Origin of the sequence: Ruminococcus turbiniformis, from assembly GCF_020687545.1 — a bacterium.
GTDB lineage: Bacteria > Bacillota > Clostridia > Lachnospirales > Lachnospiraceae > Mediterraneibacter > Mediterraneibacter turbiniformis.
The window spans coordinates 1-42,685 of the sequence record NZ_JAJEQX010000031.1 but is presented as its reverse complement, the minus strand read 5'-3'; the positions used below and the strand labels follow the sequence as shown (position 1 = coordinate 42,685).

General features: G+C 53.1%; 44 protein-coding genes and 4 pseudogenes. 4 read left to right on the top strand and 44 right to left on the bottom strand.

Going from position 1 to position 42,685, the window contains the following annotated elements; all coding sequences use genetic code 11:
- Positions 1-343 precede the first annotated feature (343 nt).
- From LKD70_RS14760 to LKD70_RS14650, 23 genes and pseudogenes are all read right to left on the bottom strand, one after another.
- On the bottom strand, positions 344-2,083 hold the full coding sequence (locus tag LKD70_RS14760) for an antirestriction protein ArdA (protein WP_227708662.1): 1,740 nt from the start codon (positions 2,081-2,083) through the stop codon (positions 344-346).
- Positions 2,084-2,095: 12 nt separating this feature from the next.
- Entirely contained in the window at positions 2,096-2,635 is a 540-nt protein-coding gene (locus tag LKD70_RS14755; RefSeq protein WP_227708661.1) for a hypothetical protein, read from the bottom strand.
- Positions 2,625-4,721 (bottom strand): type IA DNA topoisomerase, encoded by a 2,097-nt coding sequence (locus tag LKD70_RS14750; RefSeq protein ID WP_227708660.1) that lies wholly within the window; start codon positions 4,719-4,721, stop codon positions 2,625-2,627. The genes LKD70_RS14755 and LKD70_RS14750 overlap by 11 nt, the downstream gene beginning before the upstream one ends.
- The gene (locus tag LKD70_RS14745) at positions 4,718-5,899 is read right to left on the bottom strand and encodes a CD1107 family mobile element protein (protein ID WP_227708659.1); all 1,182 of its coding nucleotides are present in this window, start codon (positions 5,897-5,899) and stop codon (positions 4,718-4,720) included. Before LKD70_RS14745 ends, LKD70_RS14750 begins: the two co-directional genes overlap by 4 nt.
- Complete coding sequence (locus tag LKD70_RS14740) at positions 5,889-6,170, bottom strand: DUF4315 family protein (protein WP_227708658.1); 282 nt, start codon at positions 6,168-6,170, stop codon at positions 5,889-5,891. Before LKD70_RS14740 ends, LKD70_RS14745 begins: the two co-directional genes overlap by 11 nt.
- 1 nt (position 6,171) lies before the next feature.
- The gene (locus tag LKD70_RS14735; protein ID WP_227708666.1) at positions 6,172-6,627 is read right to left on the bottom strand and encodes an XF1762 family protein; all 456 of its coding nucleotides are present in this window, start codon (positions 6,625-6,627) and stop codon (positions 6,172-6,174) included.
- Positions 6,628-6,642: 15 nt separating this feature from the next.
- A complete protein-coding gene (locus tag LKD70_RS14730; RefSeq protein ID WP_227708657.1) occupies positions 6,643-8,613 on the bottom strand; it encodes a C40 family peptidase in 1,971 nt (656 codons plus the stop codon).
- Positions 8,610-9,632 carry a DNA cytosine methyltransferase gene (locus tag LKD70_RS14725; protein WP_227708665.1) on the bottom strand — a complete coding sequence of 341 codons (1,023 nt, stop codon included), beginning with the start codon at positions 9,630-9,632 and terminating at the stop codon, positions 8,610-8,612. Before LKD70_RS14725 ends, LKD70_RS14730 begins: the two co-directional genes overlap by 4 nt.
- Complete coding sequence (locus LKD70_RS14720) at positions 9,625-10,380, bottom strand: hypothetical protein (protein ID WP_227708656.1); 756 nt, start codon at positions 10,378-10,380, stop codon at positions 9,625-9,627. The genes LKD70_RS14725 and LKD70_RS14720 overlap by 8 nt, the downstream gene beginning before the upstream one ends.
- Before the next feature lie 10 nt (positions 10,381-10,390).
- Complete coding sequence (locus LKD70_RS14715) at positions 10,391-12,829, bottom strand: VirB4-like conjugal transfer ATPase, CD1110 family (RefSeq protein WP_407690983.1); 2,439 nt, start codon at positions 12,827-12,829, stop codon at positions 10,391-10,393.
- The gene (locus LKD70_RS14710) at positions 12,765-13,202 is read right to left on the bottom strand and encodes a PrgI family protein (RefSeq protein WP_227708655.1); all 438 of its coding nucleotides are present in this window, start codon (positions 13,200-13,202) and stop codon (positions 12,765-12,767) included. Before LKD70_RS14710 ends, LKD70_RS14715 begins: the two co-directional genes overlap by 65 nt.
- A gap of 4 nt (positions 13,203-13,206) precedes the next feature.
- On the bottom strand, positions 13,207-14,106 hold the full coding sequence (locus LKD70_RS14705; protein ID WP_227708654.1) for a radical SAM protein: 900 nt from the start codon (positions 14,104-14,106) through the stop codon (positions 13,207-13,209).
- Positions 14,107-14,118: 12 nt separating this feature from the next.
- Positions 14,119-14,988 (bottom strand): VirB6/TrbL-like conjugal transfer protein, CD1112 family, encoded by an 870-nt coding sequence (locus LKD70_RS14700; RefSeq protein WP_227708653.1) that lies wholly within the window; start codon positions 14,986-14,988, stop codon positions 14,119-14,121.
- Positions 14,989-15,007: 19 nt separating this feature from the next.
- Positions 15,008-15,103: pseudogene (locus tag LKD70_RS18845) on the bottom strand (Maff2 family mobile element protein); the annotation flags it as partial.
- A gap of 85 nt (positions 15,104-15,188) precedes the next feature.
- Positions 15,189-16,808, bottom strand: coding sequence for a recombinase family protein (locus LKD70_RS14690; RefSeq protein ID WP_000945966.1), 1,620 nt, complete (start codon positions 16,806-16,808; stop codon positions 15,189-15,191).
- 111 nt (positions 16,809-16,919) lie between these two features.
- Complete coding sequence (locus tag LKD70_RS14685) at positions 16,920-17,108, bottom strand: transposon-encoded TnpW family protein (protein WP_000427739.1); 189 nt, start codon at positions 17,106-17,108, stop codon at positions 16,920-16,922.
- Positions 17,109-17,122: 14 nt separating this feature from the next.
- A complete protein-coding gene (locus LKD70_RS14680) occupies positions 17,123-17,962 on the bottom strand; it encodes an ATP-binding protein (RefSeq protein ID WP_000200031.1) in 840 nt (279 codons plus the stop codon).
- Positions 17,959-18,753, bottom strand: coding sequence for a replication initiator protein A (locus LKD70_RS14675; RefSeq protein WP_001205019.1), 795 nt, complete (start codon positions 18,751-18,753; stop codon positions 17,959-17,961). Before LKD70_RS14675 ends, LKD70_RS14680 begins: the two co-directional genes overlap by 4 nt.
- A gap of 72 nt (positions 18,754-18,825) precedes the next feature.
- A complete protein-coding gene (locus LKD70_RS14670; protein WP_000998386.1) occupies positions 18,826-19,212 on the bottom strand; it encodes a cysteine-rich VLP domain-containing protein in 387 nt (128 codons plus the stop codon).
- Positions 19,202-20,869, bottom strand: coding sequence for a relaxase/mobilization nuclease domain-containing protein (locus LKD70_RS14665; protein ID WP_009249723.1), 1,668 nt, complete (start codon positions 20,867-20,869; stop codon positions 19,202-19,204). Before LKD70_RS14665 ends, LKD70_RS14670 begins: the two co-directional genes overlap by 11 nt.
- Positions 20,841-21,239 (bottom strand): plasmid mobilization protein, encoded by a 399-nt coding sequence (locus LKD70_RS14660; protein ID WP_001126628.1) that lies wholly within the window; start codon positions 21,237-21,239, stop codon positions 20,841-20,843. The genes LKD70_RS14665 and LKD70_RS14660 overlap by 29 nt, the downstream gene beginning before the upstream one ends.
- A 567-nt stretch (positions 21,240-21,806) precedes the next feature.
- Complete coding sequence (locus LKD70_RS14655; protein ID WP_006858003.1) at positions 21,807-22,007, bottom strand: helix-turn-helix domain-containing protein; 201 nt, start codon at positions 22,005-22,007, stop codon at positions 21,807-21,809.
- Positions 22,000-22,281 carry a sigma-70 family RNA polymerase sigma factor gene (locus LKD70_RS14650; RefSeq protein WP_330411767.1) on the bottom strand — a complete coding sequence of 94 codons (282 nt, stop codon included), beginning with the start codon at positions 22,279-22,281 and terminating at the stop codon, positions 22,000-22,002. Before LKD70_RS14650 ends, LKD70_RS14655 begins: the two co-directional genes overlap by 8 nt.
- 587 nt (positions 22,282-22,868) lie before the next feature.
- On the opposite strand from LKD70_RS14650, the gene tet(W) reads away from it, so the two are divergent.
- The gene (gene tet(W), locus LKD70_RS14645) at positions 22,869-24,788 is read left to right on the top strand and encodes a tetracycline resistance ribosomal protection protein Tet(W) (RefSeq protein ID WP_227708652.1); all 1,920 of its coding nucleotides are present in this window, start codon (positions 22,869-22,871) and stop codon (positions 24,786-24,788) included.
- Between the two features lie 50 nt (positions 24,789-24,838).
- Positions 24,839-26,059, top strand: a complete 1,221-nt coding sequence (gene tet(40), locus LKD70_RS14640) for a tetracycline efflux MFS transporter Tet(40) (RefSeq protein ID WP_101692534.1) — start codon at positions 24,839-24,841, stop codon at positions 26,057-26,059.
- 154 nt (positions 26,060-26,213) lie between these two features.
- On the opposite strand, the pseudogene LKD70_RS14635 reads toward tet(40), so the two are convergent.
- The 19 genes and pseudogenes from LKD70_RS14635 to LKD70_RS14540 all read right to left on the bottom strand — a co-directional run.
- Positions 26,214-26,342 (bottom strand): annotated as a pseudogene (locus tag LKD70_RS14635) (Maff2 family mobile element protein); the annotation flags it as partial.
- Between the two features lie 30 nt (positions 26,343-26,372).
- A pseudogene (locus LKD70_RS14630) lies at positions 26,373-27,851 on the bottom strand (VirD4-like conjugal transfer protein, CD1115 family); the annotation flags it as partial.
- A 137-nt stretch (positions 27,852-27,988) separates the two neighbouring features.
- A complete protein-coding gene (locus tag LKD70_RS14625; protein WP_227708651.1) occupies positions 27,989-29,872 on the bottom strand; it encodes an AAA family ATPase in 1,884 nt (627 codons plus the stop codon).
- Positions 29,869-31,407, bottom strand: a complete 1,539-nt coding sequence (mobQ, locus tag LKD70_RS14620) for a MobQ family relaxase (RefSeq protein ID WP_207732087.1) — start codon at positions 31,405-31,407, stop codon at positions 29,869-29,871. Before mobQ ends, LKD70_RS14625 begins: the two co-directional genes overlap by 4 nt.
- Positions 31,408-31,597: 190 nt before the next feature.
- Positions 31,598-31,933, bottom strand: coding sequence for a DUF3847 domain-containing protein (locus LKD70_RS14615; protein ID WP_071143482.1), 336 nt, complete (start codon positions 31,931-31,933; stop codon positions 31,598-31,600).
- A 102-nt stretch (positions 31,934-32,035) separates the two neighbouring features.
- Positions 32,036-32,410, bottom strand: coding sequence for a hypothetical protein (locus tag LKD70_RS14610; protein ID WP_072851246.1), 375 nt, complete (start codon positions 32,408-32,410; stop codon positions 32,036-32,038).
- Positions 32,411-32,428: 18 nt separating this feature from the next.
- Positions 32,429-33,334: a hypothetical protein gene (locus LKD70_RS18955; RefSeq protein ID WP_178801768.1), complete on the bottom strand. Its 906-nt coding sequence runs from the start codon at positions 33,332-33,334 to the stop codon at positions 32,429-32,431.
- Between the two features lie 60 nt (positions 33,335-33,394).
- A complete protein-coding gene (erm(B), locus tag LKD70_RS14595) occupies positions 33,395-34,132 on the bottom strand; it encodes a 23S rRNA (adenine(2058)-N(6))-methyltransferase Erm(B) (RefSeq protein ID WP_001038795.1) in 738 nt (245 codons plus the stop codon).
- A 124-nt stretch (positions 34,133-34,256) separates the two neighbouring features.
- Entirely contained in the window at positions 34,257-34,340 is an 84-nt protein-coding gene (locus tag LKD70_RS14590; protein ID WP_001814874.1) for a 23S rRNA methyltransferase attenuation leader peptide, read from the bottom strand.
- Between the two features lie 48 nt (positions 34,341-34,388).
- Positions 34,389-34,622, bottom strand: a complete 234-nt coding sequence (locus LKD70_RS14585) for a peptide-binding protein (protein WP_000527319.1) — start codon at positions 34,620-34,622, stop codon at positions 34,389-34,391.
- A 139-nt stretch (positions 34,623-34,761) separates the two neighbouring features.
- Positions 34,762-35,046 carry a topoisomerase C-terminal repeat-containing protein gene (locus LKD70_RS14580; protein ID WP_002326770.1) on the bottom strand — a complete coding sequence of 95 codons (285 nt, stop codon included), beginning with the start codon at positions 35,044-35,046 and terminating at the stop codon, positions 34,762-34,764.
- Positions 35,047-35,317: 271 nt separating this feature from the next.
- Positions 35,318-35,929 carry a recombinase family protein gene (locus LKD70_RS14575; RefSeq protein WP_071143484.1) on the bottom strand — a complete coding sequence of 204 codons (612 nt, stop codon included), beginning with the start codon at positions 35,927-35,929 and terminating at the stop codon, positions 35,318-35,320.
- 70 nt (positions 35,930-35,999) lie between these two features.
- Positions 36,000-36,302: a hypothetical protein gene (locus LKD70_RS14570; RefSeq protein WP_071143485.1), complete on the bottom strand. Its 303-nt coding sequence runs from the start codon at positions 36,300-36,302 to the stop codon at positions 36,000-36,002.
- A 154-nt stretch (positions 36,303-36,456) separates the two neighbouring features.
- On the bottom strand, positions 36,457-36,651 hold the full coding sequence (locus LKD70_RS14565) for a transposon-encoded TnpW family protein (protein WP_071143486.1): 195 nt from the start codon (positions 36,649-36,651) through the stop codon (positions 36,457-36,459).
- A 79-nt stretch (positions 36,652-36,730) separates the two neighbouring features.
- Positions 36,731-38,578 (bottom strand): recombinase family protein, encoded by a 1,848-nt coding sequence (locus LKD70_RS14560; protein ID WP_207732025.1) that lies wholly within the window; start codon positions 38,576-38,578, stop codon positions 36,731-36,733.
- A gap of 49 nt (positions 38,579-38,627) precedes the next feature.
- A pseudogene (locus tag LKD70_RS14555) lies at positions 38,628-38,921 on the bottom strand (conjugal transfer protein TraG); the annotation flags it as partial.
- Complete coding sequence (locus tag LKD70_RS14550; protein ID WP_227708650.1) at positions 38,918-39,409, bottom strand: PcfB family protein; 492 nt, start codon at positions 39,407-39,409, stop codon at positions 38,918-38,920. The gene LKD70_RS14550 and the pseudogene LKD70_RS14555, both read right to left, overlap by 4 nt.
- On the bottom strand, positions 39,410-40,327 hold the full coding sequence (locus LKD70_RS14545) for a DUF6017 domain-containing protein (protein ID WP_227708649.1): 918 nt from the start codon (positions 40,325-40,327) through the stop codon (positions 39,410-39,412).
- A gap of 171 nt (positions 40,328-40,498) precedes the next feature.
- Positions 40,499-40,849 carry a DUF5720 family protein gene (locus tag LKD70_RS14540; RefSeq protein WP_407690982.1) on the bottom strand — a complete coding sequence of 117 codons (351 nt, stop codon included), beginning with the start codon at positions 40,847-40,849 and terminating at the stop codon, positions 40,499-40,501.
- A 297-nt stretch (positions 40,850-41,146) separates the two neighbouring features.
- Between LKD70_RS14540 and LKD70_RS14535 the strand changes: the two genes are divergently transcribed.
- Entirely contained in the window at positions 41,147-41,425 is a 279-nt protein-coding gene (locus tag LKD70_RS14535) for a type II toxin-antitoxin system RelB/DinJ family antitoxin (RefSeq protein WP_227708647.1), read from the top strand.
- Entirely contained in the window at positions 41,422-41,712 is a 291-nt protein-coding gene (locus tag LKD70_RS14530) for a type II toxin-antitoxin system YafQ family toxin (protein ID WP_227708646.1), read from the top strand. Before LKD70_RS14535 ends, LKD70_RS14530 begins: the two co-directional genes overlap by 4 nt.
- A 56-nt stretch (positions 41,713-41,768) precedes the next feature.
- Here the strand turns inward: LKD70_RS14530 and LKD70_RS14525 are convergent, their stop codons facing one another.
- Positions 41,769-42,002 (bottom strand): helix-turn-helix domain-containing protein, encoded by a 234-nt coding sequence (locus LKD70_RS14525; protein WP_227708645.1) that lies wholly within the window; start codon positions 42,000-42,002, stop codon positions 41,769-41,771.
- Between the two features lie 386 nt (positions 42,003-42,388).
- A partial coding sequence (locus tag LKD70_RS14520) for a hypothetical protein (RefSeq protein WP_227708644.1) occupies positions 42,389-42,685 on the bottom strand: 297 nt, incomplete at its 5' end.

The following is a 42,685-nucleotide window of genomic DNA, read 5'->3' as shown; positions in this document are numbered from 1 at the left end:
GATGATTGTATTGCTTCAAGAGGTGGCTCTCAACAGCGGATTGCCCTTATAATTCAGGTGGCTCTATCGTTCGGAATGGATGGCTCTCTGTAACGGATTGAGTGGCTCTGAAGCCACGGAATACTCATTTGTCAAGGTACGGATGATTACCTACTTACTCATATTCAACCCTAATTCCCACATTTTTTTGAGCGCATGGACTCGTAATGGGGGCAGGCAACAAGGATCGCCCGGAAACTCTGCTTGCAGGGATGGACACATCCCCTGCATATTTTATTATACTGGCGGCGGCCGTTCTCCCCCAGAAAGAAGGCCCATTCCCTCCGCCATTTCCTGCTCCTGCTCATAGGCTGCCATGCTCCGGGATATCCCGGCCGGGGCGCCCCTTCTCCGGCGGTCTGTGTTCCGAACATTCCTTTCTTGCGTCCTCCAGCCGCTCCCGGATGGAGGGCTTTTTCTCCGCCCCCTTTTCCGCTGCCTTCTCCGTTTCCTCCCCGCGGCGGCCGTTATTGATAACCCCGTCGATCATGCCGTAGTCGTCCTCCAGGGTCATTTCCGCAGTGCGCAGGGGATTGTCCTTTTCCGGCTCCACGGGGACCGCTATGATCTGCCCGCCCAGGCTGATGAACTGTTCCGGCTGCCGGAAGTGTTCCATGTATTTCTGCGCCAGTTCCGGGGACAGGGAGGCAAAATCTTCCTCACCAAGCCCGACCACCAGGAAGGTGCCTGCCATGATATCATAGAGCTCCCCATTTTCATCCCGCAGGCCACGGTTTAAGTCCAGGCCAATGAGCTTTCCTTCATCATTGCAGACCAGGGCCACTGGGTCCCGGAAGGGATATGCGGCCCCAATGTCGCCTCCTACCTCCGCCTGCAGGGAACGGAGGCCGGGGTCGATCTCCTTCACATAGGGCTCCTTCCTGGGCTCCACCACCAGAACCGTCATCTTCTCCGGCGCCGCGTGTTCCTGCGCTTCACCGTTCCGGATGGCGAAGGCCCGGCTGCCGTTTCCCATAATGAGATAGTTCCCATCCTCCGACTGATGATGGAAACCGTACCCGGCCGCCTCCATCTGTTCCCGGCTCATGTCTGTCACATAGAAGGTTCCCCTGGGCGTGCGTACCGTCTCGCCGGTCTCCCGGTCATCCGGCGTGGGCTCCGGGGCCATATCCAAAACTTCCTCATACCCGCTGGTCTCCTTGAACTTCTCCAGCTCCGAAGGGAGGTAATCGTCCCGGGTCTGCCCCAGGTCCGCCAGCTTTTCATCCAGGGACGAAATGCGGCCCGCCATCAGGTTTTCATAAATTTCCTCTTTCGCCGCGTGTTCCTCCGGGTGCTCCGCCGCGTACTGCGGATCGCACTGCCGAAAAAATTCATCCATATCGTAGGCGATATCCATTGCCCACTCGGACAGTTCTTCTTCCGGGATATCATCCTGGAAGGCCATCACCCGGTATTCCTCCGGGATACTGCCGGGCTCGCCGTCATAATACTCATGGAAGGAGCTCCCGGTATCCCGGATATAGCCCAGGTCGGTGAAATCGCCGCCTTCCTCCAGGGCAACATCCCTCCCGTATGCCTCATAGTCAATGTAATTCCGCAAATGTTCCGGCACCTGCATGGCGTCCAGCTCGTCGATGTAATACCGGCCCAGGTCGTCATAGTCCTGGATGGACGGGTACAGGTCATAGCAGTCCAGGTTGTCCGTGAGGTTGATGATCTCCTGCAGGCTGCCGGAATGGTCGCCCACCTCCATGGCCGCCTGGAACTGCGCGTACTCGCCTTCGCCCATTTCATCCAGCTTTGACGCCAGGTAATTGAGCTCGTCCAGGTTTTCGTATTCGCCCAGCTTGTCATAGAGGGCGCCTACATAGCAGTCATAGTCCGTAATGAACCATTCCTCATAGGGCTGCCCGAAATCGTTCTTCTGGCCGATCCCGATCCGGTCAAATACTTTTTTCAGTTCCTCGGCGGTGGTCGGGAACTTCACCCACTCGCCCACAAGCTCCCCCTCGTTATACTTTCCCAGGTTCGTGATGAAGGCGGCAAAGGGATAATCCTTGTCATATTCAAATTGCGGCATACCGGCACCTCCTTACAACTCCGGCGCAGACTTATCCTTTACAGGCTGCGCCCTGTCTTTTCCCGCACATTCTTTTTTGCTCTGTTCCAGCCGTTCCCGGATGGAAGGCTTTTTCTCCGCCTCCCTGCGTCCATGCTCCGCGGCCTGCTCATGCTGCCACTCGTCCCCGGAGAGGGACAGATATCCGTACTGCGTAAAACACCCGCGATCTTCCTCCATGGCCTGCCTGCCGAAGGGGACCGGGTCGATGGCCGCCCGAAGCTCCGGGGTCAGCTCCAGGTCAAGGTGCTGCTCCAGGTACCGCCATCCCAGGTCCTCCATCTGTTTCACCTGGGGCTCCAGGACGAAGAAATCAATGTTGTCCGGAAATTCCAGGAACTGTTCCGCCGCAGTCAGGCGGAACGGGGACGCCTGGACCGCCGCAAGCAGGGTCCGGTCCTCCGGGGAGAGGGCGGCGACAGCCTCCGCCACCGCCGCCAGATCGTCCCGGCTCATATCCGGCTTTTCACCGCCGGGAGGGAAAACAAAATCAGGGATTGTCTTATCTGCCATTGCCACCACCCTTTCTTTTTGGAAATTCCAGCTTGAAATTGATGTACTTGCCGCCCGTGTCGTCCAGGATCACCGCCGCGTCATAGGCAGTGCCCTTCTTTTCCGACCACATCCCTTTCACATTGGTACGGCCCTTTTTCAGGAGGTCCGCCGCCATCTTCTTTGTCAGCTCTTTTCTGCGGGAGGTCCAGAAGCGGTCATTCTTCCACAGGACGAACCCGCAGGAGCGGTCCGAACAAGAGAAGTTTTTCTTCCCCTCATAGACCGGCCTGCCGCAGCGGGGACAAACACCGATCACTTCCTTCTCCGGGGCAAACAGCTTTTGCCCTTCCTCGGAGATATGGGAATAGGTCTGCACCAGCTCCCGCACCATATCCCGGATACCGTCCAGAAATCCGCCCGGATCGGCGCTCCCTTTTGCAACTTCGGTCAATTTCTGCTCCCACTCCGCCGTGAGCATGGGGGAGGTCAGCGGCTCCGGCAGGACCGTGACCAGGTTGATCCCGTCCTTTGTGGGGATCAGGCTTTTGCCTTTCCGCTCCACGAACCCGGCCGCCACCAGCTTCTCAATGATAGCCGCCCTGGTCGCCGGGGTTCCTAAGCCTTTCCGTTCCGCCTCGTCCGGAATATCCTCTTTGCCCGCGTTCTCCATGGCCGACAGAAGGGTATCCTCCGTGTAGGGCTTCGGCGGTGAGGTGAAGTGCTCCGTAACCGCAGCCTCCACACCCTCGAAGGTCTGCCCCTCCTTGACATCGGGAAGGCTGCCTCCACCGTCCCCGTCCGCGGGCTTTTCCTTCAGGAAGGATCGGAAAATACGGTCAATCTCCCGCCAGCCCTCGGAAACCACATGTTTTCCTTTTGCCGTGAAGGAATATCCTCCGCAGTCAAAGGCAGCCGTGACCGTCTCATAGACATGGGGCTCCGCCGCCGCGCACAACATCTTGCAGCAGACCAGAAGGAACAGATTGCGTTCCCCCACGGGCAGGGCTCCCACATCCGCCTTTTCCATCTCCATTGTGGGGATGATGGCGTGATGGTCGGATACATCCTGATCGGAAATCAGGGCCTCCACATCCGGGACGAAATCGGCGCAGCCGTCAAAGGGCGGCACCTTCGCCGCCAGATGGAGGATACCGGAAGCCGTCTCCGCCATGTCGGAGGTCAGGTGTCGGCTGTCCGTCCGGGGATAGGTCAGCAGCTTCTTTTCATACAGACTTTGGGCATAGTCCAGGGTCTGCTTTGCCGTGTAGCCGAACATCCGGTTGGCCTCCCGCTGCAAAGTCGTCAGGTCGTAGAGCTTCGGGGGCTGTTCCTTTTTCTGCTCCCGTGTGGCAGAGGTGCAGACAGCCGTGTTTCCCGCGCACGCCGCCTGTACGGCCTGGGCGTCCTCCTGGGAAACGATCTTCTCCGAAACGGCCTCGGCTCCGCCTACGGTCAGACGCACATGATGGTATTTCTCCTTTTTGAAGCTCGTGATCTTCCAGTCCCGGTCCGCCAGCATAGCCAGGGTAGGGGTCTGGACACGGCCCACATTCAGGGTGCGGTGGTAGAGGACGGAGAAAAGCCGCGTGGCATTGATCCCCACCAGCCAGTCCGCTTTCTGGCGGCAGAGGGCAGACTGGTACAGGGCGTCATAGTCCGCGCCGGGCCGGAGGTTCCGGAAGCCCTCCCGGATCGCCGCGTCCTCCATCGAGGAAATCCAGAGGCGCAGGATGGGCTTTGTGCAGCCGGCCATTTCATACACCAGACGGAAGATCAGTTCCCCTTCCCGTCCCGCGTCACAGGCATTGACCACCGTATCCACATCCGGGCGGCCCATCAGGGCGCGGAGGTTTTCAAAAGCGTCCTCCTTGCCCGGCGCCAGCACATAGCGGAAGGGTTCCGGCAGGATCGGCAGGTCGTCATAGCTCCACTTCTTATAGCCGGGGTCATATCCGGTCGCGTCCATTGGGGATACCAGGTGCCCCACGCACCAGGATACAAGGAGGCCGTTCCCCTCATAAAAGCCATCGGCCCTGGATTTCGCACCCAGGGCCGACGACACGCTTTTTGCAACGCTCGGTTTCTCACAGATAATCAGTTTCATTTGCTATCCTCCGTTTCCTCTTCATCATCCTTCAGGTATTCATCGTCCTCCAGTTCTTCATCCTCCAGGTCCAGGTCATCCAGGTCAGACGGTACTTTTGTTTTCTGCTTCGGTTTCAGCACCAGGAAATAGAAGGCCGCGCCGCCGCCAGCCGCCAGGAGCAGCACCGCCAGGACGATCATCCCGGCCCCGCCGCCTTCTTTCTCCGCAGGTTCTTCCGGTTCAGCGGTTTCTTCCGGCTCCGGTTCCGGCCCGGTACACTCGGTCATGTTGGAGGCGCACACCGGGCAGGAGGTATCCACAGCTCCCGCCGCGCATTTCTCCGTACAGGTGCAGACAATGGGCGTTTCTGCTTTCTCCCCGTCCTCGGTCAGCGCCAGAAGGTCCGCCTCATCCACCTGGTTTAAGAAGTGGACGGTTTCCTCGCCCTCATCGTCCCGGTCGATAATCAGGTAAAAGACATTCCCGGCTTTGGTCGTGAGCGTGATAAACTGCTTGCCTGCCTGGGCACCGCTGCCAATGTCGTCAACCAGGGACAGGTTCCCATCCGGGGTCAGGGCAGCACCGTTCCCGCCGCCTGTAAACTGTCCCAGCAGGGAGGAAAGTTCCTCCCCGTCCAAGGTGAAGGAAGTCCCGCCCGGATCGCCGCTGCTGACAGCCAGGTAATCCGAATGGACATAGCCCTCCCGCCCCGGCAGGAGGACTTTGATCCATTCCCCTTCCGTCCCGGTCACTTCCACCTGCGTCCCGTTGGGAAGCTGGGTGAAAGCCTCGTTGTCAAGCCCTGCCCCGGTACGGACATTTAAGTTTCCGCCGCCGGTCGTCACGGTCCCGGTCTGGGTGCTCCCGCCCTCGTCCACCGTGATCCGGATACCGTCGCCGTCAGCAGATACATCCCCCAGGCCACCAAGCAGGGCGGTGATCTGCTCCAGGATATCGCCGTCAGCCGCCTCGGTGCCGCTGCCAGCTCCTTCATCAGACGCCGGTTCCTCCATATCTCCGGTTTCTTCTGTATCACTCTCTGCAGCCGCGCTTTCCGAACGGTCAGGCTCCATGCCTCCGGTCACTTCGGCGGTATCCTCCCCGCCGGAGGCCAGGGCGGTCACGGAAAAGCCCGTGACGCACAGCGCCATTGCCAGAAAAACAGCCGCCATCCGCAAAAATCCTTTACGCTTCATCCTCGTATCCCTCCATTTCCGCAGGTTCCTCCTGGTCCCCGCTGTCCTCCGCCATCATGTCCTCCGGCAGCGTGATCAGGCCGCTGGCATAGGCTTTCAGGAAGGCGGTCAGCTCCTTGTTGTCCATCTTCACCGCTTTTACCATGCGGACGATCTCCAGGTTTTCTTCCTCCGCAAGCTGGGCCTCCAATGCCCGCTGCTTCTTCTGGAGGTCCGCGATCTTGTCTTTGGTTTTCGCAATGTCATTGCGGATTTTCTCAATCGTTGCCATATCAAGGCTCCTTTCCATCCAAATTTTTTTCATAACGATATTTCATTTGCGCCGGGTACAGAGGCTCGGCAGGCTTACGTCTGCCTGTCCATTCCTTTCCCCCGGCCAGTCCTGCACAGGACCAGCCTGCCGCCCGGAGACTGGTCCCGTCCTCTGTATCCAAAATGTAGGTGATGATTTTGTGGTATCCCATGGCTTTTGCTACCCGCGCCGCTGCTCCGTAAAGGAAACTGCAGGCGTTTCGGGTGCCGTCCGTACACAGACGGTTGACTTCCAGGGTAAGCCCGTCATCCAGATACCGGCTGACAGGCCGCCCGGTAATCACTACTCCTACAAGCTGCCCGTCCTTCATACATCCCAGGGAATATTTGTGCCCCCGGACCGGCTTATGATGGCGGTGATGGAGAGAAACAAAGGCATTGGCGTCTGCCAGAGATACCGGCCGTAAAGTAAGTATGATATTCACCTCCAATCAGGGTAAACGGCCAAAGCTAAAGTAATGAGCCTGCCAATAACTCGTATTGATGTTTGCGTAGGAAATCGGGTCCCCGCAGTGGATCATCATTCCCCCGCCCACATAGATACCCACATGGGAGACGCCCGCCGTGTCGTAGGTCCCCACAAAAAAGATCAGGTCGCCGGGCTTTGCCTGGGCGCCGGATACCGGGGTGCAGAGGTCATAAAGCCCCTGGGCGGTCTGCCGTCCCACGCTCCAGCCGGAATGGTTGATGACCCAGCTCACGAAGCCGGAACAGTCAAAAGAGGTGGAAGGGGACGATCCGCCCCACACATACGGGTAGCCCAGGTATTTTTCCGCCTCGGCGATCATGGCCGCGAAGGTTTCATCCTCCAGGGCCTCCGGAGGAATGTCATAGTAAGTGGGCTCCTTTAAGGTGGAGGCGTTGGGATACTCCGCCGTCCCGAACAGATCCGGCCGGTTGCCAAGGGTGGACATATAGGCGGCGTACAAAGACAGCTGTTCCTCGTCCATCAGGTAGGCCGGCAGATGGGACAGGTCAAAATTTTCCAGGGTCACAGTACAGATATAATAGTTGTAGGGCACCTCCACGTCATACTCGTTGCCCTCGCTGTCTGTCCGGGTCTCCGTCCGGTAGCGGACCTCCACCGTCACCGTCTCGGTCAGGGTATACTGCCGGTCAAAGAGCGTCTGCAGCTCACTTTGTACCTCGTCCATCGTGAACACCCCTTCATGGAGCGCCGACAGAATGGAGATCAGTACATAGGGGTCATGGCCGATGGTGTCCAGGTCAAAACGGTATTCGTCATATCCGGGGTGCAGGGACTCATAGTTGTCCAGTTCATATTGAAGGTCCGCCTCCAGTCCCGCATAGGCCGCCTCCGCCGCCAGCATGTCCGCGTCCTCGGAGAGATAAGAGGACAGGAACACGCCGCCTACGCCGGAGCCGCCCATCATGGAACAGGAGGACATCCCGCCGAACAGGAGGCCTACACAGGCGCCGATCCCCACCACCAGCAGGACCACTTTGCTGTGCCTGCGGATGAACACCAGGGATTTTTTCGCCGCCTCCTTTGCCCGCCTGGCTGCGCTCTGCGTGGCGGCCGCCGTATCCTTCGCCGTTTTCCCTGCCTGGCGCACCTGTTTGGCATAGTTCCTCTGGATACGCTTTTTCTGCAGGTACCGGGAGACCGGGTTGGAGGCGGCCAGGGCCGGGTCCTCATGGAGCGCCTTCTGGTAGAGAAAATCGGCGTTTGCCCGGACAGAAGCCCGTTCCGCCCTTGACACGTCCCGCCAGGGCTTCATCCGGCGCTGCCGGAGGCCGGCCTGTACTTTGCTTTTCCCATAGGAAAGGCCGCGCTCCGCCAGTTCCTCGCCCTTGTGCCCGGCCTCCACGCCCACATTTTCCTGTTCTACTTTATGGACTTCATTGTGGGCGGTCAGAAGGACTTCCTGGGCCGGGCGGGAGAGCGGGTTGTGCCGCAGATGGCCGTTCGGTTTCTTCTCCACTTCCTCAAAGCGGAGACGGGTTTTCCCGCGGCCTGCCGTTTCATCAAAAACCCGTTCCGTTTTCAGAACCTTCTTTTTCGGGACCGCCTCTTTTGCCGCGTCCAGCCTATCCGCCGCCCGGTCGGAGCGCCGGATGTATTTCTGCAGGCCGGGGTCCGCAAGTTCTTCCTCGGTAAACTGCAGGCGGGAGGAAGGGCGCTGCCCTGCGGCAGAACCTTCCCGGAGAGTATCCGCTTCGGCCGTCGCCGCTTTCTTCGCCTGCCTCTGCCCGTGTGCGGCTGCAATATGTTCCGCCGCGGACTCCGCTGCGGCCGCCGGTTCCTCCGAAGGGGAGAAATCCGCCTCGGCCTCCCGGCTGCTGATATTTGTCACCTCGCCCGTGGCAAGGTTTTCCTGCACCGCGCCGTCATGGGTCATCCTCTGGGTGACCTTATCGGCTGCTTTTAATTCCTTCATCCGTCATCACCTGCCTTTCCGTAGGGACAGATACCGGCACAGGCGCCGGTCTCAATCGCCGCGATATAGTGGAAAATGGGATAGGCCTGGGGCGGGCAGACCGCGTTCCCCAGGGTTTTCAGCCGCAGGGCCCGCCCGTCCATGCGCTCGGTCATGCGGGGGACTCCTTCCGGCTCCCGCTCCCAGAGGATACGTCCGTCCATCCTTTCGGGAATCCCATAAGCCATTCCACCCAGTCCGGGTTCAGTGCCGCCGTATCCGATACCGGTTTCTCCTGGAAGATCACCTGTGCCGACAGGTTTCCATTGTGCTTCGCCGGATCGTAGGCTGATGGTTTCAGCGTCGAGTGGAACCCGTCCGACACCACCGGGGTCAGGTAGAACACCGCCGCCGAAAGGCTCAGGCTCCAGATCGCCCCGTTTTTGTTCCTCTTGCGGAAAATCCCGCCGTCGGACAGGAACACATCCAGGCCTGCCGCGTCCCTGGCGGTCCCCTTGTCGGAGGCAAGGGGCGTGGGAAACATCAGCCGCGACGATAAAAGTTCTCTGGCGCTCATGCCATGCGCCGACGCCGCAAGCCGGAAATACGAATGGGAGAACAGCGTATCCCGCCTTTGCCAGGTCAAAAATCGTTTTGTCGAGCCCCATATTGATGAAGCCAGCAACATTTTCCCCAAGCACGTAAGCGGGCCGCAGCTCGGTAATAACTCTGCACATCTCCGGCCACAGGTAGCGTTCATCCGCAAAGCCCTTCCGCTTTCCTGCGGTGGAGAAGGGCTGGCAGGGGAAGCCGCCGGAGATGATGGTGACTGTCTCAAGTCCTGTTTTCTCAAAAAACGCCTCCTTCGTGAATGTGGTGATATCCCGGAACCTGGGGACTTCCGGCCAGTGCTTTTCCAGGACGGAATAGGGATAGTCCGCCCATTCGCACTGGCAGACGGTCTTAAAACCTGCCGCCTCCGCCGCCAGGTCCAGGCCGCCAATGCCGGAAAACAGGCTCACATGGGTCAGCTCATTCATCCCAGCCCTCGCCGGGATCATCCGGTTCATCATAGCCATCCAGGTCGTCAAAGTCATCCGGGAGGTCCATGCCTTCCGAATCCTCAAAGCCCTCCTGGTCATCGGGGCCGTCCTCCCCGCAGACCAGGACCAGGTCCGCCTCGCGCACCGGGATCAAGTGCTTTCTGCGGATCGCCCGCTCCAAAACGTCATGGGAGGTCATTTCCTCCCCCTCCGGGACGCCCCAGGAGCGGCACAGGCGGGGAACCGTATCGCCCTCCTTTGCCGTCTGCTTCTGCAGGCGGAGGAAATCCTTCTCCGTTCTGACTTCCTGGATACGCCGTTTCAGGGAGCAGTAGCGGGCCAGCAGTTCAAAGATACTGCCCACCAGCAGGCGGAAGCTGCTGCCGTGGATGATGTAGGGCAGGTTCCAGGACGCCTGTTCCAGGGCCTTTGACATATTTGCCGCGTCATGCTCCGCCAGGATATCGGACAGCTTTGTGAGCTCCCTTTCCCGAAGGCCCTCCAGGTCCTTTTTCTCCCCGAATACCAGGTAACGGCCGGGGATACCCCAGCCGTCAAACATTTCATCGGCGATTGCCCCGTATTTTTTCACGGCGTCCAGAAGGTGGAATACATCTTCCTCGTCCCTGATCCGCTCCGCCTGGGCCGCCAGCTGATGGAGCAGCCCGTACAGGTGTACTTCATCGTCGATGTGCTTCTCATATACGTTTTTCCCGATCACATACCGGTTTTTCTTATTTTCCATTGTGTCCTCCTCATTCTGTTTCCGCCGCGGTCTCGCCGGGGCGGGACTGATCCGACAGGTCGGATAAGCGGGTCGTCATGATACTGTAAAGCTCGTTGTCCTGGGGGAAGTTATCCGCGAAGGGCAGGATCACGTTCCCGAAGAAGATCAGGCCTTCGCCCGGTCCCGCGTTGCTGATATGCGCCGCCTGCTGGGTGGAGATGTTCAGCCGCTCGCAGAGGATTTTCCGGTCCCCGCTCGCCTGGTTCAAAAGATAGATGAAATCGCTGTTTTCAAAAATGTTCTCGATCTCCGGGGAGGCTAAAAGGTCCTTGATATTCTGGGTGATCCCCGTGGGGATGCCGCCCCATTTGCGGAAGCGTTTCCAAATCTCCACGCTCCAGGAACCTACCTCGCCCCGCAGCAGAAGGTGGAACTCGTCCACATAGTAGCGGGTGGATTTCCCCTCGCTCCGGTTCACCGTCACCCGGTTCCATACCTGGTCCTGGATGACTAACATCCCCAGGTTTTTCAGCTGTTTCCCCAGCTCCTTGATATCAAAGCAGACCAGGCGGTTGTTGATATCCACGTTGGTCCGGTGGTTAAAGACATTCAGGCTGCCATGCACATACAGCTCCAGGGCGGCGGCGATCCGTTTCGCCTCCGGCTCCGGCTGCCGCAGGATTTCGTCATACAGGTCCTCCAGGATGGGGACATTCTCCGGCTTCGGGTCCGCCAGGTAAGGGCGGTAGACAGTGCGGACCGCCCGGTCGATCACCGTCTTTTCCACCGGCTCCAGCCCGTTCCGGCCGCCTGCCGCCAGTTCGCAGAAGGAGAGGATAAAATCACTTTTCAGGGCAAGGGGGTTGTCATCCTCGGAGTAGTTGAGGCTCATATCCATGGGGTTCACATACTGGCTGCTGGTCGGCGATATTTTGATGACCTGGCCGCCCAGCCGGTGTACTACCGGGAAATATTCCGCCTCCGGGTCGCAGATGATGATATCGTCTTTTGTCACCAGGAACACGTTGAGGATTTCCCGTTTTGCTGAAAAACTCTTGCCGCTGCCCGGCGTACCCAGGATCAGGCCGTTGGGCGTCTTTAACTGCTTTCGGTCCGCCAGGATCATGTTGCCGGAAGTGGCATTGAGGCCGTAATACAGCGCCTCGCCGCTCTGGAAAAGCTCCTGGGAGATAAAAGGGACGAAGATCGCCACGGAGGAAGTGGTAAGCCCCCGCTGAATCTTTACCTGGTTGACGCCGAGCGGCAGCGCCGACACAAAGCCCTGTTCCTGCTGGAAGTCCAGCTGCACCAGATGGCAGTTATGCTTCTGCGCCACACTGGACGCCCGGAGGATATCGTTTTCCAGCTTCTGCCGGGTGTCCGCCACGTTCACCACCAGGAAGGTCATAAGGAACATCCTTTCGTTGCGGCTCTGCAAATCCCGGAGGATGTTCTTCGCCTCTCCCGCGTAGGTGGCAAGGTCGGAAGGGAGGATGTCGATATCGAACCCTTCCCTGGCCGCCCGTTTCTGGGCGTCGATCTTCATGCTGTCCAGGTCCGTAATCTTGCGCTTGACGGTCTTGATGGCTTCATTCTGGTCCATGCTGCGGATATGCAGGCTCACGAAAATGGAGCTGTCCGTATCCAGCAGGTCGGCCAGCACCCGGTCATTGAGCTCCGGCGCCGTGATCTGTAAAAAACTGGCCGCGCCGTATTTTGCCCCCATCCGGAACCGCCTGGCCTCGCCGAAGCGGAAGGAGGAAGGGACGATAAAGTCCTTCACATGGAGGCCGGAAGGCGCCAGCCACTCCCATTCAAAGGAGAACCGCTCCCCGTCCGGGTGGAGGACGCCATGCAGCACCTCCAGCCACTCCCGGCCGTCCAGCGCCTTTGCCAGCGCACCCATGGCCTTGAAATGGCCCAGCCCGTCCAGGGTGATCCGGGAGAACCGGGCCCTGGCGGTGCGGATATCTCCCGCCTCAACCGTCAGCACCAGGAACTTTGTCTTTACCATGCCGTTGTTGCCGTGTTCCAGCTGCGCCCGGAGCATTTCCGTATAAAGGGCTCGTACCCCGTCGAAGGCGTCCCCCTGGGCGGCGATCTCGATCCGTTTCCGGAAATCCGCCCGGTTCACCTTCCGGCATATAAGGGTCAGCTCCATGCCGATAGAGGCGTCATGGGCGTTATACATATCGCACAGGGCCTCAAAGATCGCCGTCTGGTCGTCCTGGCCCGCCAGTTGGTAATTCACATCCTCAAACTCAATGCAGCGGCTCCAGGCCGTATCATCCAGCCGGCACAGCCCGTCCGGGTACATCTGCCGGAAGGGAAGGGTGTCCTGGGCCGAATGGGGCTTTCCGTCGCCCTTTGCCGCTTCAATGACCTTCCGTATCTCCCGCCGTTCAGCGGCGGTGAGTTTCCGCCCCGCCTTTTCCGGGGCCGCCTCCGGCTTTTTCCTTTGGAACAGTCCTCTGAGCTTTGCGAACAATCCTGCGCACCTCCTTTTCCACCTGGATTTGCCGCTCCAGGGCGGCATAGAAGTTATCGGTCTGGTACGGCCGCTCCTTAGGACGGAGAAAAACCGTCTGGATGATCTGGGCCGCGACCACTTCCAGCGGCTGCCCATGCCGTTCATACATTGCCAGAAGGAACAGGGGCAGCATGACCACGATCATACAGAACGTGGCGGTACTGGACCCCGCCGTCCTCTGGAGCAAAAAGAAAAGCGGCACTCCGATCAGTACCGCCGTCCCAAAACAGATGAGCTGCCGTTTCGTCAGCCCGAACATCACTTTGGATTTTACTTTTGTCAGGTCCTTCGGGACCGTTACATACGCCAATCTATCAATCCTCCTTCTTTACTGGCCTGTAATCCTTAAAATCTTTTACACTGTGAAAAATCCGTTTGTTGTTCACCCACCGCTGAAGGTGCCGGGTGATCCGAGGAGCGGTCGGCTTCTCGTAGATCATCACATAGGGGTCATATCCCAGCGCCCGCAGGGTATACACCCGGTAGAGGTCCTGCTCATGGGTACTGCCGTAGTTGGTCAGTACATAGACACGCCGGTTCCGGCTGCTCCGAATGGAAGTCATCTCCGCAAAACGCCGAAAATGCCTCGTCAGGTCCTCGTCCGGGTTGTCCCAGGCAAAATGGACCGCTTTCGTCCGCACCTGGTTCAGAAGGGAAATATTGTCCCGGTTCACAAGCCGGATATCAAGCCCCTGGGTAAAATCCACCAAGGCGCGGCTTTGGACCAGTTGCTCAATGAGGTATTCATGGTCCGGGCAGGCCAGCAGGTTCGGGTCCAGCAGCTTGATTTCATCCTCACCTCGCCAAAACTCGGAGAGGTCGGCGACTTTCACGCTTTTCCGGCCTTCTTTCCCGCTGACAATACAGAATCCGCAGTTCCTGGGGCAGCCCCGGCTCAAAAAGCCGTAAGCCGTCCCTAAAAACCGCGGATATAAAAAGTAGTCCGGCATGATATGTTCCACTTCATCAGGGAGGTTCCCGCCGCCCGGCCCGTAGCCGGTGCCGCCCCGGATGACTTCATCCGCATTGCTCACGTTGATTTCATCTTTGGAATAGGTGTCCGTAAACACCCGGCTCTTATACACCAGGTCATAGCGGCCGCCGGGGTTCCACCATTCCACCCGGTCGCCCCTCCGTGTATGGTACTCGGAGAGCTTCATCAGGCAGAGATTGGGAAAGTTGTGGGAGGCCACGTCAATCAGTCCTATTTTCAATCCAGCACCCCCTTAATGCGCCCCGAACAGACTTTTGCTGAGGCTGCCGGTCTTGAACAGCGCGAAGCACAGAAGGACCGTGTATCCCATGCAGGCCCAGATTGCCCCGGAGAGGTTCCCGTCCGTGGCGATACCCTGTACCAGGACCGAATAAATCCCCACGCAGACCATAATCAAAAATGCCTGGAACGCCAGGGCGAACAGGGACTTCAAGTAGTTCTGCCCGGTAGAGGCCCAGTCCCGGTTGGTCATGGTCGCCAGGGGAATCGGCCCGATGGAGGTCGTCAAATACACCTCGATCATACGGCCGTAGATAACCAGCATGATACAGATGGAAAGGGCGTTCATGGTAAGCCCCACAAAAAGGGACTGGAACCACAGGCCGAACAGTTCCCCCGTGGAAAGTGCCTCCAGCTGCGCCTCCATATCCGTGATAACGCTGTCAATGTCAATGGCGGTCTCCCCGATGATGACGCCCGCGCTCTGGTTGACGACGCTCTGGCCCACATCAAAGACCGCCATGACGATATTCCATGTATTGGTTACGATCAGCACCGCGCAGAAGGTCTTGAATATCCATTTGAAGAACATCCAGGTATCCACGTCGTGCATGTTGTTTTTCTCTGCCACAAGCTGGATCAGCTCATAGCACATCACAAAAGTAAGGATAACCCCGGCAATCGGGACGATCACCGTTTCGGAGAGGTTTCGGATCATGGAAAAGACGCCGCTGTTCCATGCCTGCGGCGTCTGTCCCACTTCTCCGGCGATCTCGCCTACTTTGGTATTCACCGTATCGAACATGCCCGACAGGTTTCCCGTAATCCCCTCGGTGAGCAGCCCGCGCAGCCATTCATCGAGTTTGTCGAGTATGCCGCCCATAAGCGATCACGCCCCGCGCTTAACCGAAAAGCCCGGCTAGCAGAGGAACAAGGGTCATGCCGATCAGGGCAACGCCGCCGCCCGCCATAAGCTGTTTCATACCCTGGCTCTTTGCTAATGTGCGATAAAGAAGTAATAGAAGTGTAAAAAATTTTGCCGTTCCTATCCGGCACTTAGGGCTGTGTCGGATAGGTCAGGCGTTAGGCTTCCGGCAAGTCTATCTTGCCGACAAAGCTGTAATAAATCTCAATGTCCTGCCTGCGGGTGCCGTTCTCGTCATAGCTGCACTCATGCACGACGATTTTCTCAATCATTTCCCGCAAGAGGGTGGGGGTCAATTCTTCAAAAGCAAGGTGCTTTCTCACAATCCCCATGAATTTCTCGGCGTTGACGGTGGCGGCCTGCGACTTGGAAAGTTCCTCCTGCAAAGCGGCAGCCCGGTCTTTCAGTTCCCGCTGCTCCTGCTCATAGTCCGCCGACAGCTCCATGAAACGCTCGTCGCTGATTTTGCCGCTTACATTGTCCTCATACAGCCGCTTGATAATGCGGTTCACTTCGGCAATGCGTGTCTGGGCCTGTTCAAGCTGCTTCGTGGCTGCGGCGGTCTTTCTCTTGCCGCCGATTTCGTTCTGCTGGATGAGCAGCTTTACAAAGCGGCTCTCATGCCTGGCGGCGTATTCCGTCACTTGCCGGAGATTGGAAAGCACGCCCGCCGTCAAAAGGTCGGTGCGGATAAAGTGTGCCGTACAGTCACGGGTACGCTTCTTGTAGCTGCCGCAGATATAACAGTCCTGCTTGCGGTTCTTGTTCTGATACCGCTGCTGATACAGCACATGGCCGCAGTCGGCGCAGAACAGCATACCAGAGAACAGCCCCACTTCATCATAGCGGTTCGGGCGTTTTCGCTGCTTGCGTAACTCCTGCACACGCTCCCATGTTTCCGTGTCGATAATCGGCTCATGGTGATTTGGGAAGATAGCCTGCTTCTCGATGGGGTTCTCAACGCTGTGCTTGACCTTGTAAGAGGGCTTCTCCGTCTTGAAGTTTACCAGACAGCCAGTGTACTCCCGGTTTTCCAGCAGATGGACGACGGTGTTTGTCGCCCACTTGCACTCATAGCCGGGGTGGTAGCGTCGGGTGCTGCCCGTCCTGCGGTATTCCAGCGTCCCCGGCGTGGGGATTTGCTGCTCCGTCAGCATACGGGCAATCTTGGTCGGGCCATTTCCCGCAAGGCAAAGCTGGTAAATCTGCCGGACAACCGGGGCGGCTTCCTCGTCAACGATATAGTTCTCGTCCTTGTCCATGAGATAGCCATAGACTGGCTTGCTGGTTACAGGCTTGCCGCTCATGCCTTTTGCTTTCTTTACTGCCTTGATTTTCTTGCTCGTATCTCTCACCAGCCATTCGTTAAATAAGTTCCGCAGAGGGGTAAAATCATTGTCCATGCCGCCGTTTGCGCTGTCCACGTTGTCATTGACAGCGATAAAACGCACGCCCTTTTGAGGGAACAGCATTTCCGTGTAAAATCCCACCTGCAAGTAATTACGCCCCAGCCTGCTCATGTCCTTGACTATGACGGTGCCGACTTTCCCGGCTTCAATGTCTGCAAGCATGGCTTGAAATCCGGGCCGCTGGAAGTTCGCACCTGAGTAGCCGTCGTCGGTGTACCAGCGCAGATTGGTAAAGCCGTTCTGCTTGGCGTAGGCTTCCAAAATCCGTTTCTGGTTGGAAATGGAATTGCTCTCGCCTTGCAATTCGTCCTCATGGGACAATCTCGGATAAAGGGCGGTAATGAGGTTTTGGGTGGCTTGTCTTAACATAAAATCCTCCGTTTCCGACAGCCAGCCCCACTATTCCGTGGTTTCATTGTACCACGGAACAGGGGCGGCTGTACAGCGGTAAAAGTGATAAATCTGCTTCTTTACAGCTTGTCAAATCGCCTTTTTTTGTGTAGCAGCGGCTTCCGCTTCCAGTACCCTCGCCATCTTGTCGGCGGCGGTGCTGGTGGTGTCTTTCTTGAAAAAGCCGGACACGACAAGAACGGTATTCCCCATGCGGATTTCCGTCACGCAGTCGGGGCGGCGGGTGGTACGGTGGTCGTGCTGCTTGATATTCTCCATAGGCAATACTCCTTTCATTCAGCCAGCAGTTTCTTCATGGTTTCCATTTTCCGCTTTGCGGTTTCCTGCCGGAAGTTGACGCCAGTAAAGCGTATCGGGACGCACATGGACAGCAGTCGGTCATAAATCCGGGAATGGGCCGTGTCTGTCGGCTTTTTCAACTCGTCCAGCGGGCGGTTGGTGGTGGCGATCAGCGGCTTGTTGCTGCGGTATCGGGTATCAATCACATGGAATACCTGTTCCAGTCCATAGTCGGTGCCACGCTCCATGCCGAAGTCGTCAATGATAAGCAGCGGATAGCGGCAAAGGCGGGAAATATACTCATTCCGGCCTGTAAAGCCGGGAGAGAGGTCGCCCAGGATAACGGCGAAGTTCGTCATATATACGGGGACTTCTTTCTCCATGAGGGCGTTTGCGATACAGCCCGCAAGGTAGCTTTTCCCGTTGCCGACGTTCCCCCAGAACAGGCAGCCGATGTTTTCGGCCTGCATTTCTTCCCAATGCTCCGCATACCGCCGGGCAATCCCGGTCTGCGGGTTTCTGCCGTTGTCGTTCTCGAATGTCCATTGCTGCATGGCTGAGTCGGCAAAAGCCCTCTGTTTCAGATTTTCCACGGCTTCCACATGGCGGCGGTGTTCCTCGGCGGCCTGCCGCTGCTCACGGGCGGCTCTCTGGCAGTCGCACTCTGCCGGGTGGCGGTCACGGCCAAACAGCTCCTTACCCTCCGGGAAGTAGGCTTCTTTCGGCGTATGGCACTTTCCGCAGTAAAGCAGTCCGTCCTCGCCGATATAGTCCTCCATCTCCGGGGCGGCGGTTGTCATGTTCTCCAAAATATCTTTGATTTCACTTGTCATAAGCTTTCTCCCTCCATACAGGTATAGTCGGGGATGCCCTGTTTTACGGCTCCCTTTTTGTCATTGGCCGCCCATCTGTGCAAGGCGGCGGCATAATTCTGGTAGGCTTTCCCGCTGGCGGCAAGGTAATGGCTCATTTCCTCAATCAGCCGTTCCAGCCTGTCCGGGTATTCTGCCTGTAACTCGTCATATTCGTCCTTTGACAGAAAAATATTCTCATATCGGCCATAAGCTGTGGGCGGCTCCCCACTCGCTCTCATTGTTTGGTTCTCTATTAAGTTGTTTATATTAGTTTTGTTAGGGGTCGGTTTTCCGACCATCATAGGGTCGGTTTTCCGACCGTCATAAGGTCGCTTTTCCGACTGTATGAGGGTCGCTTTTCCGGCCATCAGTTGGTCGGAAAACCGTACCACTGGGACAGGCGGCACTTTCACATAAAGCCGATTGGGTGCGGAGAAGCCCCGCCGTTCCCGTTCTAAAAGCCCGGCTGCGTCCAGTTCTTTCAAGGCTCCCTTGATGGCGGTACAACCCTTGTCCAGCATTTCCGCTATCTCCGCAACGGGGTAGACAATGAATATCCTGCCCTCGCCGTCCTGCCAGCCGTTCTTCTGTGACAGGGTGGAGCGGTCTAATAAAAGCGCATACAGCAGCTTGGCGGTCTGTGAAATCTCCATTTTCAGCAGGAAACGGGGGTATGGAAGATAGGCGGGCAGCGTGGTGTCTGCCCTGATATAATCAGCGATAGTATCACCTCCCTCTGTGTTGTGTCGTTTTTGGGCTTTGTCACGCATTAGGACGGCATTTCCGGGGGGAAAGGATAAATGTATCGCATACCCTTTGACACCCACGAAAAAAGCCTTGATTTATGCGGGTTTGAAAGGCTCTAAAGCGTGACATTTCTGCCTTTGTTTCCGCTTTCTCTCGGCGGCTTTGCGTTTCTTCATGCACCCGGCGCAGCCGGGGCAGTATTTCCCCCGGTTGGATTTGGGGACAAAGGCCGCCCCGCAGACCGCGCAGCGTTTCCGGCTCCCCCGGTACAAGAGGGCTGCGGCCAGCTCCCCGTCAAGGGGCAGGACAGCCACACGGAACCAGCGGCACATGAGGGAATAGGAAATGCTCTGGACGCACACGCAAGGCTCCCCGTCGTCTAACAGCAGGCAGTTCCCCTCGTCGTAGTTACAGCACTCATGCACAAGGCGGCGGGCTGCCTGGTGCTGGCGGTAGTCCATGCGGGACGGCTTATCGTTCATGGCTCTGCTCCTTTCTGCGGTGCGGCTCTTCCCGGCGCAAAATCTGGTCGATGTTCCGCTTGACGGTCTGCAACTCCCTGAACCGCTGCTTCTGTTCGTGATAGGTGTTGTACAGGCCGTCTTTCTCGGAGATAAGCTGCTCGATCTCGGCCTGCAACGCTTTTCGGCCGGGCAGCTTGGTAAGCCCCTGTGCCTTGAAATACCGGGCGGCGGCTTCGGCTATGATAAAATCGCTCTCGTTTGCCTGGCGGTATGCGGCGCGGGCTTTCTCGGATTTCTGCGCTTTCAGCCCCTCGCGGATGGGCTTGGTCTTGGCATAGGCAAGTACCTGTTGCCGCAACTCCCTTTTCCCTTGCAGCTTCGTTTCCAGTGCTTTCAGTTCGCCGCTGGTCTGGCGCATTTCCTGATAGGCGGTAGCAACGGCGGCTTCAAGCTGTTCCGGGGAAGAAAAGCCGTACTGTTGGTAGATGGTCAGGGTCTTGGCGGCCTGTTTCAGATTGTGTATCTTCGCCCATCGTTCATAGCCTTTGCCCTTGCCCTCGGCCATCTTCTGCTCAATGTCCACAAGCCGCTGCACACTGTCCTGTCTGGGGTCGATTTTCCCTGTCTTTTCGCCCTGTAAGCGGCCTTTCCCGGCGTGTAGGTATTCGGGTATGGCTGCGGTCTGTTCGGCGGCTCTGGCGGCTTGGTGCTGCGGGGTGTAGCGAACCGTTACGCCCCTCTGGGCGTTCTGCTCCAAAACGGCAAGGACGGCGGTGCGGTCAAAGTCGCCGCCCAGCTTCCGGGCGGTGATAGGCTTCGTCCTGTCTGGCGTGAGGTAGGACAGCCGCCCCCGGCTCTCCTTGACGGTCACACCCTCCCGCAACAGCAGAGAGGAAAACTCGTCAAAGCTGGCAGCGGTGGCAAGGGCTTTCCGTAGGGTCTGCCGCAGCTTCTCCTTGTTCGTTTCAAACTTGGTCTGCCGGGGCGTGATACCGCCTGCAATCATGGGGGCGTTCTGCTTGTCCAGTGCGGCCTGTCCCTTTTTCTGCGCCCAATATTCCCGGTCTGTGACACGGTTCTTGCTGCCGTTCAAGAGGTCGATTTGGTAAAGTCCTTCCCGGTGGCACATCTCCATGACCTCGGACTTGAAGTAGCGTAGGGCTGCGTCGGTGCAGCGGTGCTTGCACCCGGCTTTCGTGTCCGCTGGCCTGTCCATGTAGGGCAGGAACGGCACTTCCTCTATCCGCAGGCTGTTAATGACGATATGCACATGGATGTTGCCGCTGTGGTTATGCCCGTCCGGGTGGGTGCAGACAAGGGCCTGATGGCCGGGGAAATGCTCTTTACAGAATTGCTCCCCCAACGCCTGCGCCCGGTCTACGGTCAGGCCGTTGTCCGGCCCGTCCCGTGGGTCAAAGCTGATGATATAGTGGTGGCTTTTCACATCCTCCCGCCGCTGATTTTTCTCATAGCGGAGATTGGAGCGCATACACGCAACGGCAAAATCCTCGCCGCCGCAGTTCAGCGTGGACAAGCGATAATCCTCACGGGGGATAAGCCTGCCGTTTTCATCAAGGACGGGCTTCATAGTAAATTCGTCATGCTCAAAGAGCAGGTATTGTTCGGCGGCTCCGTAGTCGGCGTTCTTAGAGCCTAAATGCTTGAGTGTTGCCAACGGCGTCACCTACTTTCTTTAGGACTTCATACTTGAGGGCGGCAAGGTCGGCGGCCGCTTCCCGCAATTCCTTTGCCATAGCCGGGTAGGGGCTATGCCACTCGTTGAGGGTGCGGGCAATCTGGTTGAGATTGCCGCCAATCCTGCCGTACTCGGCTGTGAGCTTCCCGACAGCGGAGAGCAGCTCGTCATTGACTGACGACACATGGAGTACGGGGCGTATGGTAGTGCGCCGGATGGCCTGCCGGAGAAATTCGGACTGACTGATACCATAGGGCGCAAGCCGTTCTGTGAAGTCGGCGTATTCTTCATCGGTCAGCCGGGTTTTCACAACATGGCTGCGGTGGGGGGTGTTGTATCGCTTCGGCATGGGCTGTAAACCTCCTTTCACTTATCACAAAAAATGGGCTGGTCTGTTAGCTATTTTCGGGGCATTTCCTGTCTGCCGGACAGAAATATTTTTGCGGCGTAAGCCGCATAGCAGGGTTTGGGGAAGGCACTCCCCAACAAGTTTCCCGCGAGTGGCAAAACCGCAGAATTGCGGATTTTGGCACCGTGGTAGAAACTTGCTCTAAGAAACTGCCGGACTGCCGTTCACTTCCTACTGCCACTTTTTCAGAAAATCTATAACCAGCTTTTTCATAAAAGGCTGCGGGCTGGCGTTCTTCCTCTTACTCCCTACAACACCGCAAAAAGCAAAAATGACGGACTTTCCGGCAAGAACTTTTCCGGCGGCTCGGTCTTTCCCGACAATAAGGCGTTTCGGAAGCTGCGTTTTGCCCGCTGTCTAAAAAAAACGGCAGCCTTTTTTGGTTTCACTATCTAATACGGAACTTTTGGAAATTTGCCAAAAATGAGCGCAAAAAAAGCAGCAAATCTTTTTCGGATTTACTGCTTCATGTGCCGCTGCGGGGCGGCGGGATATTCAGTTTCTATGTTATCGGTCAAGCCGGAACTTGAACAGGCTTTCAATCAGCTTTGTTCTGATGTAGTCCTCCATATCAGAGTTGTAATAGCCGTTCATCTTAGAGAAGTAGCGGATATATCCAGCGTATCGGTCAAGGACGGCTTGTATCGCTATGGGGTCGCCCTCATGTGCCTTTATGATAGTGTCATAGGGGAGAAGTCGGTTACTCATGGGACAGCACCTCCATTTCCTCTTTCAGCCGCTTCAAGGCAAGCCGTATATGCCGCCCGATTGTGCTGCGTGTCCAGCCGCTTTGTTCTCCGATTTCTTTCTGCGTCAAGTGCTGAAAGTAGTACAAAAAGATTTCTTCCTGCGTCTGTTCCGGCAATCGGGCAAGAGCAGCCGCAAGAGAATGCTCATGTACGGTAAGGAAGCAAGCAACCGAAAACAAGAGATAGACCGCCAGCACTACACTATTCCGAACCAAAGACCAAAAGATAAGCATTGTGGGAAAATCTAAACTTTTGGATTTTCCTACAATGCCAACTACGGCGGAATCCCTCCCACTCCTTATATCTTTCTGTATACATTGAATTTGTATTTAGTAAAATGCAGACAACACCACGGATCGGCTTTTGGTTGGACAATTCCAACCAAACACCACAGCAGACAGCAGAAAACATTCTGAACGCTAGGAAGCCGGTATGATTGTTACATATAAGGGGAAGAAAAATTTCTTTTAGGTACTTGCTTTCCTAAAACTGATGTGATACAATGATTAAAACTGATGTGATACAATGATTTAATCCAGAAAAGGAGTAAAAAATATGCGGCAAGGTATTCTTAAATAAAACTATAATCAAATAGTGGGAACAAAGGATTATGATAGCTCCTTTTGTAGGGGCTTAGTTTTTTGTACCCAATTTAAGAATACTTTTGCCTTATCAATTTTGACATATCCCCAAAAACAGCAATCACAAACAGGTGTATGCTGTATATGTGTATGTCCGCAACTTATAATCCCCAGTGGTAAAAGTATTTTACTGCTGGGGATTTTTATGCCCTTTGGGGCTGTAAAGGGAGGACAATCACATGAAAATAATCAATATTGGAATTCTTGCCCATGTAGACGCTGGAAAGACGACCTTGACGGAGAGCCTGCTATATGCCAGCGGAGCCATTTCAGAACCGGGGAGCGTCGAAAAAGGGACAACGAGGACGGACACCATGTTTTTGGAGCGGCAGCGTGGGATTACCATTCAAGCGGCAGTCACTTCCTTCCAGTGGCACAGATGTAAAGTTAACATTGTGGATACGCCCGGCCACATGGATTTTTTGGCGGAGGTGTACCGCTCTTTGGCTGTTTTAGATGGGGCCATCTTGGTGATCTCCGCTAAAGATGGCGTGCAGGCCCAGACCCGTATTCTGTTCCATGCCCTGCGGAAAATGAACATTCCCACCGTTATCTTTATCAACAAGATCGACCAGGCTGGCGTTGATTTGCAGAGCGTGGTTCAGTCTGTTCGGGATAAGCTCTCCGCCGATATTATCATCAAGCAGACGGTGTCGCTGTCCCCGGAAATAGTCCTGGAGGAAAATACCGACATAGAAGCATGGGATGCGGTCATCGAAAATAACGATGAATTATTGGAAAAGTATATCGCAGGAGAACCAATCAGCCGGGAAAAACTTGCGCGGGAGGAACAGCAGCGGGTTCAAGACGCCTCCCTGTTCCCGGTCTATTATGGCAGCGCCAAAAAGGGCCTTGGCATTCAACCGTTGATGGATGCGGTGACAGGGCTGTTCCAACCGATTGGGGAACAGGGGGGCGCCGCCCTATGCGGCAGCGTTTTCAAGGTTGAGTACACCGATTGCGGCCAGCGGCGTGTCTATCTACGGTTATACAGCGGAACGCTGCGCCTGCGGGATACGGTGGCCCTGGCCGGGAGAGAAAAGCTGAAAATCACAGAGATGCGTATTCCATCCAAAGGGGAAATTGTTCGGACAGACACCGCTTATCAGGGTGAAATTGTTATCCTTCCCAGCGACAGCGTGAGGTTAAACGATGTATTAGGGGACCAAACCCGGCTCCCTCGTAAAAGGTGGCGCGAGGACCCCCTCCCCATGCTGCGGACGACGATTGCGCCGAAAACGGCAGCGCAAAGAGAACGGCTGCTGGACGCTCTTACGCAACTTGCGGATACTGACCCGCTTTTGCGTTGCGAAGTGGATTCCATCACCCATGAGATCATTCTTTCTTTTTTGGGCCGGGTGCAGTTGGAGGTTGTTTCCGCTTTGCTGTCGGAAAAATACAAGCTTGAAACAGTGGTAAAGGAACCCTCCGTCATTTATATGGAGCGGCCGCTCAAAGCAGCCAGCCACACCATCCATATCGAGGTGCCGCCCAACCCGTTTTGGGCATCCATAGGACTGTCTGTTACACCACTCTCGCTTGGCTCCGGTGTACAATACGAGAGCCGGGTTTCGCTGGGATACTTGAACCAGAGTTTTCAAAACGCTGTCAGGGATGGTATCCGTTACGGGCTGGAGCAGGGCTTGTTCGGCTGGAACGTAACGGACTGTAAGATTTGCTTTGAATACGGGCTTTATTACAGTCCGGTCAGCACGCCGGCGGACTTCCGCTCATTGGCCCCGATTGTATTGGAACAGGCATTGAAGGAATCGGGGACGCAGCTGCTGGAACCTTATCTCTCCTTCATCCTCTATGCGCCCCAGGAATACCTTTCCAGGGCTTATCATGATGCACCGAAATACTGTGCCACCATCGAAACGGCCCAGGTAAAAAAGGATGAAGTTGTCTTTACTGGCGAGATTCCCGCCCGCTGTATACAGGCATACCGTACTGATCTGGCCTTTTACACCAACGGGCGGAGCGTATGCCTTACAGAGCTGAAAGGATATCAGGCCGCTGTCGGTCAGCCGGTCATCCAGCCCCGCCGCCCGAATAGCCGTATAGATAAGGTTCGGCATATGTTCCACAAGTTAGCTTAACAGCTTGCAAAAGTCATATAAAATGAGATTTGAAAGGAGAATGTAACTTCATGTTTGCTAAAAATTCAAAGGCATATTCTGTCTACCTGCTGTTCCGATTTGTCTGTTCCCTGGCGGTTTCTATGTCCACAGTGCTTTCCATCGTGTACCACCTGGAGGTGGTGCAGCTGGATGCTTTCCAGCTTGTCCTGGTAGGGACGGTTCAGGAGACCTCCTGCTTTCTGTTCGAGATGCCCACCGGTGTGGTGGCGGATTTGTATAGCCGTCGGCGCTCGGTGCTGATTGGAATGTTCCTCTACGGCCTGGGCTTTCTGATGGAGGGTGCGCTGCCGTGGTTCGCGCCGGTTCTGCTGGCCCAGGTTGTCTGGGGTTGCGGTGATACCTTCATCACCGGCGCTCTGGAGGCGTGGATTGCCTCGGAGGAAGAGGACAAACCCATAGACAAGGTGTTCCTGCGGGGCAGTCAAATGGGGCAAATCGGCGGCGTTCTGGGCGTGGTGCTGGGCACACTGCTGGGAAACATAAACCTGCAAATGCCTGTCATCTTGGGGGGCAGTTTGTGCTTGTTGTTGGGGCTGGTGATGGTTCGCATCATGCCAGAAACCAACTTCTCCCCTGCTATTGAGGAACGGCAGGGCTTGCTTAAAGACTTTGTCTGCCTGTTCAAGCTCAACCTGGGCTTTGTGAAAGGCGCACCTGTGTTGCTGGCGCTCTTAGCAATCACACTATGCGGGGGACTTGCCAGTGAAGGCTTTGACCGGCTCTCCACCGCTCATTTTCTGGATGACACGGTAATACCCGTTATCGGGCCGCTGAACAGCGTCACTTGGTTCGGTGTTATCAGTCTTATCGGCAACGGCTTAGGTATTCTGGCTTCTCAGTTGCTCATCGCCCGCATGGAGAAAAAAGGGACTGTCAGCCGAACCAGTGTGGTCATGTCCACCAGCGCCGGGTATATCCTGTGCCTGGTTCTCTTCGCGGTGGGGCGGAGCTTTTGGTTCATGTTGTTGGTGTTCCTGCTGGCGGGGCTTATGCGCACCATCAAGGAGCCTGTGCTGGCCGCCTGGATGCAAGACCATGTGGATGAGAAAATGCGCGCCACAGTCTTTTCCACCAGCGGACAGCTGGACTCTTTCGGGCAGATCATCGGCGGGCCTATTGTGGGGCTGGTAGCCCAGCAGGTGTCCATACCCTGGGGGCTGGTCTGTACCGCTTTCCTGCTGTTGCCCGCGCTGTTCTTAGTGCCGGTGGCGGGAAAGAAGCGGGATTGATATGGCATAGTTAAGTTTACTGACGAGCGGGAGATTACTTCCGCTCGTCTTCATTTAGTAGCGCAAAATTTGAGGACTCTTTATTTCCTTATTCGGTATAGCGGAGGCGGCTGTCAATTCGACATAATTTTCTTGTGATACTTTACCGTACATGAGCATTACTGGCAGGGTTGTCCTGGCCGTAACCTTCCAGAAGATTTACCACGCCCCAGATACCAAGGCCTGCGCCCAGGGCAATCACAAGGGTCTGCAAAACGTCAACTGCGCTGTTGAAAAATTCCATAAATCATATCCTCCTAAAAATGTATTTGAGCTATTCCGTTACATCAATCTCGTACACATCGAAGCTGTCCGTGGGCTTTACCACAGCGCGCTGCTTCTTCATGTACCGTTCCATGTCAAAGACATTTTTAGGGTCGGCGTCGGCAGTGTACCGGTAATTCGGGTGCTTTGTCAGGTCGTACTTCTCCGATAGGAACGGGCGCACGCCCCGCAGCATGAAGATACACTTGCCCCCGTCCATTACTGCCAATTCGTCCTGTGTCATCAGCTCCTTTCCCAATTTTTGATATGTAAGGCCGTGGGAAGTCTGGGCGCCCCGGTTTTCGGACTGGTTATAGGAGTCAATGGTCTCCTTTCCCAGAAGCTCGGATATTTCTTTGAGCGTGGACTTCTCCTTGCCTCCCAAAAACAAGGTGCTGTCGCAGTTACCCACAATGGTATCCGCCGCGTCCTTGTAGATGGTCTTTAACTGGCTCTGCGACTGTAAAATAATCGAAGCCGATATTTCACGGCTCCGGATGGTGGCGATCAGCTTATCGAAGTTCGGTATCTGGCCGATGTTCGCGAACTCATCCAGGATGAGCCGGACATGGACAGGCAGCCGCCCGCCGTAGAAGTCATCGGCCTTGTCGCAGAGAAGGTTGAATAATTGTGAATACATCAGGGCGGCCACAAAGTTGAAGGTGCTGTCCGTATCGGAAATGATAACGAACAGCGCCGTCTTGCTGTCGCCCAGGGTGTCAAGCTCCAGTTCGTCCGTCTCCATCAGGTCCCGGAGCTCTTTTATGTCAAAGGGGGCTAATCTGGCCCCGCAGGAAATCAATATGGATTTCAGAGTTTTGCCGGCCGCCATCTTAAATTTGCGGTACTGCTTCACGGCGAAGTGGTCCGGTTCCTTTTCCTCCAGCTGCTGGAACAGGATATCCACCGGGCTTTGATAGGTCTCGTCATCCTCCCTGGCTTCACTGGCGTTGATCAGGTCCAGAAGGGTAATGAAGTTGCGTTCTTCCTCCGGCGCCTCGTACCAGATGTAGCCGATCAGGGCCGAATAGTACAGCCGCTCGGCTTTGACCCAGAAATCTTCGGAGGATTTTTCCCCTTCCCCCTTTGTGTTCAGGATCAGTGCGTTTACCAGCTTTAGGATATCCTTCTCGGAACGGATGTACGCCAGCGGGTTATATCTCATGGACTTCTTGAAGTTAATGAGATTGAGGCACTTGATCCGGTATTTCTTACGCTCCAGGAAGGAGCCGACCTCCGGCAGGAGGGTGCCCTTCGGATCGGTACAGACATAGGAGGAATGTGCCTGGAGCAGGGAAGGCTTGCAGAAGAACCTTGTTTTTCCGCTCCCTGAGCCGCCGATGACTAAAATGTTTTTATTCCTGGCGTACTTCGGCTGCTTCGGGCGGCTCGACATGGTGATCCGCTCCGTCTGCGTCATAGGGATGTTGTTGAAAAAATCCTTATCTACGAAAGGGGCGATATCGGCTGCCGTTCCCCATGAAGCGTTTTGTCAAGTGCTTTTCGCAATTTATTGACGCAAAACAGGATTTTTTCAAGAGAAAAGCCCCATGCGGTCAACATGGGGCGAGTTGATAAAGTGAAAGTGCGAAAGTGCAAGGTGCAAAGGCTCTGCGTTTTGCACTTTCATTTTGCAGTTTCGGGCGGCTGCTTCTTCTTGATGAAGTTGTACCATTGACTTCCAACGCGCCTTGCGCCCAATATGCCGCCCATGCTGCGCTTGGCATTTTGTACCGTTCTTTCGGATATTCCGGCTTCGGCTGCCGCCTTGACAATATCCTCGCTTGCCATTTCCTTACCGTCTGCAAGTAAATCGAGTATCAACCTTTCCGCTTGCTCGGTCTTGGTTTCGGTGTTGCCGCCTGTGCCGGACAGCAGTTCATCAGCGGTAATGTCATATTCGCCTATCCATGAAAAGCCGCTTTCCGCGCCCAACGAAAACGCCATAGGCTTACCCTCCGGTGCAAGGGAAGATTTGTCGTGAATGATAACGCGCACATTCGGCTCTCGTTTCACGCGCCCTATGAGCAGCACACTACGAGCGGCGGCTCGGAAGTCGATAGAGCCTAATCCCCGGTATGCGCTCTGACCTCCGGCAGCTTTGTTCAAGTGCCCGATAAGCACAACGGCACACCCGGTACGCTCTGCAACTTCGGCAAGGCGGCGAAAGATAGGGCGTATTTCGTTTGCCTTGTTCATATCCGTTTTTTCGCCTACATACGCCTGTATGGGGTCAAGGATTATAAGACGCGCCCCGGTCTGCCGGATTGCCCTTTCTATGCGTTCATCGGATAAGGACAATTCCTGTTTGCCCTCGTCAATGACAAGTACCCGGTCAAGGTCTGCGTCCGCTTCCATAAGGCGCGGCTTGACGGTATCGCCCAAACCGTCCTCTGCGGTCTGATAGATAACATTAAAAGGCTCATGCTCTGCCATAGCCGGAAAGGGCTTGCGGTTGGTACAGGCGGCGCAAAGGCGCAGGGCAAGGGTGGTTTTTCCCTCGCCGGGGTTGCCCTGTACGATTGTTACCTTTCCAAAAGGGATATACGGCTCCCATAGCCATTCAACGGTCTGTGTGTCAACCTCGCTCATGCGGATAATTTCAACGGTTTCTTCCTGTTGCGGCTCACGCAAGCCATAGACAGCTTCGCGCAGATATTTTCCGTCTGTAATTTCCTCTTTACGCTGTAAAACCTCGTTCCAGTCTTTGAACAACGGTACAAGGCGATTGACGGTGTAGCCTTGGGGGATAATGCTGTTAAGGCGGCTGCAAGCGTCTGTCCCGGCTTTGTCGCTGTCAAGGCAGAGATAGACGGTCTTGATATTCGGACGGTCAGAGAGAAAACGCAGCAGGGCTTTTTCACTCACGCCGCCCAATGACAGATAGCTTTGTTTCTGCCATTCCTTTTTGAACAGGCAGAGGAAAGATAACAGGTCAATGGGGGCTTCAAAGACAAAAAGCCTTTCGCCCTCGCCCCGGTAGCAGAAGTTAAAAGTCTTGTCGCTGCCTTTCACATCAAGCCGGAAGCTGCCCACCGTTCCCCGTTGGTGGGCATATCTCGGTATGCCGCTTTCATCTCTGCCGACAAATACGGCGTTATGGTGGGCGGCTTCCTCGTAGAGATCGCCGCAGGAAAAGAAAAAGCCCGACACATCTTCATCAATGCGCCGGGCGGCTGTAAGGTAGTTCCTCGCTGTTTGGTTGTCGGGGCTTTTGGGTGGTAGTCTGAATTGCAGATAGACGGGTGGGGGTGCTTCGCCCCGTTCGCCTATCAGCATTTCAACGGCTTCAAGAAAACTTTTGCCGTAAAACTCCATGACAAAATCAATCGGACCGCCGCCTTTGCTCTGGCTGTGCCGATACCATCTGTTTTCTCTGACCGTAAAGCTGTCGTGCCGTTTCCAACGGTACTCCTGTCCGGCGCGTTCAAGCTGTTCGCCCTGGGCTTGCAGGAATGATACAAGGTCGGTCTGATTTGCCCGGTCAATCTGTTCTTTGGTGTAGGTCATAGGGAAATATCCTCCTTTTTGCGTCTTGGTGTTTGGTGTGTCTGTTCCTGTGTGCGCTGCTCGGCTTGCTCTACAATATCAATGCACTTTCGGATTTGCTGTAACTCCTTAACCTCGCTGCGCTTTGTTTTCAGTTCTTCATATTCGCCTGTGGATTGGGCTTTCAGTTCGTCAAATTCTTTCTGCCACTCGGACACCTTGAAAGACTTTGTACCCTCCGGCAGATTTGCGTGCAGGAAACGGTTGGCGGCGTTCCAGATAATGAGGTCGCTTTCGTGGGCTTGCTCAAATTTTTCTCTCTTTTTGCCCCATCCGTTTTTCAGCGTTTTCAGTTCATCGTGAATGGGCTTCAAGCGGTTGTAGTTGCTGCCATGCTCGATAAACTTTTCCAATGTCCTCATGCGCTTCTGCTTGGCAACAACGCTTGTATTCAGCCGCTTTGCTTCTTCATCAACAGAGGAAAGGGCAGCGTCCAAATCTTCAAGGGTAGCAATGCCCTTGCTTTGCAGATAGACAATCGCCTTGCTGATTTTTTGCAATTCCCCGGCAGTATGCTGTTGCTGCCAGCCCTGTGAATACTTCCGGCTTTTCTCTCGTTCAATGCTCAAATACCTTGTAAGCAGCGTGGCAATATCGGGAGAGTGCGGGGCAGCTTGCAGTTGCTTCTTAGCGGCGAAAACCTCCGCAAGCCATTCTTTCAAGCTGTCGATATAGCCCCGGATTTCCCGCATAAGTCGGTTGGTCTTTTGTATCATGCGGTTGATTTCTCCCTTGTCGGTGGCTATGCCTTTCTTCTCCATTTGGGAAGCTGCAACACCCATGTGGACGGTGGGGAGTTCCTCAATACCACGCTCTGCATGGCTGCGGTGGTCGATACGCTCCGCGCTGCCGCTTCGCTCTAAATAGTCGTTGGCAAGGTCAGCCCACGCCTTGCGCCATAGGTCGGCGTTCTCCTGCCTGTTCCAGTCCATAAGGTCAACCTTGCGCGTCTTGTATCTGCCGCTTGGCAGCTTTACGCGCTCCCCATTTTCGTCAAGGACATATTCCTTTTTTGACTTCGCCGCCCATGTGCCTTTTTCATCAAGGGGGCGCATAGTCAAAAGGATATGAGCGTGTGGGTTGCCGTTGCCTGTGTCGTGGATATTGAAGTCGGCGCACATTCCTTTGGAAACAAATTGAGAGGAACAGTATTCCCGGACAAGGCGGGTCTGTTCCTCTCTTGAAAGTTCAACAGGTAGGGCGATTTCGATTTCCCTCGCAAGCTGTGAGTTATTCGATTTTTCGATTTGCTCCACGCTGTTCCATAGAATAGAACGGTCAGAGAAAGAGGGTGGGGCATGGGGCGGCAGCATGATTTCAGAATGAACAACGCCGCCTTTTCTTGTATAGTCGTGGGTCAGTCCGTCCCACTCGTTTGTCAGCTTCTCTCCGGCGCGGTAGGCTGCTGCGGCTACGGCAGATTTGCCCTTTCCCCGGCTGACAATCTTAATGCTGCAATGGTAGATTGCGATAGTATCACCTCCCGATACGGTCAACAAAACCCCATGAAAGTGAATAGCTTGCAAAGCAAGGTGTTCGCTTTCGTGGGGTACACAAAAGGGTAGACAGCGCAAGCTGTCGCAGGGAAAGTGTAGGTTTCCCTGTCGCGGCGCAAGCCGCCAATCTCTGCACAAGGCAATAATGCCCGGTGCGGAGATAAAGCCCTCGGCAGAGCGCACACGCCCGTTAGGGTGTATAAGTGCGCCCTTGTGTGCAAGGGTAATTCTTCGGTGTCGCTTCTCCGGCTCGTTTTCTCAAAAACTCCTGCGCTTTGTCGCTGAAAACCGCGGTGTAGAGGAAGTCGCGGGCTTCCTGTTCTGACATATCAATGAGTGCCGGGACAAGGCTTTCAAGGTAGCCGCCCCGCGAACAAAGACGGTGGTTGCGCTCCTTGCGCTTCTCAATGGCAAGTTTGCGGTCAAGCATTTTGTTCCTGTTCTCATACTGCCGGATTTTCTTCTGTGTCAGTTCCATTTCGGCGTTACATTCCTCGATGGTGGTCGGTGGTTTTTTCTTCGACATGGTAGCCCTCCTTTTTGATTTTTAGTAAAAGAAAAGGGCGGCTACTTCGGTTTGGAAATAGTCGCCCTGTTGGGGAATTATGTTATTGTTATTTGAATAATATTATTCTGCCGCGTCTGTGTTACTTTTATCTGCTTTCTTCATTTTCAAGGAGCCCAAAATAAAGACAGCTCCGAAAATGAAACAAAGGACAGACCAGATAGCAAGGTCAGAGAAGCTACCGTAATTTACAATTCCCAGCAGTCCGCCCAACAGATAGAATACTCCGGCAACAATTCCGCCGCCTTTGCTCTTTCGGGTTGCTACTCCAACGATGCCTGCAATCAGCATACAGAAAGCAAGCAACATTCCTGATGTTCCGCTTACTTCGCCGTTATCTGCTAAAGCATTTCCTAATCCGGCAGCGCAAGATTGAAAAGCTACTAAAACAAATAAAACCATGCTGATAATTCCGATTACTAATTTTGCCGTTTTCATGTTGCACACCTCATCTCGTTACGGATTTAATGTAATTACCTCATTTGCAAAATCTTCGCCCATAAAATCATCAGCATCGTATGCTCTAAACAGGACTTCGATTTCTTCCACTTCGGTAATTCCGTTTTCCTCTAAAGTTGTATCAGACCATGCCATAGAACTAAATGCACATTTTCCGGCAGAAACAGAAGTTGCATAGAATGGGTCTGCCATAAAGCCGTTTACAGATGCGTCATCAACGCTGAACATTACCGTTTTGTCTGTCTTGTTCAGCAAGAACAGATTGGCAGTATAGCCCCATATCTCATCATCTTCATAGCCTGTTACGATAACAGTAACATAATCATTATCGATAATCACATTATCAGTAGCCTGTGCTTCTCTCACAAATGCAACAGCGTTTTCTTCTCCGTATGGATAGACATGGATTGTTTCCTTTCCAACAGGGTCAGCAGACCAATCATTGCTATCATACACCTTGAAAGTCAATTCAATATCTGTGTATTCAACAATACCATTTTCCTCAAGAGTATCGGTGCTAAAGTTGATTTCTTCGTTAGCCTTTTTGCCAGCAGCTACCTCGCTTGCAAACATTGGATCGCACTGAACACCATTGATGGAAGCACTCTCGACAGAGAACATATAGGTTTTCTCTGTGGACTTGTTTTCAAGCTGTGCTTTCAGAGTGTAGCCCCACATATTATCGGGGTCGATTTCGGTAATTTTTACCGCACACTCTGCGTTGTCAATGGCAACAACTTCCTCAAATACGATTTGATTTTCGGTGTTGTCGTTTTCGGTGCTTTCTTCATTTTGAGAAGAAGCGGGGGCATCGTCAGATGCGTCAGGTGTCGCTTCTCCGCCACAAGCTGCAAGAGATAGCACTAAAGCAAGCGAAAGAAGCAAGGTTACAAGTTTTTTCATTCCATTCCCTCCGTTATTAAAAAGTGTAACTTTCCAAATTTAAAAAAGCGACTCATAGAATTATTTCCTCCCGTTAAATAATAGATAACTATTAAAAATAGACAATACTTGCTCATAAGTAATGGTACTTAAATTGTTTACTTTGGCGTGTTTCATTGCTTGATGAAACTGATTTTTAGTAAACAGTTGACGATATTCTCGATTGACCCATTTTGAAACAAAGTACGTATATAGCTTCCAATATTTATCTGGAACATCTGTGGTATGGCGGGTAAGTTTTATTAAGACACTGTTTACTTTTGGTTTAGGATGAAAGCATTCCGCTGGCAGCTTAAGCAATTGCTGAATCGAGACTTGAGTGTGCAAGAGCAACCCTAGTGTTCGGTGAATATCCAAGGTACGCTTGTAGAATCCTTCTTCAACAATCAGATAGATGTCAGACGCACGGCTTTCAAAAACCACTTTTTTAATAATTTGTGTGCTTAAATGGTAAGGAATATTCCCAACAATTTTATACCTCTGTTTGTTAGGGAATTGAAACTGTAGAATATCTTGGTGAATTAAAGTGACACGAGTATTCAGTTTTAATTTTTCTGACGATAAGTTGAATAGATGACTGTCTAATTCAATAGACGTTACCTGTTTACTTATTTTAGCCAGTTTCGTCGTTAAATGCCCTTTACCTGTTCCAATTTCGTAAACGGTATCGGTTTCTTTTAAATTCAATTGTTTTATTATTTGGTTGAGTACTTTTTCACTCGTTAAAAAGTTTTGAGAATATTTTATATTTTTGTTCATGTAATCTCTCCTGAAGTGATTACATCTATAAACAAATACAGAAGTTAAACGATTTGTTTGTAATTTTAGTTATCTGTTTAAAAAGTCATAAGATTAGTCACTGGTAGGAATTAATCTAACGTATTTATTTATCTGCGTAATCACTGTTTTTAGTCTGTTTCAAAACAGTAGATGTTTTATCTACATTACGCATTTGGAATACCAACATGACGAATCCCTCCTTCTTAATTACAAATTTTTAGCATCTAATTTAACTTCAATTCCTATTATACAAAATTTTAAGATAATGCACTATCAACACACTCTTAAGTTTGCTTCTAAGTCTTATTTCCATAACTTCTTTTACGTTTCCGCCATTCTTTGCTGTTTCGATTTTTATGATATGGTGCAAGTCAGCACGAACACGAACCGTCTTATCTCCCATTATATCTTTTTTTGCACTGATTGGTGTATCATTTCGTTTTTCTTTTTGTGCGCCTAAATTTCCCACAATCACTCACTTCTTTCTATTTCTTCTTATTCTTATTTTATCATCAACAATCACAAATCACTTGTGATTTGTGATAAGTGATTTGTGATAAGTGATTTGTGATTAATATATAAAAGCCCTCTTTAAAGGGCTTTTATGTTTATTTTGAGAAAGATATAAAATCAATATATCCCTTTTCCCCAATTTTTACAACGGCATTGTAGGGCTTTTTCTCTTTGTTTTTGATTCCTTTTACCAGGGTTTCTTTTCCCTCCAGTAATTCTTTTACATTCGTTTTGGTTAGTTTTTTCTTTCTAAAATGTTCAGCTAAAGTAAACTTACATTCAGGATAATTTGAACAACCATAAAACGATTTTTTTAATACAATATTGTTGCCACACTTAGGACATTTTCCTACAAGGGGTCCCGAGCGCTTAGTGGGAATTTGTACCCCTTATCGATACAAATTCCCCGTAGGCGCTAGGGACCTCTTTAGCTTCTTGGAAGCTGTCAGTAGTATATCTAATAATTTATCTCCATTCCCTTTAGTAACGTGTACTTTCCTGTAAACGCATTTTATCGACAAATTAGCCGGGATATAAACGAATATTTACATTTCAAGACTTGAAAAACGCCGTCTGAAGAAGTATAATATTAAATACCTATAAGCAATAGGCGGTTTACAGGAAAGTACACCTTTCTGTAAAACCGCCTATTTACAATAATTTGGCTTTTTCGTAGATTTCTGCCCGGTAGCGAAAGGTCGCAAGGGGCATACCACACTCTTTTGCGGCTGCTGTGCCGGTAATTTTCCCGGCACGCCACCTCTGATAAACAGCATGAAAGTTATCCGGCAAGGGGCGTGGTGGTCGCCCAAAGCGCACACCCCGCGCCTTTGCTGCCGCGATACCCTCTGTTTGCCGCTGTCTGATATTGGTGCGCTCGTTTTCTGCCACAAAGGACAGCACTTGAAGCACAATATCCGAGAGAAATGTTCCCATAAGGTCTTTTCCCCGGCGCGTATCAAGCAGGGGCATATCCAAAACCACAATGTCAACGCCCTTGTCCTTTGTGATGATACGCCATTGCTGTAAGATTTCTTCATAGTTGCGTCCCAGACGATCTATGCTCTTGATATAGAGCAGGTCGTCTTTTTTCATTTTTCTAAGCAGCTTTTTGTACTGTGGACGCTCAAAATCTTTGCCGGATTGCTTATCCATAAAGATATTCTTATCTGAAACGCCTACCTCGCGTAAGGCGATAAGCTGCCTGTCCTCGTTTTGTTCTCTTGTGCTGACACGCACATAGCCGTAAATGCTTCCAGTCAATTTTTATCCTCCTGTTCGTTTTACATAGACATCAACCGTCCTTACCTAATAATTTTACTGTATCTTTGTGTCATGGCTTGCTTTTCCCGGCTGAAATACCATGCTTCTTTGCATAGTCGCTTGCCGCCTGTCTGCGTTCCTCGCTGTATGGTGCGGTCAGACGGAAAGAGAAGCGTCCCTTTGCAATCTCAAACTCCATACAGCCCGTTTCCGGGTCGCTGTCGGTCAGCTTACAGACAGAGGGGAAGCGGCGGCTGTACGCGGTCAGCCTGTTCTTCAAGTCGGTGTTGTGGGTGCGGATATGGATAAGGGGGTCTTTCTCGTCAAACCAAATATCGGTGGTCTTTTCCTGCTTTTTCAGTCCTGTTTTCATAAACTCTCCTTTCTGCGCCCCTGTTACGCAGTAGGGGCATTTTTCGGGTGTTTTCTTCGGCTCTTGACTTGGGAAAAACGGCGTTTTTTCAATAGAAAATGCTCTGGCGATACATTCCTCGTCCAGAGTGTTCCAATCGTCAAATATTCCGTTTTTACGGCTCTTGACCGTCAGACGCAGAAAAATGCGAATAGTCGGCAAGTATCGCTTTCAGCAGCTTGTCGCGGAATGTTTCTGCGCTTCTGTGATTGAAAAACAACTCCGCAACGATGGTCTGTCCGTTCCGCTGTGTTGTGATGATACCATCCGGCTGCTTCTGCGCGGTGGTTGTGGTTTTCTTTTCTGTCATTGGGTCACTCCTTCCTTTGGGTGCAAAAAAAGGATTTCCCATAGTTGGAAAATCCCTTTCTGCTGTCGGTTATTCTGTTTTACGATACGGGCAGCGCAGCGGCTTGCGCCTTTCGCTTTGCCCGATATTCCCGCGCCTTGATGCGTTCATACTCCCGGCGTTTTTCAAGGTTTTTCGCCCGGTATTCCTTTGAGTAGTTCCGATGATAAGCGCGGCTCTTTTCCTTTTGGGCTTCTTCGATTTTCTCCCGCATTTGCCGGATTTCTTCCTCTGTCGGCTCTGCAAGCTGTGTCAGTTCGTTTTCAAACTTGCCGATATAGCTGAAATATATCCCGATATGCTGAACAGCTTGTTTTGCCCTTTTCTTATCGCGCTCATGCACTTCAATTCTGCTGATAAATTCATTGAGAATGGCGGGGGTAAGGTCGGTAAAGGCGGCGTAGCGTTCTATCAGCTTCAAAAACTTATGCGCCCATCCTCCTGCGTCCTCAAACGCGGATAACTGTTCTTTGAGTTCTGCAAGTTCCGCTTTCAGCGTATAGTATTCCTCCGAATATTTCTGTGACATTTGCTCGTATCGGTCTTGTGGGATAGCACCGAGGGCGTTATCCTCGTAGAGTTTATTCAGCACCTTGTCAATCTGTTCAAGGCGTGTTGTAATTTGCGGAATACGCTTCTGCTGTTTTTTGCTCTTGTCCGTCTGCTGCATATCAAGGTTTTTTCGGACTAATGCTTCAAATTCCTCCCGGTTGCTTATGGAGTATTCTGCAACTTTTTTCAGAACATCCGCGATAGTCTGCATGACTAAATCAGCGTCTATGATGTGCGGGGAATTGCATTTGGGATTTTTGGCTTTGCCCTTGTGGTACTCGCTGCAAAAGGCAACATGACGCTTGCCGCCGTTCCTGTAATCTATGCGAATGTGCATTTTTGCGCCGCAGTCTTTACAGAACATCAAGCCCGACAAAGGGTGGATTTCTCCGTCCCCGTTAGGGCGTCTGACAGGCGCGTTTTCCAAAATCCGCTGTACGGTTTCAAAGTCGGCGCGGTCGATAATCGGCTCATGCACATTCTCGGTTATCTGCCATTCGCTTTTATCTACATAGTGGTTGCGCTTGTCCCGAAAATGCTTTGTGGTCTTGAAATTGACAACATCACCACAATACTCCTGCCTTGTGAGTATCTTGGTTAAGGTTGCTTTGTTCCATTTATAGCGATTTTCCTCGTTCAGCGGTCTGCTTTTCGCTGTCCCTCTGTCGTGCTGTTTGAGGTAGAACGTAGGCGTGAGGATTTGCTCGTTTTTGAGATATACGGCAATTTGGTTTCTGTTCTTCCCGCCGATAAACAGACGGAAAATCAAGCGTACCACTTCGGCGGCTTCCTCGTCGATTATCCAAAAATCCTTGTTGTTCGGGTCTTTCATATATCCGTATGGGGCTTCGGTGGCGATGGGTTTGCCGCTTGCACCCTTGGTCCTGATACCCGTTTTTACTTTCTTGCTGATGTCCTTTGCGTACCACTCCGACATGATATTGATAAAGGGCGCAAACTCCAATGTATCGGGATTGTCGCTGTCTATGCCGTTATTGACCGCGATAAAGCGGACATTGTTCCGTCTGAATACCTCCATTGCATTGCCGACTTGGAGATAATCACGCCCCCAGCGCGTCAGGTCTTTCATAATGCAGACGCCTATTTTTCCGTTTTCCACATCCTCCATCATGCGGGAATAGGCAGAGCGGTCAAAGAACCTGCCGCTTTCGTCATCGTCAATGTAGTGCCGGATATTGGTTAATCTCTGCTGTTGGGCGTACCGTTCCAGAAATGCCTTTTGGTTTACAATGCTGTTGCTCTCGCCGCCATCTCTGTCCTCGTCCCCGACGGAAAGGCGGGAGTAAAGGGCTGTAATTTTATTATATTCGTTCATGTGCATACCTCCTGCGTCCACATAGTTTTCCTTACAGTTAAGATTATGCACCACACCGGGCGCTGCCGTATTCCATGCCGTGGCGGTATTTTTTCGCGTTCTTTCCCTTCATGTAGACCGCCAGCCGGAGGATCAGCGCCCCGGCAATGCCGATCAGCAGGTCCGCCGGCTCCAGGCTCGGCGCCGGGGAGGCAAAAGCCATGGAAAATCCGTCCCGGATGGAGAGCAGCTTTGCGGAAAGGTCCGCGCCGGGGGCAAGCCGGAAGGCCTGGGCCAGTTTGTCGAAAGGATAGGCGAACAGGAGATAGGGGAGGTTCGTCAGGATCAGTTTTTTTATGTTCATCGCTGCACGCTCCGATCCCTGGTTTTGACCTTCTCCCGGTCCAGTGTCCGGTGCTCCGGTTTCCGCTCCGCCTGTTCTTTCGCCTGCTCCAAACGATCCCGGATGGCGGGCTTTTCCTCCCGTCCCATCCTGCAGCCGGCAAACTCCTGGAAGGCCGCCGTGATGGCGTCCGCGTCCCGGCTCTTGAAAAAGACCAGGTAGCGGGGCTGCTCGGCGGCGGTGTCCTTCTTCAGGGCAAAATCCACATGGTATTTCTTCGCCACATGAGTAAAGGCTTTGATATTTTTGTCGCTGATCTCGATATTGGCAAGCCCGGCGTTCTGGGAGGCCAGCTGTCTGAGGGTCTGCTTGCCCCGGTATATTTTCGGCTGCCTGCTTTTCCGGATTTCCTCCAGGAACTTCTTCACCGCCTTTTCAAACACCTGCTCGCTCATTTTGGCCCCGTTGACGATCAGCGTCACGGTCCTGCCTGTCACTTCTTCCTGCATTTAACCCCTCCCTCGCTTTCCGTCCCCGTACATGTCGTGCTGTACCAGGGAAGAATAATAATTGCCGATGGTAGCCGGGGCGTTATACAGGGCGGCCAGCAGATATTTCTTGATGTTGCGGACATAGGTGGTGTTCTCCCGCATACAGTCCATGACGTACCGCACATGGGAACTGTCCAGCTTCATAAAGCGGGATTTGACTACCTCCGCCGGGTAATCGTCCCCGGCAATGCGGATTGTCTTTCGTGCGGAGCATACCGTATCTACGATCAGTTCCGCGATCTCGTCCAGCTGCTCCCGGTCGATGTGGTCGTCCTGGATCAGATACCTGTACTCAATGTTGTCCAGAATGATTTCACGATAGACCTCCCTGGCTCCCATCCCATCCGTTCCCATCCCTGTCCCTGCCGGGGGCTGCCCCATAAGGGGTTGGGGATTTGATTGGATAGGATTTGATGACTCCGTACTTGATAAATCAGTTATTGATCCATAGTTACTTGATTCTTTAGTATTTAATTGTGCGGGGTTTCCCTGTTCAGGTTTTCCCAAGACAGGGTTATCCAAGACTGGATTTGCCTGAACTGGATTTTCCCGTCCAGGTTTTTCCCGTTCAGGTTCCGGCTGCCGGGGCTGCTCCAGGATGGTGTACTCAATCGCCCCAAGCTGCCCGTTGGCGTTCCGGACACGCTCCCGGATCACATAGCCCTGTTCCTCCAGCTCCCGCACCCCGGCGCAGATACTGTCCACGCCATCCTTGCAGATACGGGCAAGACCCTTTGTGGTATAGTCCCATCCTTCCGGCAGGGAGAGCATGAGGGATAAAAGCCCTTTCGCTTTCAGGGACAGCGCCGTGTTCCGCAGATGGTGGTTTGACATGACCGTGTAATCACGGGTCTTTTCGATACGGAAAACCGCCATGCCGTTTACCTCCTTCCTCATGGATTGAAAAAGTGTTGATTTTCGTGGAAAATGCCCTCTGTCATCTGCCGCCCTGTTCATCAGGGGAAAGAATATGGGCGGCTTTCATACCGCCGCCCACAGAAGGGAAAACAGGGGATTTTCCACCCCATTTGATACATTTTTTAAGCCCTACAGCTCACGGTCGCGCCGGTCATAGAGCAGATCGCCCCCGCGTACCTTCGCATGGTTCCTGATTTTGATAAATCCCTTCTCCTGGTTCTCCAGGGCTTTGCCGTAACCGGCTTCGGTCAGGAACAGGCGCATTTTTTCTCCCTTCCATCCCATGGGGGAGTCATGGGAGAGGACGTCAAAGACGATCATGTGCCGGGTGTCCGGGTCAAACCGTTCCAGAGCCATGATATCGTGTCCGGCCAGCTTCTGCGCTCCGGACTTCTGCCTGGCCTCCGCCAGCATTTCCCCGATGGTCTGGGGCTTTCCCGGCAGACGGTAATTTGCCTGGACCTCCCGGATCAAATCCATGCACTCCTTGTTTGACAGGGAGCGCAGCTTCGCCATGAGGCTTTCCGCCGTATCCCTGGTGGCCTGGTTCCTTGACAGGCGCCAGGTCATGTAAATTTCATTCAGGACAGCGTTCGGGTCTGTACTCTCGATCTGGTACGCCATCCTCATTTCTGCTTCGTTCAGTTTCATTTATTCGGCTCCTTTCTTTCACTCCAATATGAGCAGGAAATAAATTGTTAAATTTTCGTGCTATGTATTGTTTTCTTCGTGCAAGTAGAATATAATATAACTACCAGCATGAAGGGAGATGATAGTATGGCTGGCTCTACTACGAATATCAGTATCCGTATGGACTCTGACCTTAAAGCACAAGCCGATGCGCTGTTTAACGAACTGGGTATGAATATCTCTACTGCGTTCAATATCTTTGTCCGTCAGTCACTTCGGGAAGGCAGGATACCCTTTGACATTTCTCTGAATCAGCCCAACAAGGAGACGATTGCCGCCATGTTGGAAGCAGAAAGGATTGCAAAAGACCCGTCCGTGAAAGGCTATACCAATCTGGATGAGCTGTTTGCCGACCTTGAAAAATGACAGAAACGAAGTATATCGTCAAGCCCACTACGCAGTTCAGAAAGGACTACAAACTGGCAGTCAAGCGAGGACTGAAAATCGATCTGCTAAAGGATATCATCGCCGCTCTAGCTATGGGAGAGAAACTTCCTGAAAAAAACAAGGATCATGCGCTGACCGGAAACTGGGTAGGACATCGGGAATGTCATATTCTTCCGGACTGGCTGCTGATCTACCGCATTGAAGATGAAGTATTGGTTCTGACCTTAGCCAGGACCGGCAGCCACAGTGATCTATTTGGAAAATAATTTCTGAACGCTAAGCAGCCGCAGGTTTTCGCCTGCGGCTGCTTAAGCTCCAATACTTATTCTATTTCTTCTGCAGCTTCTTCCTCTGTTTCTGCGGCTTCTTCCATCCCAAGCCAATCTTCAAAGGACTTTCTGGAAATGCGGATCATATTGCCAATGCGGATGATCTTAAATGCTCCTGACTTTGCCAGCTTGTAAGCCGAAGCCTTTCCAATTCCCAGAATAGCGGCTATGTCGTCCACTGTATAGGTTCTGTTCTGCGGAGCCTTATTTTCATTCGAGATACTCATAATGACCTCCAAAGCGTACCGGCATTTTTTACAACAGCAAATGTGAAATGCCGATGGTATAAGGCCTCCCGCGCTGGTTTCCTGCTAATAATTTGCTAATTTGACCCTGCGGACACCCCATTATGAGGCGGCATTCTGCGGATTTTTAGGCAGTTTGACCAGGCGCCGGGTGAGGCTATTTACAACGAGAAATCATTGGAAGTCATCAGGTAAACATTGTGCGAAGCCGAACGCCATACTCCTAAGCGGTAGGTCGGAGGTTCAAATCCTCTTAGCGACGCCAAAAATCCCGCCGAAAACGTTGATTTTTCAAGGTTTTCGGCGTTTTCTATTTTCCGAGAAAAGTTGAACTTATAAAAATATGTGATTAGCAGGAATGATTTTTGCTAATCAAATTTATCGAGAAAGATTGAACTCCGCATGTCATAGTCATCCATTTCTTTCTCTAAATATGGAGTAAACGCATAGGCAATTTGATTAGTAAACTTAAAAGCTTTACCTTCAAGATAGCAAGCATATTCTTCTTGAAGAATACTTTTAACAGGAAATGTCATTATGAGTATTCTGGACGATTCTGAACCGTCATTCCGGAAACACAGTACCGTGATTCCGCTTTGATGGATACCGCAATTCTGGGCATTGAATACCGTGATTCCGGTCAAAGGATACCGATTTTCTTTATA

Bases quoted from the DNA above. Each gene is read 5' to 3' on its own strand.
- LKD70_RS14760 (WP_227708662.1), bottom strand. From the start codon at position 2,083: ATGCCGCAATTTGAATATGACAAGGATTATCCCTTTGCCGCCTTCATC.
- LKD70_RS14755 (WP_227708661.1), bottom strand. From the start codon at position 2,635: ATGGCAGATAAGACAATCCCTGATTTTGTTTTCCCTCCCGGCGGTGAA.
- LKD70_RS14750 (WP_227708660.1), bottom strand. From the start codon at position 4,721: ATGAAACTGATTATCTGTGAGAAACCGAGCGTTGCAAAAAGCGTGTCG.
- LKD70_RS14745 (WP_227708659.1), bottom strand. From the start codon at position 5,899: ATGAAGCGTAAAGGATTTTTGCGGATGGCGGCTGTTTTTCTGGCAATG.
- LKD70_RS14740 (WP_227708658.1), bottom strand. From the start codon at position 6,170: ATGGCAACGATTGAGAAAATCCGCAATGACATTGCGAAAACCAAAGAC.
- LKD70_RS14730 (WP_227708657.1), bottom strand. From the start codon at position 8,613: ATGAAGGAATTAAAAGCAGCCGATAAGGTCACCCAGAGGATGACCCAT.
- LKD70_RS14725 (WP_227708665.1), bottom strand. From the start codon at position 9,632: ATGAATGAGCTGACCCATGTGAGCCTGTTTTCCGGCATTGGCGGCCTG.
- LKD70_RS14720 (WP_227708656.1), bottom strand. From the start codon at position 10,380: ATGGAAAATAAGAAAAACCGGTATGTGATCGGGAAAAACGTATATGAG.
- LKD70_RS14700 (WP_227708653.1), bottom strand. From the start codon at position 14,988: ATGGGCGGCATACTCGACAAACTCGATGAATGGCTGCGCGGGCTGCTC.
- LKD70_RS14690 (WP_000945966.1), bottom strand. From the start codon at position 16,808: ATGTTAAGACAAGCCACCCAAAACCTCATTACCGCCCTTTATCCGAGA.
- LKD70_RS14685 (WP_000427739.1), bottom strand. From the start codon at position 17,108: ATGGAGAATATCAAGCAGCACGACCACCGTACCACCCGCCGCCCCGAC.
- LKD70_RS14680 (WP_000200031.1), bottom strand. From the start codon at position 17,962: ATGACAAGTGAAATCAAAGATATTTTGGAGAACATGACAACCGCCGCC.
- LKD70_RS14675 (WP_001205019.1), bottom strand. From the start codon at position 18,753: ATGCGTGACAAAGCCCAAAAACGACACAACACAGAGGGAGGTGATACT.
- LKD70_RS14670 (WP_000998386.1), bottom strand. From the start codon at position 19,212: ATGAACGATAAGCCGTCCCGCATGGACTACCGCCAGCACCAGGCAGCC.
- LKD70_RS14660 (WP_001126628.1), bottom strand. From the start codon at position 21,239: ATGCCGAAGCGATACAACACCCCCCACCGCAGCCATGTTGTGAAAACC.
- LKD70_RS14655 (WP_006858003.1), bottom strand. From the start codon at position 22,007: ATGAGTAACCGACTTCTCCCCTATGACACTATCATAAAGGCACATGAG.
- LKD70_RS14650 (WP_330411767.1), bottom strand. From the start codon at position 22,281: ATGCTTATCTTTTGGTCTTTGGTTCGGAATAGTGTAGTGCTGGCGGTC.
- LKD70_RS14625 (WP_227708651.1), bottom strand. From the start codon at position 29,872: ATGACCTACACCAAAGAACAGATTGACCGGGCAAATCAGACCGACCTT.
- LKD70_RS14615 (WP_071143482.1), bottom strand. From the start codon at position 31,933: ATGTCGAAGAAAAAACCACCGACCACCATCGAGGAATGTAACGCCGAA.
- LKD70_RS14610 (WP_072851246.1), bottom strand. From the start codon at position 32,410: ATGAAAACGGCAAAATTAGTAATCGGAATTATCAGCATGGTTTTATTT.
- LKD70_RS18955 (WP_178801768.1), bottom strand. From the start codon at position 33,334: ATGAAAAAACTTGTAACCTTGCTTCTTTCGCTTGCTTTAGTGCTATCT.
- LKD70_RS14590 (WP_001814874.1), bottom strand. From the start codon at position 34,340: ATGTTGGTATTCCAAATGCGTAATGTAGATAAAACATCTACTGTTTTG.
- LKD70_RS14570 (WP_071143485.1), bottom strand. From the start codon at position 36,302: ATGAAAACAGGACTGAAAAAGCAGGAAAAGACCACCGATATTTGGTTT.
- LKD70_RS14565 (WP_071143486.1), bottom strand. From the start codon at position 36,651: ATGACAGAAAAGAAAACCACAACCACCGCGCAGAAGCAGCCGGATGGT.
- LKD70_RS14560 (WP_207732025.1), bottom strand. From the start codon at position 38,578: ATGAACGAATATAATAAAATTACAGCCCTTTACTCCCGCCTTTCCGTC.
- LKD70_RS14550 (WP_227708650.1), bottom strand. From the start codon at position 39,409: ATGCAGGAAGAAGTGACAGGCAGGACCGTGACGCTGATCGTCAACGGG.
- LKD70_RS14545 (WP_227708649.1), bottom strand. From the start codon at position 40,327: ATGGCGGTTTTCCGTATCGAAAAGACCCGTGATTACACGGTCATGTCA.
- LKD70_RS14540 (WP_407690982.1), bottom strand. From the start codon at position 40,849: ATGGATTTGATCCGGGAGGTCCAGGCAAATTACCGTCTGCCGGGAAAG.
- LKD70_RS14535 (WP_227708647.1), top strand. From the start codon at position 41,147: ATGGCTGGCTCTACTACGAATATCAGTATCCGTATGGACTCTGACCTT.
- LKD70_RS14530 (WP_227708646.1), top strand. From the start codon at position 41,422: ATGACAGAAACGAAGTATATCGTCAAGCCCACTACGCAGTTCAGAAAG.
- LKD70_RS14525 (WP_227708645.1), bottom strand. From the start codon at position 42,002: ATGAGTATCTCGAATGAAAATAAGGCTCCGCAGAACAGAACCTATACA.